Annotated in this window: 56 protein-coding genes, 2 tRNA genes and 1 pseudogene (2 of these 59 running past the window's edge); 29 read left to right on the top strand and 30 right to left on the bottom strand. The window is 68.6% G+C overall.

Features of this window, described 5'->3' with window-relative positions:
* Window positions 1-781 carry the 5' portion of an ArsJ-associated glyceraldehyde-3-phosphate dehydrogenase gene (locus DER72_RS04455; RefSeq protein ID WP_110068780.1) on the bottom strand. The gene continues 236 nt to the left of window position 1, outside the view, so the window shows 781 of its 1,017 coding nt (coding positions 1-781); its start codon is at window positions 779-781; the stop codon falls past the left edge of the window.
* A gap of 79 nt (window positions 782-860) precedes the next feature.
* On the opposite strand from DER72_RS04455, the gene hrpB reads away from it, so the two are divergent.
* Window positions 861-3,320 carry an ATP-dependent helicase HrpB gene (gene hrpB / locus DER72_RS04450; RefSeq protein ID WP_258306189.1) on the top strand — a complete coding sequence of 820 codons (2,460 nt, stop codon included), beginning with the start codon at window positions 861-863 and terminating at the stop codon, window positions 3,318-3,320.
* Between the two features lie 2 nt (window positions 3,321-3,322).
* Here the strand turns inward: hrpB and DER72_RS04445 are convergent, their stop codons facing one another.
* Window positions 3,323-6,091, bottom strand: a complete 2,769-nt coding sequence (locus DER72_RS04445; protein WP_110068778.1) for a cation-transporting P-type ATPase — start codon at window positions 6,089-6,091, stop codon at window positions 3,323-3,325.
* A 193-nt stretch (window positions 6,092-6,284) separates the two neighbouring features.
* Between DER72_RS04445 and DER72_RS04440 the strand changes: the two genes are divergently transcribed.
* The 3 genes and pseudogenes from DER72_RS04440 to DER72_RS04430 all read left to right on the top strand — a co-directional run bounded on the left by DER72_RS04440 (window position 6,285) and on the right by DER72_RS04430 (window position 7,728).
* Complete coding sequence (locus DER72_RS04440; RefSeq protein WP_110068777.1) at window positions 6,285-6,743, top strand: YchJ family protein; 459 nt, start codon at window positions 6,285-6,287, stop codon at window positions 6,741-6,743.
* Window positions 6,744-6,845: 102 nt separating this feature from the next.
* A pseudogene (locus tag DER72_RS04435) lies at window positions 6,846-6,962 on the top strand (S4 domain-containing protein); the annotation flags it as partial.
* A 142-nt stretch (window positions 6,963-7,104) separates the two neighbouring features.
* On the top strand, window positions 7,105-7,728 hold the full coding sequence (locus DER72_RS04430) for a DUF938 domain-containing protein (protein ID WP_110068776.1): 624 nt from the start codon (window positions 7,105-7,107) through the stop codon (window positions 7,726-7,728).
* 17 nt (window positions 7,729-7,745) lie between these two features.
* Here the strand turns inward: DER72_RS04430 and DER72_RS04425 are convergent, their stop codons facing one another.
* The 6 genes from DER72_RS04425 to nfo form a co-directional block, all read right to left on the bottom strand.
* Window positions 7,746-7,943, bottom strand: coding sequence for a hypothetical protein (locus DER72_RS04425; protein WP_258306188.1), 198 nt, complete (start codon window positions 7,941-7,943; stop codon window positions 7,746-7,748).
* A gap of 91 nt (window positions 7,944-8,034) precedes the next feature.
* Window positions 8,035-9,294 carry a TRAP transporter large permease gene (locus tag DER72_RS04420; protein WP_110068774.1) on the bottom strand — a complete coding sequence of 420 codons (1,260 nt, stop codon included), beginning with the start codon at window positions 9,292-9,294 and terminating at the stop codon, window positions 8,035-8,037.
* Window positions 9,291-9,779 (bottom strand): TRAP transporter small permease, encoded by a 489-nt coding sequence (locus DER72_RS04415; protein ID WP_110068809.1) that lies wholly within the window; start codon window positions 9,777-9,779, stop codon window positions 9,291-9,293. Before DER72_RS04415 ends, DER72_RS04420 begins: the two co-directional genes overlap by 4 nt.
* A 66-nt stretch (window positions 9,780-9,845) precedes the next feature.
* Complete coding sequence (locus DER72_RS04410; RefSeq protein ID WP_110068773.1) at window positions 9,846-10,841, bottom strand: TRAP transporter substrate-binding protein; 996 nt, start codon at window positions 10,839-10,841, stop codon at window positions 9,846-9,848.
* 93 nt (window positions 10,842-10,934) lie between these two features.
* Window positions 10,935-11,438 (bottom strand): GNAT family N-acetyltransferase, encoded by a 504-nt coding sequence (locus DER72_RS04405; protein ID WP_110068772.1) that lies wholly within the window; start codon window positions 11,436-11,438, stop codon window positions 10,935-10,937.
* Entirely contained in the window at window positions 11,435-12,283 is an 849-nt protein-coding gene (gene nfo / locus DER72_RS04400; protein WP_110068771.1) for a deoxyribonuclease IV, read from the bottom strand. The genes DER72_RS04405 and nfo overlap by 4 nt, the downstream gene beginning before the upstream one ends.
* A gap of 135 nt (window positions 12,284-12,418) precedes the next feature.
* On the opposite strand from nfo, the gene DER72_RS04395 reads away from it, so the two are divergent.
* On the top strand, window positions 12,419-12,886 hold the full coding sequence (locus DER72_RS04395; protein ID WP_110068770.1) for a hypothetical protein: 468 nt from the start codon (window positions 12,419-12,421) through the stop codon (window positions 12,884-12,886).
* Between the two features lie 69 nt (window positions 12,887-12,955).
* Here DER72_RS04395 and DER72_RS04390 read toward each other — a convergent pair whose 3' ends face one another.
* The gene (locus DER72_RS04390) at window positions 12,956-13,915 is read right to left on the bottom strand and encodes a zinc metalloprotease HtpX (protein WP_110068769.1); all 960 of its coding nucleotides are present in this window, start codon (window positions 13,913-13,915) and stop codon (window positions 12,956-12,958) included.
* A 572-nt stretch (window positions 13,916-14,487) separates the two neighbouring features.
* Between DER72_RS04390 and DER72_RS04385 the strand changes: the two genes are divergently transcribed.
* From DER72_RS04385 to DER72_RS04370, 4 genes are read left to right on the top strand one after another with little or no spacing between them, the layout of a single operon-like run.
* Complete coding sequence (locus DER72_RS04385) at window positions 14,488-18,168, top strand: ATP-binding protein (RefSeq protein WP_110068768.1); 3,681 nt, start codon at window positions 14,488-14,490, stop codon at window positions 18,166-18,168.
* A gap of 41 nt (window positions 18,169-18,209) precedes the next feature.
* Complete coding sequence (locus DER72_RS04380) at window positions 18,210-18,836, top strand: hypothetical protein (protein WP_110068808.1); 627 nt, start codon at window positions 18,210-18,212, stop codon at window positions 18,834-18,836.
* Window positions 18,833-20,080, top strand: coding sequence for a hypothetical protein (locus DER72_RS04375; RefSeq protein ID WP_110068767.1), 1,248 nt, complete (start codon window positions 18,833-18,835; stop codon window positions 20,078-20,080). Before DER72_RS04380 ends, DER72_RS04375 begins: the two co-directional genes overlap by 4 nt.
* 20 nt (window positions 20,081-20,100) lie before the next feature.
* A complete protein-coding gene (locus tag DER72_RS04370) occupies window positions 20,101-20,979 on the top strand; it encodes a hypothetical protein (protein ID WP_110068766.1) in 879 nt (292 codons plus the stop codon).
* Window positions 20,980-21,069: 90 nt separating this feature from the next.
* Here the strand turns inward: DER72_RS04370 and DER72_RS04365 are convergent, their stop codons facing one another.
* On the bottom strand, window positions 21,070-21,681 hold the full coding sequence (locus DER72_RS04365) for a superoxide dismutase (protein ID WP_110068765.1): 612 nt from the start codon (window positions 21,679-21,681) through the stop codon (window positions 21,070-21,072).
* 238 nt (window positions 21,682-21,919) lie between these two features.
* Here DER72_RS04365 and rmuC point away from each other — a divergent pair, with 238 nt between their 5' ends.
* Window positions 21,920-23,344, top strand: a complete 1,425-nt coding sequence (gene rmuC, locus DER72_RS04360; protein ID WP_110068764.1) for a DNA recombination protein RmuC — start codon at window positions 21,920-21,922, stop codon at window positions 23,342-23,344.
* Between the two features lie 33 nt (window positions 23,345-23,377).
* Here rmuC and DER72_RS04355 read toward each other — a convergent pair whose 3' ends face one another.
* The 3 genes from DER72_RS04355 to DER72_RS04345 all read right to left on the bottom strand — a co-directional run bounded on the left by DER72_RS04355 (window position 23,378) and on the right by DER72_RS04345 (window position 24,417).
* Entirely contained in the window at window positions 23,378-23,563 is a 186-nt protein-coding gene (locus DER72_RS04355) for an RES domain-containing protein (RefSeq protein ID WP_110068763.1), read from the bottom strand.
* A gap of 20 nt (window positions 23,564-23,583) precedes the next feature.
* Window positions 23,584-24,249 carry a L,D-transpeptidase gene (locus DER72_RS04350; RefSeq protein WP_181395600.1) on the bottom strand — a complete coding sequence of 222 codons (666 nt, stop codon included), beginning with the start codon at window positions 24,247-24,249 and terminating at the stop codon, window positions 23,584-23,586.
* Between the two features lie 91 nt (window positions 24,250-24,340).
* Window positions 24,341-24,417 (bottom strand) — tRNA-Pro (locus DER72_RS04345).
* Window positions 24,418-24,692: 275 nt separating this feature from the next.
* On the opposite strand from DER72_RS04345, the gene DER72_RS04340 reads away from it, so the two are divergent.
* Both DER72_RS04340 and DER72_RS04335 read left to right on the top strand, forming a co-directional pair.
* On the top strand, window positions 24,693-24,959 hold the full coding sequence (locus DER72_RS04340) for a DksA/TraR family C4-type zinc finger protein (protein WP_110068807.1): 267 nt from the start codon (window positions 24,693-24,695) through the stop codon (window positions 24,957-24,959).
* Window positions 24,960-25,097: 138 nt separating this feature from the next.
* Entirely contained in the window at window positions 25,098-25,376 is a 279-nt protein-coding gene (locus DER72_RS04335) for a CidA/LrgA family protein (RefSeq protein WP_258306186.1), read from the top strand.
* Between the two features lie 8 nt (window positions 25,377-25,384).
* On the opposite strand, the gene DER72_RS04330 is transcribed toward DER72_RS04335, so the two are convergent.
* The 6 genes from DER72_RS04330 to gloB form a co-directional block, all read right to left on the bottom strand.
* A complete protein-coding gene (locus DER72_RS04330) occupies window positions 25,385-26,989 on the bottom strand; it encodes an ABC transporter ATP-binding protein (protein WP_110068761.1) in 1,605 nt (534 codons plus the stop codon).
* Window positions 26,982-28,058, bottom strand: coding sequence for an ABC transporter permease (locus DER72_RS04325; protein ID WP_110068760.1), 1,077 nt, complete (start codon window positions 28,056-28,058; stop codon window positions 26,982-26,984). The genes DER72_RS04330 and DER72_RS04325 overlap by 8 nt, the downstream gene beginning before the upstream one ends.
* Before the next feature lie 4 nt (window positions 28,059-28,062).
* The gene (locus tag DER72_RS04320) at window positions 28,063-29,133 is read right to left on the bottom strand and encodes a microcin C ABC transporter permease YejB (RefSeq protein ID WP_110068759.1); all 1,071 of its coding nucleotides are present in this window, start codon (window positions 29,131-29,133) and stop codon (window positions 28,063-28,065) included.
* A gap of 81 nt (window positions 29,134-29,214) precedes the next feature.
* The gene (locus DER72_RS04315; protein WP_110068758.1) at window positions 29,215-31,077 is read right to left on the bottom strand and encodes an extracellular solute-binding protein; all 1,863 of its coding nucleotides are present in this window, start codon (window positions 31,075-31,077) and stop codon (window positions 29,215-29,217) included.
* A gap of 112 nt (window positions 31,078-31,189) precedes the next feature.
* Window positions 31,190-32,395: a transglycosylase SLT domain-containing protein gene (locus DER72_RS04310; RefSeq protein ID WP_110068757.1), complete on the bottom strand. Its 1,206-nt coding sequence runs from the start codon at window positions 32,393-32,395 to the stop codon at window positions 31,190-31,192.
* A 76-nt stretch (window positions 32,396-32,471) separates the two neighbouring features.
* The gene (gene gloB / locus DER72_RS04305; protein WP_110068756.1) at window positions 32,472-33,239 is read right to left on the bottom strand and encodes a hydroxyacylglutathione hydrolase; all 768 of its coding nucleotides are present in this window, start codon (window positions 33,237-33,239) and stop codon (window positions 32,472-32,474) included.
* An 81-nt stretch (window positions 33,240-33,320) separates the two neighbouring features.
* On the opposite strand from gloB, the gene DER72_RS04300 reads away from it, so the two are divergent.
* Genes DER72_RS04300 through nudC form a run of 4 tightly spaced genes read left to right on the top strand, consistent with a single transcriptional unit; the run spans window position 33,321 to window position 36,161 of the window.
* Window positions 33,321-34,124 carry a class I SAM-dependent methyltransferase gene (locus DER72_RS04300; RefSeq protein ID WP_110068755.1) on the top strand — a complete coding sequence of 268 codons (804 nt, stop codon included), beginning with the start codon at window positions 33,321-33,323 and terminating at the stop codon, window positions 34,122-34,124.
* Window positions 34,117-34,596: a ribonuclease HI gene (gene rnhA, locus DER72_RS04295; protein WP_375153258.1), complete on the top strand. Its 480-nt coding sequence runs from the start codon at window positions 34,117-34,119 to the stop codon at window positions 34,594-34,596. The genes DER72_RS04300 and rnhA overlap by 8 nt, the downstream gene beginning before the upstream one ends.
* Window positions 34,597-34,641: 45 nt before the next feature.
* The gene (gene dnaQ, locus DER72_RS04290; RefSeq protein ID WP_110068754.1) at window positions 34,642-35,391 is read left to right on the top strand and encodes a DNA polymerase III subunit epsilon; all 750 of its coding nucleotides are present in this window, start codon (window positions 34,642-34,644) and stop codon (window positions 35,389-35,391) included.
* Window positions 35,391-36,161: an NAD(+) diphosphatase gene (gene nudC, locus DER72_RS04285; RefSeq protein WP_110068753.1), complete on the top strand. Its 771-nt coding sequence runs from the start codon at window positions 35,391-35,393 to the stop codon at window positions 36,159-36,161. The genes dnaQ and nudC overlap by 1 nt, the downstream gene beginning before the upstream one ends.
* 50 nt (window positions 36,162-36,211) lie before the next feature.
* On the opposite strand, the gene DER72_RS04280 is transcribed toward nudC, so the two are convergent.
* Entirely contained in the window at window positions 36,212-36,523 is a 312-nt protein-coding gene (locus DER72_RS04280) for an SCP2 sterol-binding domain-containing protein (protein ID WP_110068752.1), read from the bottom strand.
* Between the two features lie 142 nt (window positions 36,524-36,665).
* On the opposite strand from DER72_RS04280, the gene sohB reads away from it, so the two are divergent.
* Window positions 36,666-37,706: a protease SohB gene (sohB, locus tag DER72_RS04275; RefSeq protein WP_110068751.1), complete on the top strand. Its 1,041-nt coding sequence runs from the start codon at window positions 36,666-36,668 to the stop codon at window positions 37,704-37,706.
* On the opposite strand, the gene DER72_RS04270 is transcribed toward sohB, so the two are convergent.
* Complete coding sequence (locus DER72_RS04270) at window positions 37,703-38,026, bottom strand: helix-turn-helix transcriptional regulator (RefSeq protein ID WP_110068750.1); 324 nt, start codon at window positions 38,024-38,026, stop codon at window positions 37,703-37,705. The two genes, sohB and DER72_RS04270, sit on opposite strands and share 4 nt — an antisense overlap.
* Before the next feature lie 257 nt (window positions 38,027-38,283).
* Here DER72_RS04270 and DER72_RS04265 point away from each other — a divergent pair, with 257 nt between their 5' ends.
* The 4 genes from DER72_RS04265 to DER72_RS04250 all read left to right on the top strand — a co-directional run bounded on the left by DER72_RS04265 (window position 38,284) and on the right by DER72_RS04250 (window position 43,270).
* A complete protein-coding gene (locus tag DER72_RS04265) occupies window positions 38,284-39,429 on the top strand; it encodes an RNA-guided endonuclease TnpB family protein (protein WP_110068749.1) in 1,146 nt (381 codons plus the stop codon).
* Between the two features lie 226 nt (window positions 39,430-39,655).
* On the top strand, window positions 39,656-41,593 hold the full coding sequence (locus DER72_RS04260) for a propionyl-CoA synthetase (protein ID WP_110068748.1): 1,938 nt from the start codon (window positions 39,656-39,658) through the stop codon (window positions 41,591-41,593).
* A 188-nt stretch (window positions 41,594-41,781) separates the two neighbouring features.
* Window positions 41,782-42,462: a 7-cyano-7-deazaguanine/7-aminomethyl-7-deazaguanine transporter gene (locus DER72_RS04255; protein ID WP_110068747.1), complete on the top strand. Its 681-nt coding sequence runs from the start codon at window positions 41,782-41,784 to the stop codon at window positions 42,460-42,462.
* 34 nt (window positions 42,463-42,496) lie between these two features.
* Complete coding sequence (locus DER72_RS04250) at window positions 42,497-43,270, top strand: alpha/beta fold hydrolase (RefSeq protein ID WP_110068746.1); 774 nt, start codon at window positions 42,497-42,499, stop codon at window positions 43,268-43,270.
* 15 nt (window positions 43,271-43,285) lie between these two features.
* Here DER72_RS04250 and DER72_RS04245 read toward each other — a convergent pair whose 3' ends face one another.
* Window positions 43,286-44,671 (bottom strand): ABC transporter substrate-binding protein, encoded by a 1,386-nt coding sequence (locus DER72_RS04245; protein ID WP_110068745.1) that lies wholly within the window; start codon window positions 44,669-44,671, stop codon window positions 43,286-43,288.
* Between the two features lie 149 nt (window positions 44,672-44,820).
* Between DER72_RS04245 and DER72_RS04240 the strand changes: the two genes are divergently transcribed.
* The gene (locus DER72_RS04240; RefSeq protein ID WP_110068744.1) at window positions 44,821-46,527 is read left to right on the top strand and encodes a potassium/proton antiporter; all 1,707 of its coding nucleotides are present in this window, start codon (window positions 44,821-44,823) and stop codon (window positions 46,525-46,527) included.
* On the opposite strand, the gene DER72_RS04235 is transcribed toward DER72_RS04240, so the two are convergent.
* Together DER72_RS04235 and DER72_RS04230 are read right to left on the bottom strand one after the other, a co-directional pair.
* Window positions 46,521-47,075 carry a YaeQ family protein gene (locus DER72_RS04235; protein WP_110068743.1) on the bottom strand — a complete coding sequence of 185 codons (555 nt, stop codon included), beginning with the start codon at window positions 47,073-47,075 and terminating at the stop codon, window positions 46,521-46,523. The genes DER72_RS04240 and DER72_RS04235 overlap by 7 nt on opposite strands.
* Window positions 47,076-47,155: 80 nt before the next feature.
* Window positions 47,156-47,245 (bottom strand) — tRNA-Ser (locus DER72_RS04230).
* A gap of 119 nt (window positions 47,246-47,364) precedes the next feature.
* Here DER72_RS04230 and DER72_RS04225 point away from each other — a divergent pair.
* From DER72_RS04225 to DER72_RS04195, 7 genes are all read left to right on the top strand, one after another.
* Complete coding sequence (locus DER72_RS04225) at window positions 47,365-47,628, top strand: hypothetical protein (protein ID WP_110068742.1); 264 nt, start codon at window positions 47,365-47,367, stop codon at window positions 47,626-47,628.
* Window positions 47,629-47,720: 92 nt separating this feature from the next.
* Window positions 47,721-48,389 (top strand): Bax inhibitor-1/YccA family protein, encoded by a 669-nt coding sequence (locus tag DER72_RS04220; protein WP_110068741.1) that lies wholly within the window; start codon window positions 47,721-47,723, stop codon window positions 48,387-48,389.
* A 76-nt stretch (window positions 48,390-48,465) separates the two neighbouring features.
* Complete coding sequence (tusD, locus tag DER72_RS04215) at window positions 48,466-48,858, top strand: sulfurtransferase complex subunit TusD (protein WP_110068804.1); 393 nt, start codon at window positions 48,466-48,468, stop codon at window positions 48,856-48,858.
* A 9-nt stretch (window positions 48,859-48,867) separates the two neighbouring features.
* Window positions 48,868-49,251, top strand: a complete 384-nt coding sequence (locus DER72_RS04210; protein WP_110068740.1) for a DsrE family protein — start codon at window positions 48,868-48,870, stop codon at window positions 49,249-49,251.
* A 29-nt stretch (window positions 49,252-49,280) separates the two neighbouring features.
* Window positions 49,281-49,571, top strand: a complete 291-nt coding sequence (gene tusB / locus DER72_RS04205; protein WP_110068739.1) for a sulfurtransferase complex subunit TusB — start codon at window positions 49,281-49,283, stop codon at window positions 49,569-49,571.
* Complete coding sequence (locus tag DER72_RS04200) at window positions 49,571-49,924, top strand: TusE/DsrC/DsvC family sulfur relay protein (protein WP_110068738.1); 354 nt, start codon at window positions 49,571-49,573, stop codon at window positions 49,922-49,924. The genes tusB and DER72_RS04200 overlap by 1 nt, the downstream gene beginning before the upstream one ends.
* A gap of 7 nt (window positions 49,925-49,931) precedes the next feature.
* Window positions 49,932-50,504: an ACP phosphodiesterase gene (locus DER72_RS04195; protein WP_110068737.1), complete on the top strand. Its 573-nt coding sequence runs from the start codon at window positions 49,932-49,934 to the stop codon at window positions 50,502-50,504.
* 12 nt (window positions 50,505-50,516) lie between these two features.
* Here the strand turns inward: DER72_RS04195 and glp are convergent, their stop codons facing one another.
* The 6 genes from glp to DER72_RS04165 form a co-directional block, all read right to left on the bottom strand.
* Window positions 50,517-51,722, bottom strand: coding sequence for a gephyrin-like molybdotransferase Glp (gene glp, locus DER72_RS04190; RefSeq protein ID WP_110068736.1), 1,206 nt, complete (start codon window positions 51,720-51,722; stop codon window positions 50,517-50,519).
* Entirely contained in the window at window positions 51,715-52,236 is a 522-nt protein-coding gene (gene moaB / locus DER72_RS04185) for a molybdenum cofactor biosynthesis protein B (protein WP_110068803.1), read from the bottom strand. The genes glp and moaB overlap by 8 nt, the downstream gene beginning before the upstream one ends.
* On the bottom strand, window positions 52,236-52,553 hold the full coding sequence (locus DER72_RS04180) for a DUF1244 domain-containing protein (protein WP_110068735.1): 318 nt from the start codon (window positions 52,551-52,553) through the stop codon (window positions 52,236-52,238). The genes moaB and DER72_RS04180 overlap by 1 nt, the downstream gene beginning before the upstream one ends.
* Window positions 52,554-52,664: 111 nt before the next feature.
* A complete protein-coding gene (locus DER72_RS04175) occupies window positions 52,665-53,720 on the bottom strand; it encodes a formate dehydrogenase subunit gamma (RefSeq protein ID WP_110068734.1) in 1,056 nt (351 codons plus the stop codon).
* Between the two features lie 11 nt (window positions 53,721-53,731).
* Window positions 53,732-54,376: a formate dehydrogenase FDH3 subunit beta gene (gene fdh3B / locus DER72_RS04170; RefSeq protein WP_110068733.1), complete on the bottom strand. Its 645-nt coding sequence runs from the start codon at window positions 54,374-54,376 to the stop codon at window positions 53,732-53,734.
* A 29-nt stretch (window positions 54,377-54,405) separates the two neighbouring features.
* Window positions 54,406-54,649, bottom strand: the 3' end of a protein-coding gene (locus DER72_RS04165) for a formate dehydrogenase subunit alpha (RefSeq protein ID WP_110068732.1). It continues 2,609 nt past the right edge of the window; the window shows 244 of its 2,853 coding nt (coding positions 2,610-2,853); its start codon lies off the right edge, out of view; its stop codon occupies window positions 54,406-54,408.

The following is a 54,649-nucleotide window of genomic DNA, read 5'->3' as shown; positions in this document are numbered from 1 at the left end:
TGACCTCCTCCTCGGTGGTCTCGCGGGCGACCTCGAAGACCATGTCGGTGAGCGAAGCGTTGGCGAGCGGCACGCGCACGGCGTGGCCGTTCAGCTTGCCGGTCAGCTCGGGGAAGATGGCGGTGATCGCCTTCGCGGAGCCTGTGGTCGTCGGGATCAGGCTCATGCCGCAGGCCCGGGCGCGCCTGAGATCCTTGTGGGGGGCATCCAGAATCGTCTGGGTGTTGGTGATGTCGTGGATGGTGGTCATGGAGCCGTGGCGGATGCCGAGGTTCTCGTGAATCACCTTGACCACCGGTGCCAGGCAGTTGGTGGTGCAGCTCGCCGCCGTGACGATGCGATGCCGGGCCGGGTCGAACAGATGGTCGTTGACCCCCACCACCAGGTTGAGCACGCCCTCGTCCTTTACCGGGGCGCTCACCACCACCCGCTTGACCCCCTGCTCCAGGTAGGCCTGGAGCTTGTCGGTGGTCTTCATCTTGCCCGAGGCCTCGATCACCACGTCGCAGCCGGTCCAGTCGGTGGCCTCGATCTCGCGGTTGGCAGTGAAGGCGATGCGCCGGCCGGCCACCGTCAGGGCGCCGTCGTCCGCCGTGATATCATCGCCGCCGCCCGTCCACTGGCCGTGCACCGAGTCGAACTGCAGCAGGTGGGCGAAGGTGGCAGCGTCGCCGCCCGGGTCGTTGATCTGCACGAATTCAAGCTCCGGGTTCGTCCAGCCGGCGCGCAGGGCCAGGCGGCCGATGCGGCCGAAACCGTTGATGCCGATGCGTATCGCCATGGGAAGGCTCCTTGGGTATCAGGGGAAGTGGAGAGCGAGCATATATGGCGAATCGTATATGAATTCAGGTGACAGTTCGATGACAGCCGGCCTGCCCATCGAGGCGCGGCTCGACGCCATCCAGGCCGCCCTGGCGGCACACTCGCGCGCACTGCTGGTGGCCGAGCCCGGCGCCGGCAAGACCACGCGGGTGCCCCTGGCGCTGCTCGAGGCCCCCTGGGCCCGCGAGGGCCGGCTGCTGCTGCTGGAGCCAAGGCGGGTGGCGGCGCGGCTTGCCGCCGGCTTTATGGCGGAAAGCCTGGGGGAAAGCGTAGGCGAGACGGTGGGCTACCGGATGCGCGGCGAGAGCCGGGTCGGCCCGCACACCCGCCTCGAGGTAGTGACCCAGGGCGTGCTGACCCGCATGCTCCAGGAGGACCCGCTGCTGGAGGGGGTAGCCGGCATCCTCTTCGACGAGTTCCACGAGCGCAGCCTGGAGGCCGACCTCGGCCTGGCGCTGGCCCTGGACGCCCAGTCGGTGCGCGACGATCTGCGCCTCCTGGTGATGTCGGCGACCCTGGACGTCGAGGCCCTGCTCGGCGTGCTGGGCGAGGGCACCCCGGTGATCGACTGCCCAGGGCGCACCTTTCCCGTTGCGACTCGCTACCGCGCCCTCAACGCCCGGGAGGAGACCGCGCCCCAGCAGGCCCGGGCGCTGCTCGACGCCATGGGGCAGCAGGAGGGCGACGCCCTGGTGATCCTCCCCGGGGTGGCGGAGATCCGTCGCCTGGCCCGGGAGCTATCGAGCCGGTCGCCCGAGCTTGCCGTCATGGAGCTCCACGGCCGCCTGCCGCTCGAGGCTCAGCGCCGCGCCCTGCGCCCGGACCCCGAGAGGCGACGCCGCGTCGTGCTCGCCACCGCCATCGCCGAGTCCAGCGTCACCGTGGACGGCGTGCGCCTGGTGGTGGACGCCGGCCAGGAGCGGGTGCCGGTGTTCCAGCCGCGAAGCGGCCTGACCCGCCTTGAGACGCGCCGCGTCAACCGCGCCAGTGCCGACCAGCGCCGGGGCCGCGCCGGCCGCCAGGGCCCCGGCCTCTGCCTGCGGCTCTGGGCCGAGGAGCAGCCGCTCGTTCCCCACGGCGAGCCGGAGATGCGCCAGGCCGACCTCGCCCCGCTCGCCTTCGAACTGGCGCGCTGGGGCGTGACCGACCCGGGTAGCCTCGCCTGGGTGACACCGCCCCCCGCCGCGGCACTTTCCGCCGGCCGAGAGCTGCTCGGGCGCTTGGGGCTGCTGGATGCCGAGCACCACCTCTCCGAGCTGGGTCGCCGGGCCGCCCGCTGGCCCACCCATCCGCGTCTCGCGGCCATGCTGGAGCGCGCCCGAGCGCTCGACGCGCTGCCGCTGGCCTGCGCCCTGGTCGCGCTGCTCGAAGGGCGCGGCCTGGACGACGAGCGTGACCTCGAGCAGGCCCTGCAGGCACGGCTCAAGGCGCCGAGGGAGCACCGCCAGTGGCAGCGGGACGCCGAGCGGCTGGCCCGTATCGCCCAGGTGAGCCTCAAGGTGGCAGGCCTGGCCCCGCTCGGTGAGCTGCTGGCGCTGGCCTATCCGGAGCGCATCGCCCAGCGCCTGGATGCCCCGGGCCGCTTTCGCCTGGCCGGCGGGGGCCTGGCGACCCTGCCCGACCACCACCCCCTGGCCCACGCCGCGCTGCTGGTGGCGGTGGAGCTGGACGGCGAGGCGAGCGGGGCGCGGATCTTTCGCGCCGTGGGGCTCTCTCAAAAGCGGATGGAAGTGCTCTATCCCGAGTGCGGCGAGTGGCGGGCGAGCCTTGTGTGGTCCGACGCCGAAGGCCGCCTGATCGGCGAGCAGGTGCGCGGCCTGGGCGCGGTGGTGCTGGAGCGAAGGCCCCTGGCCAAGCCGCCGGCCGAGGCGGTCAGGGCGGCGCTGATCGAGGCGCTGCGCCGCCGGGGGCTCCCCCGGGGGCTCCCCCGGGATGACGTCCTGACTCAGTTACAGGGGAGGGTGGCGCTTCTGCGCCGCACCTTCGACTCTGATGAGCAGGCAGCCTGGCCCGACTGGTCCGACGAGGCCCTGCTCGCGACCCTGGAGACCTGGCTCGCTCCGCATCTCGATGGCATCACCCGGCTCGACGCCGTGGAGCGACTGCCCCTGGCGCGCCTGCTGCTCGACACCCTCGACTGGCCGCTTCACGCCCGCCTGGACGAACTGGCCCCGGAGCGGCTCCCGGTGCCCAGCGGTGCCAGCCACCGGGTGGACTATGCGCCCTGTCTCGAGGGCAAACCGCCGGTGCTGGCGGTGAAGCTGCAGGAGTGCTTCGGCTGGCAGGCCTCGCCCAGGGTCGCCGACGGCCGCGAGCCGGTGCTGCTGCACCTGCTCTCGCCGGCGCGCCGTCCGCTGCAGGTCACCGCGGACCTGGCGAGCTTCTGGGCGGGCGGCTACCCGGAGGTACGCAAGGAGATGCGCGGCCGCTACCCCAAGCACCCCTGGCCGGAGGACCCCACGACTGCCGAGGCTACCGCCCGCACCAAGCGCAAATAGCGTCAGGAGGACTCGGCCTCCGTATGGTCGCGGCTGCCATGGTTGGCGGCCGGCTGGCCGCTGACGCCGCGGGCGCGAAGCACGCGCTTCTCGAGCTCCACGATCAGGTAGATCGCCAGGCTGCCGGCCAGGATCACGCCCCAGTGGCCGATGCCGAGTCCTTCGCTGGCGAAGATCACCTGCATGAAGGGCAGGTAGGTCCAGGCCAGCTGCAGCACCACGATGGCGCCGATGGAGACCCACACCGGCCGGCTGCCGAAGAGCCCCTCGAGGGAGAGGGTGCTGCGCAGCAGGTAGCGGCTGTTGATCAGGTAGGCGGCGCTGCCCATCACCAGCATGTTGACCGCGCCGGTGCGAGCGAGCTCGACGCTGCCACCCTGGGCCTGGATCCAGCTGAACATGCCGAAGACGCCCGCCAGCAGCAGCAGCGAGACGAATACCACCCGCCACAGCAGGAAGAGGTCGAGCAGGGAGGCGTCGGGGTCCCGGGGCCTGCGGGTCATGATGTCCTTCTCGGCATGCTCGAAGGCCAGCGCCAGGCCCAGCGTGACCGCCACCACCATGTTGACCCACAGCGCCTGCAGTGGGGTCACCGGCAGGGTGGAGCCGGCCAGCACGGCGAGCATGATGGCGAGGCCCTGGCCGCCGTTGGTGGGCAGAATGAAGGTGATGGTCTTGCGGATGTTGTCGTAGACCTTGCGCCCCTCGCGGATGGCACCGACGATGGTGGCGAAGTTGTCATCGGCCAGCACCATCTCGGCGGCCTCCTTGGCGGCCTCGGTGCCCTGGATGCCCATGGCCACGCCCACATCGGCTCGCTTCAGCGCCGGGCCGTCGTTGACGCCGTCGCCGGTCATGGCGCAGATGCCGCCCCGAGCCTGCATCGCCTGCACCAGGCGCAGCTTGTGCTCCGGCGCGGCCCGGGCGAAGACGTCCACCTCCAGGATCACCTCTTCGAGCTCGGCATCGGACATCGCCTCGATCTCGCGGCCGGTGATGGCGCGCTCGGTGTGGGCGAAGCCCAGCTGGCGGGCGATGGCGAGCGCCGTCACCGCATGGTCGCCGGTGATCATCACCGGGCGGATGCCAGCGGCCAGGCACTCCTTGACCGCCTCGATGGCCTCGTCCCGGGGAGGGTCGAGCAGGCCCACCAGGCCGAGCAGCACCAGCCCCTCTTCGGCGTGCTCGTCGGCCAGTTCATGGATGTCGTGGACCCGCTTCTCGGCCAGCGCCAGCACGCGCAGGCCCCGGGAGGAGAGGTCGTTGATGCGCTTCTCCCAGAGGCCGACGTCGAGCTCGATGTCGTTGCCGTCGTCGCGCACCCGGTGGCACATCTCGAGCAGGCGGTCCGGCGCGCCCTTGACCAGCAGCAGCTGCTCGCCGTCCAGCGTGTGCAGGGTGGCCATGTACTTGCGCTCGGATTCGAAGGGAATGGCGTCGTGGCGGGCGTGCTTGCCGCGCAACTCCTCGGTGGTCAGCCCTGCCTTAGCGGCGGCGACCACCAGGGCCCCTTCGGTGGGGTCGCCGTGGATCGTCCAGCGGCCCTGCTCCTCGGCCAATTCGGCGTCGTTGCACAGCACCCCCACCTTGAGGAAGTGGCGCAGGGCATGATCCTCGTCCAGGTCCAGCGCTTCGCGGTCGGGCTCGCCATCGCTGACACGGTGGAAGCTCCCCTCCGGGGTGAAGCCGATCCCGTCGATGCGCACCTCCCCGGACGGCAGCCAGATGGCCTGGGCGGTCATCTCGTTGCGGGTCAGGGTGCCGGTCTTGTCGGAGAAGATGGTGGAGATGGAGCCCAGGGTTTCCACCGCCGGCAGGCGGCGGATGATGGCGTTCTGCTTCGCCATGGCCTGCACGCCGAGCGCCAGTCCGATGGTGACGATGGCGGGCATCCCCTCGGGGATCGCCGCCACGGCGAGGCCCACCGCCGCCATGAACATGTCGCCCAGGGGCTGCGCGTGAACCAGCACCCCGAAGATGCCGGTAAGCACCGCCGCGGCGAGGATGAAGAGGGCCAGCACCCGCCCGGCGCGGTCGATCTGGCGCAGCAGCGGGGTCTTGAGTTTCTCGACCCCGCGCAGCATCTCGGAGATGCGGCCGATCTCGGTGTGGGTGCCGGTGGCCACCACCAGGCCTCGGGCGTTGCCCTGGACCACGATGGTGCTGGCGTAGGCCATGCTGGTGCGGTCGCCCAGGTCGGCGTCCTCCGCCACCGCCTCGCCGTTCTTGTCCACCGGGGTGGACTCGCCGGTCAGCGACGCCTCCTCGGTGCGAAAGCGCCGCGCCTCCAGTAGGCGCAGGTCCGCCGGCACCCGGTCGCCGCTCTCCACCAGCACGATATCACCGGGCACCAGTTCCTCGGCGGGAATGGTCTGGCGCTTGCCGTCACGCAGCACATTGGCCTGGGGGGAGAGCATCTGGCGGATGCTCTCCAGGGCCTGCTCCGCCTTGCCCTCCTGGATGAAGCCGATCAGGGCGATGATCAGCACCACCCCGAAGATCGCCCCGGCATCCAGGGTGTGGCCCAGGGCGAGGCTGGCGATGGCCGCCACGATCAGCACCAGCATCAGGATATTGTTGAACTGCTCCAGCAGCCGCTTCCACCAGGGCCGCGCCTCCGCCTGCCTGAGCTCGTTGGGGCCATACTCCTCGAGGCGCCGCTCGGCGTCGCTGGCGGCGAGCCCGTCGGTCGAGCTGTCGAGGCGCTCGAGAACCTCGTCGGCGGCCAGGGCGTGCCAGGCGGTGGTCTCGCTGCGTTTTGGGTCGGTCATCCTCTACCTCCGGCGCTGGTGGGCGGGTACTTCCAGAGAACTAGCATACAGCATGTTGCAGTGCAATGATCCAGGACAAGGCGTGATCGCAAGGCCTCGTTATCACAGGGCCATGAACGCGATTCGGGTATCATGGATGTTATCCCCTGCTGGCTTCGAGCCGTTACCTACCCTCACTCGTACAGGAGTCGTCATGCCATCATCCGCCGATGGCTGCCCCTGCGGCAGCGGCCAGTTCCTGGCCCAGTGCTGTGGCCGGTTCCACGCCGGCGAGCCGGCGCCTACCCCCGAGGCGCTGATGCGCTCGCGCTACAGCGCCTTCGCCCTGGGCCTCACCGGCTACCTGCTGGAGAGCTGGCATGCCAGCACTCGCCCCGCCGAGCTCGCCGCGGACTCGACCACTCGGTGGCTGCGCCTCGAGGTGCTGGAGAGCGGCGAGGAGGGCGATGGCGGGCAGGTGCATTTCCGCGCCACCTTCCGCGAGGGGCGGCGCTTCGGGGTGCTGGAGGAGGCCTCGCGCTTTCGCCGGGAGGCCGGACGGTGGTATTACCTGGAGGGACGCCCCACGCTGACCCGGCTCAAGCCCGGCCGCAACGAGGCCTGCCCCTGCGGCAGTGGTCGTAAGCTCAAGCAGTGCTGCGGAGCAGGCTAGACCCTTCCTCATCGGCTGGCCGGCGGGCGGGTCAGCCCTTACACTGCCGGGCTGATAGCCTCGCCACCTCGGCCCTTTTCCCCCACGTTCCGGACGCGTCCCATGGCCCAGACCCTCTCCAAGCGGATCAACAAGTACATCAGCGAAAGCGGCATGTGCTCGCGGCGAGAAGCCGACCGCTACATCGAGCAGGGCAACGTGCGCATCGACGGCAGGCGCCAAGCCCGCTGGCACCCGGAAACCCGGGGCAGCGGCGGCCAGGGGCGGGCGCTCCTCGGGGCCAGGCCCCAAGGGCGGCGTGGCCGGCAAGCCGCGAGGCAGAAAAAAGAAGTAGCGATCCCTCCCTCGACCGAGAGCCACCATGAGCGATGCCCGTCTCCAAAGCCCCGCCGCGGCCCGTAACCGCCAGCCGATCCTCGAGGTGCTGCGCCAGGTCCTGCCCGAGCGGGCCCGGGTGCTGGAGGTGGCCAGCGGCAGCGGCGAGCATGCCCTCCACTGCGCCGCGGCCATGCCCGGCTGGCACTGGCAGCCCAGCGACCCTACCCACGAGGCGCTGGCCTCCATCGCCGCCTGGCGCGAGACGGTGGCGCTCCCCAACCTGGCCGCGCCGCGGTACCTCGACGCTACCGACCCCGCCAGCTGGCCGGCAGGGCCCTTCGACGCCATCGTGGCCATCAACCTGCTGCACATCTCGCCCTGGGCGGTCACCGAGGCGCTGATGGCCCGCGCCGGCGAGCGCCTGGTGCCGGGTGGCACACTCTATCTCTACGGTCCCTATCGGCGGGGCGGCGAGCACACCGCACCCAGCAACGCCGCCTTCGATGCCAGCCTCAGGCGCCGCGATCCTCGCTGGGGCGTGCGCGACCTCGAGACGGTCGTGGCCGAGGCGACGTGCCGTGGCCTCGAGCTCGCCCGCGTCGTGGAAATGCCCGCCAACAACCTCAGCGTGGTCTTCGTCAGGGAGCGAGCCCTCTCCACCGCCTGAGGGGCCGCCCTGCCGGATTACTCCGGCATCTCGCCGGGCACCCGGTAGCGGGGCGCCTGGCGGTCGCGCTCCTCGCGGGTCAGCGTCTCGTCGTCGGTGGGCACGCCCCACAGGGTCTCCTGGCTGCCGTCGGGAAAGGTGTAGGTCGTGCAGCCGGCGAGCAGGGCGAGGGCCAGGCCGGCGGCGGCGAGCGGCAAGCGTCTGGGTTCAATCACGGGGCTTTCCTTCATGGCATGCCTTCAGTGGCATAGGGCAGAATCAGGCCAGCCTGTTGGCTGGCCGGCTTGTGGTCAAGTCGCCTCACGATCATCCCGACCAGCCCGCGAGTATCGGCACATAGACCACCAGCAGCAGCACCGCGATCAGCCCCAGCAGGTAGGGGAGGATTGCCCGGGTGATGCGCTCCAGCGGCAGCTGGGTCACCGAAGAGGCGACGTAGAGGTTGATCGCCACCGGTGGGGTGATCATGCCGATGGCGAGCCCCATCACGATGATGATGCCGAAGTGGATCGGATCGATGCCGAGCTGGGTCACCAGCGGCAGCAGCACCGGGGTGAGGATGATCAGGGCACTGGCGGTCTCGATGAAGACCCCGGTGAGTAGGATCACCGCCACGATCAGCAGCATGATCACCAGCGGGTCGGTGGAGAGCGAGAGCACCGCGCTTGCGATGGCGCCGGGCACCTGCCAGCTGGAGAGGGTCCAGCTCAGCACCGCCGAGGTGGCGATCACCAGCATGATCACCGAGGTGGTGATCGCCGAGCGGATCAGGATGCGGTAGACGTCGGCAAGGCTGAGGTCGCGATAGACGAACAGCGACACCAGCAGGGCGTAGTTCACCGCCACCACCGCCGCCTCGCTGGGGGTGAAGATCCCCGAGAAGATGCCGCCCAGGATGATCACCGGGGTCATCAGCCCCCAGCTCGCGCTCAGGAAGGTGCGCCAGATGGTGGCCAGCGAGAGCTCGGTGCCGCGGGGGTAGTTGCGGCGGTAGGCCTGGACGATGGCGATGGCGCCGAGTCCCAGCCCCATGGCGATCCCCGGCAGGATGCCGCTCAGGAACAGCTTTGAGACCGACTGCTGGGCGATCACCGCGTAGATGATCATCGGTACCGAGGGCGGAATCACCACGCCGATGGTGCCGCTGGCGGCGATCAGGCTGGCCGCCGAGGCCGGGTCGTAGCCCTTCTTGCGCAGCTCCGGCACCAGGCTCGAGCCCACCGCGGCGGTGGTGGCGGCGCCGGAGCCCGAGATCGCCGCGAAGAACATGCCGGCGCCCACCGAGACGATGGAGAGCCCACCCTTGAGGAAGCCGAACAGAGCATCGGCGAAGTCGACCAGCTTCTCGCTCACCTTGCCCTGGGCCATCAGGTCTCCGGCGAGGATGAACATGGGCACCGCCACCAGGGCGAAGGAGTTGATGCCCTGGAACATCTGTTGGGTGACCACCATCAGCGGCACGCCCTGGGCGTTCAGGGCCAGCAGGGTGCTGGCGCCGATGGCCAGGGCGATGGGCACCCCCAGCAGCATGAAGAGGAAGAAGAGCAGGAACAGCACGCCGGTCATGGCAAAGGCTCCTCGGCTGTGCCGCTGCCACCCTTGTCATCGTCGCGGGCGGCGTCTGGCCCCTGGATCAGCAGCTCGACCAGGTCGACCAGGGCATACCAGGCCATGATCGCGGCAGCGATCGGGATGACGGCATAGACGTAGGTCATGGAGAGGCGCAGCGAGGCGGACTTCTGGAAGCTCTGCACCTGCATGTAGCGATGGCCGATCACCACCAGCGCCACCATGAAGCCCAACGCCACCAGCACCGCGGCGATGCGTGCGAGCTGGCGCAGGCGCCGGGGCAGGGCGTCCACCACGAAGGTCACGGCGATATGGCGCCCGCGCTGGAAGGCGAGGGTGGCGGCGAGGAAGGTGATCCACACCAGCAGGAAACGGGCGACCTCCTCCGTCCAGCCCACCGCCGTGAAGAAGACCCGCGAGACGATCTGCAGGGTAATCACGCCGATCAACGCCGCCATGCCCGCGAAGACCACGGGCTGCATGACGGCGTCGATGGCGCGCTCACTGAACTGCAGGGGTCGCAGCAGGTAGCGCGCAAGCAGGCTCACTTACTCCAGCGCCTCCCGGATGCGCACCAGGTAGTCGCCGAACTGCTCGCCGTATTTCTCGTAGACCGGCGCCACGGCGGCCTGGAAGGCTTCGAGGTCGGCATCGTCGATGATCTGCATGCCCGCCTCGCGCAGCTCGGCCAGCTGCTCCGCCTCCATCTCGGCGTTGACGCGGCGCTCGTGCTCGGCGGCCTCCTGGGCGGCCTGCACCAGCACCTCCTGGGCGGCCTCGGGCAGCTGGTTCCAGCTCGGCATGCCCATCACGAAGAGCGCTGGCGCATAGGTGTGCCGGGTCAGCGTCATGTGATCCTGGGTTTCGTACAGCTTGAAGGAGTGGATGACGTTGACCGGGTTCTCCTGGCCATCGATGGTGCCCTGCTGCATGGCGGTCAGCGCCTCGGTCCAGGCCATGGGGATGGCGTTGGCGCCGAGCTCGCGGAAGGTGTCGATGTAGACCGGGTTCTCCATCACGCGGATGCGCAGGCCGTCGAGGTCGTCGGGGCTCGATACCGGACGCATGCTGTTGGTCAGGTTGCGAAAGCCACGCTCGGCGTAGGCCAGGCCCTTGAGGTTGACCTCGGCGAGCTTGTCGAGGAGCTCCTGGCCGATGGGGCCATCCAGCACCTCGTAGGCGGCCTCGGGGCTCGGGAACAGGAAGGGCAGCTCGAAGACCGCCATCTCCTCGACGAAGCCGGCCACCGGCCCGTTGGTGATCACCCCCATGTCCACGGTGCCGATCTGCATGCCCTCGAGCAGGGTGCGCTCGTCGCCCAGGCTGGCGTTGGGGTAGATGTCCACGGAGACAGCGCCCTCGGTGCGCTCCTGAACCAGCTCCTGGAACTTCACGGCGGCGATATGGAAGCCGTCCTGCTCGTTGACCACGTGGGCCAGGCGCAGAGTGACCGGATCCATCTCGGAGAACTCGGAGGCGTTGGCGGAGGCCATCATGGCAAGCGAGATGCCCATGGCCAGCGTGCTGCGTGCAAAGCCTTTCATTATTGCTTTCCTTTGTGCTGTCAGCGTCTTGCGGTTCGATACCCTGCTGAGCATGCCCGCCCCGGGGAGGCCGGTCAATGGCTTCGGCGACGGCTACAGCAGCCGGTACATCACATGGGCGTCCACCGGGCCGTGCTCGGGGTGGCGAAAGGCCCGGGGTAGGGTGCCGGCGATGGTAAAGCCGTGCTTCTGCCACAGCTTCACTGCCACCTCGTTGGTGGCCACCACCAGGTTGTACTGCATGGCGCTGAAGCCGAGCTCCCGGGCAAGCGCCAGGGAGTGCTCGCACAGCCGCCCGGCCACGCCGAGGCCGCGGGCCTGCGGGGCGACGATATAGCCGCAGTTGGCCACGTGGTCGCCGGGGCCGGCCTGGTTGGCCTTGAGATAGTAGGTGCCGAGCAGGTTGCCCTGCACATCGACCGCCACCCGCACCGCTCGGGGCAGCTCGATCCACATCCGGTGGGCCTCCTGTTCGGTAATGTCGCGGGGCACGGCGTAGGTCTCCCCGGCGCGGAATACCGGCTCGAGCATCGCCCAGACGGCGGGCCAGTCGGCGGGGTCGTAGGCGCGAATGCCGATCGGCGATGAACCCGTCATGGGGCCTCCTGCTGGGCGCGCAGCCAGGCGATCTCCTCGGCCCAGATGGCCGGCTCGATGGTTTCCAGCACCAGGGGGATGCCGTCGGTGCGCGCATCGCGCATCAGGGCGGTGAAGCAGGCAAGGCCGATATTGCCCTGGCCCAGGCTGTGGTGGCGGTCGACCCGGCTGCCGAGTTCGCTCTTGGCGTCGTTGAGGTGCATGCCCTTGAGGTACTCGATGCCCACTATCCGCTCGAACTCGTCGAGCATGGCGGTGGTCGCCTCGGCGGTGCGCAGGTCGTAGCCGGCGGCGAAGGCGTGGCAGGTATCGAGGCAGACGCCTACGCGACGCTTGTCTTCCACCTGCTCGATGATCTCGGCCAGATGCTCGAATCGCCAGCCCAGGTTGCTGCCCTGGCCGGCGGTGTTCTCGATCACCGCGGTGACGCCGCGGGTCCGTGCCAGTGCCTCGTTGATCGACTCGGCGATGCGAGCGAGACACTCGGACTCACTGATCTTCTTCAGGTGGCTGCCCGGATGAAAGTTGAGCAGATCGATGCCGAGCCGCTCGCAGCGCTGCATCTCGTCGACGAAGGCCGCACGGGATTTGGCCAGGCCCTCCGCTTCCGGGTGGCCGAGGTTGATCAGGTAGCTGTCGTGGGGAAGGATCTGCCCCGGGCCGAAGCCGTGCCGGCGGCAGGCGGCACGGAACGCCTCGACGGTGGCATCATCCAGCGGCTTGGCGTTCCACTGACGTTGGTTCTTGGTGAACAGGGCGAAGGCGTTGGCGCCGATCTCGACGGCACGCAGCACCGCCTGATCGACGCCGCCCGCGGCGCTGACGTGGGCTCCGATATATTTCATGGTGAACGGGATGGCTCCTGTGGTGTCACGCTAGAGGCTCGAGATTCTAGCGCAACTCGGCGCGGGGCGCGGGGTGTCATCTGCGCCGGCAGCGTGCTAGGGTCAATGAATACCCATGATTTTTCAGGAGATTGCATGTCGTTTACCAAGCCCCTCGTCGTCGCCGGTGCCCTCACCCTCGCTCTGGCCGCCCCGGCCATCGCCCAGCAGATGCCCCAGGGTGTGCCCAGCGCCGAGCAGCAGGTGGCCCAGCTCGACCAGCTGGTCGAGCTGGACGCCGGCCAGGAGCAGGAGCTGGTGTCACTGCTGACCCAGGGCCAGGAGCGGCTGCAGTCGCTCCAGGCCGAGGCCCAGGGCGTGCAGATGCAGATCCACGAGCAGATCGGCCCGGGCTATGACGAGGCCGCCATTCGCCGTGACGCCGAGCGGCTCGGCCAGCTCACCGGCGACATGACCGCCGAGAGCGCCCTGATGCAGGCCCGCATCCAGGACACCCTGACCCAGGAGCAGCGCGACGAGCTCGAGCGTCTGGCCGAGGAGCAGGAGGCGCAGATGCGCCAGATGCAGGAGCAGATGCAACAGCAGCAGATGCCTGCCGAATAAGCCGAAGGCACCCCGCCGAGCGGGGCCCGGGCGCGAACAAGAGGCGACCTTTCGGGGTCGCCTCTTGCGTTACCGCCCCGGCCTGCGCCAGAGCCAGTCGCGGTGGCTCAGGGGCTCCGGGGGCTGGAGCCTCAGCGGGTCGTCCGGCACATAGGGGCGAGGCGAGGGGCGCCTTGGCGGCTGACGCTCGGCCAGGGCCAGCAGGCGGCGGACGCGCTCCTCGGTGGGCGGGTGGGTCTGCAGCAGGCGGAACCAGCTCGGTGGCCTCTGGCCGAGCAGCAGGGAGGTGAGCCACAGCCCCTGATGATGTTCGAGCACCTGTAGGGCCGACGCCAGGCTGGCCGGGTCCCGGGTCAGGGCGGCGGCCTCCAGGTCGGCGGTAAACTCCCGGTTTCGCGACAGCGCCAGCTGCAGCAGGGTGCTGGCCGAGGGCGCCAGGGCCACCACCAGCAGTGCCGGCCAGGGCATCCAGAGCTCCCCGGCCAGTACCATGGGCAGCATCAACACAAGCCCCAGCTGCACCAGGAAGGCGCCCCAGATGGTCAGGCGCGTCATGGTCGCCGCCATGGACATGACCCGGGTATCCCCGTGGCGCAGATGGCTCACCTCGTGGGCCAGCACTCCGGCCAGCTGGCGCAGGTCGAGGGTGCGCACCAGGCCATCGGTGAGAGCGATGCCCCCCTCCTGGGCGTCCCCCACGGCGAAGGCGTTGAGATCCGCCGACGGCACGTAGAAGAGCTGGGGTTCGGCGCGGATCCCGGCGCGGCGATAGAGAAGATCCAGCACCCGGTAGAGCGCCGGCGCCTGGTGACGGCGCAGCAGGCCGGCGTTGGCGCGGGCGAGCGCCAGGCGCGGCGGGATGCGCCCGCCCAGGTAGAGGGTCAGCACTACCAGGCCGAAGGCCCAGGCCACCCCGAAGGCGCCCGCCAGCATGTAGCCGGGCACCGCCAGCAGCAGGGCCAGGCCGGCCAGGATTAGCAGGTACTGCAGAGCGTTTCTGAGCCGCTGGGCGGCCAGATGATGAGTCACGATGGCTCCTGATGGCTCTCAATGGGCTGATAGCTCTCAATGGGAGAGAGCAACTCGCTGATGTTGTTTGCGATTCAGGCGTAACGGGTTGTTTTCGTTAAATATCGTTACGCTCGCGCAACGGTATGGAAATTCATTCCGCGCATTGAAATATCGAAAATCCTGGGTTATATAGTCTTTTTTCCAACAAGGAGACACGCCATGTCAACCTTCACCCAGGCGATCGTTCTGGACAACGAAGTGCTCGAGTACTGGGCCACCACCGCCATGGCGCAGCGCGCCGCCAGCGACGCCATTCGCGCCTACATCGTCTGATTGCCATCGTTTGACATGATGATGGCGCAGGGCCAGGGAGGGCCCTCGACGCTTTTCGGCTGAGTCGGCCAATCCTCTCGCGCCGTCCGCTTCGCCCCTCTCGATTACACACCCGCCGATTACCCTCCCGCCCGTCCCCTTTCGTCTTTGTGTCACCCCCCCGCTTTGTAGCATACTTTGCCATTTGCAAAAGGCACAGGATCGCCCGGCGCCCACCGCCAGGCCTCGATCCCAACGGCAAGCATCAAGGACGCGGCATGGCCCAGCTGCTACGCATCGTGATGATTCACGGCCACCTGGATGGCGTGGTCGAACTCAGTGTGGATGGCCACACCAACATCTGCGGTACCAACGCCTCCGGCAAGACGACCCTGCAGCGCCTGGTACCGGTGTTCTACGGGGAGCTGCCCAACCGGGTCGTCCCGCGCACCCGGCTCAAGTTCGATGCCTTCTACCTGCCTCACCGCAACAGCTACCTCATCTACGAGTATCGCCGCGAGGAGGGGGACGTCTGCCAGGCGGTGCTGACTCGCAGGAGCGAAGGTGGCGTCGAGTACCGCTTCGTCGGCGCGCCTTATCGGCCCGAGGATTACCTGGTGGAGAGCGAGGCCGGGGTGACGGCCCTGGACTACGCCCAGTGGGCCAACGGCCTGCGTCGTCAGGGGGTTTCGCTGTCCCCCAAGCTCGGCGCCACCTCCGAATATCGCTCGGTGATCCAGAACGACTTCACCCAAGTCGGTGATGCCCAGCCCCGGGCCAACAGCCGCGACGGGCTGCGCCTGCGTCAGGTGGCCGCCCGTTTCAGCCTGGTGCGCCCAGGGCAGCGCATTCGCCATATGGAGAAGCTGGTCTCGGCGGTGCACGCCAAGGAGGGCAAGATGGACACCCTCAAGACCATGCTGGCGGCGATCTTCGAGGAGGACGGCGTCGAGCTGCCGGTCACCCGCATTCGCAACACCAAGGCGCGGGAGTGGATCGCCCGTATGCGGCAGTCCATGCGCCTGGACCCTCTGCAGCGTTCCCTGGCCGCCCTCGAGAGCCTCGATCGCGAGCTCGCCGACCTCGAGGCCTCGCTGTGGCAGCTCAGGCCACAGCTCGAGGCCGACCGCCACCGCGCCGAGCGCACCCGGGCCGACCTCGAGGCCGAGCTCAGCCAGCGCCAGCGCGACTTCCAGGCCCGCGAGCAGGCCTACCGCGAGACCCGCGATGCCCTCAACGATCGCGTAAGCGAGCTCGACAGCGAGCTGGACAAGACCCGGGGAGACCTGGACGACCTGCAGCGCCGCTTCGAGGCCTATGAGGAGGCCGACATGCCGGGCCTCGAGCAGGACCTCAAGGCGCTGCCCCAGTGGCGCGAGCAGCAGCAGCAGCTGCGTGACCACCTCGAGCTCATGGAGCAGGCGTTCCGGGCCAGCAAGGCGCGGCTCGAGGCCCGCCTGGTGGAGCTGGGCGACCTGCTGGAGCAGCGCCGCGACGAGATCCAGGCGCTGATCGACGCCCTGGGCGAGGAGAAGGAGGGCTGCCTGGAGGCCCAGCGCGAGGCGCAGAGTCGCCTCGAGGCCGACTACCAGGCGCGCCGTCAGGCCCTGGACGACGACTACCGCAGACGCCTGGAGCAGGGCACCGCCCGGCTCTCCGAACTCAAGGCGCAGCTGGCCCACGCCCCCCAGACCGCGGAGGAGGCCCGTGAGGCCGAGCTCGCCCAGGCGCGGGTCGATCAGGCCCGCAGCGAGCAGCAGGCCGCCACGGCGGCGGTCGACAGCCTGCGCAGCGAGCTGGATGAGTGCCGGCAGGCGCGGGAGGTCGCTGAGCGCGAGCTGGAGCTGGCCCGGGCGCAGCGCTCCCGGGCCGAGGCGCACCTCGAGACGCTGCGGGTGCAGCGCGACCCTGCCCAAGGCAGCCTGCGCCACTTCCTGCGTCACCATCGCCCGGGCTGGGAAGTGACCCTCGGCAAGGTGATCGCCCCGGCGCTGCTCGAGCGTCGTGACCTGGCGCCTCAGTTTAACGACGAGGCCAGCGACGACCTCTTCGGCCTGGCGCTGAACCTCTCCGCCATCGCGCTGCCCGACTACGCCCAGGACGAGGCTAGTCTCTTGGCCGAGATCGAGGCCGCCGAGCAGGCACTCGGCGAGGCCCAGGCGGCGATCCAGGCGGCGGAGAAGGCCCTCAGGGCGCGCCATGAGAGGGTGCAGGGCGCCACCGCGCGCCTCGATCGCGGGCGCAGCGCCAGCCGGCGTGCCGGCGAGGAGGTGGAGTACGCTCTGCAGGCCCGCCGCCATTGCCAGGAGCGCCACGCTAGCGCCCAGCAGGCCCGCCAGCTCGCCTGCCGCGCGGCCCTGGAGCAGCAGCAGGCGACCCAGCAGGCGTTGAGCGAGGAGCGACAGCGCGCCCTGGCGGCACTGGCGGAGACCCACCGCGCTCAGGGTCTCGAGCTGACCGCCGACTACCAGGGTCGGCTGTCCGGCTTCGAACAGCAGATCCAGCAATACCGCCGTCAGCTCGGCGAGCTCAAGGAAGAGAACCGCCGCCAGCGCGAGGAGCTGCAGGCCGCCTTCGACCGCGAGCTCGCCGAGCAGGGCGTCGACACCGTCCGCCTCGGAGAGACCCGCACCCGCCTCGAGGCCCTCGGCAAGCGCATCCGTGCGACCGAGGCGCGCCGCGAGGAGCTCGACGACTACGCCCGCTTCATGCGCGTGGAGTGGGGCGAGCGCAAGCCCCGGCTGGTAGAGAAGGAGGCGTCGCTCGACCGCGAACGCCAGGCGGCGGAGCGCGAGCGCGAGCAGCACAGGGCCGACTTCCGTGCGGCCAGCCAGGCGCACCAGGCCGCGGTGGGCGAGCTCAAGGTCCGCCGCGACGCCGAGCAGGCGCTGGTAGAGACCCTGGCGCCGCTGCTCGACAAGCTCGCCGACCTGGCGCTGGCGCCCGCCGCCGAGCCCCGCGGCGAAGCGCCGGGCGATGCCGCCGAGCGCATCGAGCGCGCCCGCCAGGCGCTGGCCGACCATGCCCGCCAGCTCGACGAGCTGCGCCGCGGCTGCGAGAAGATCGAGGTCGAGCTGGTCAAGGGGGCCAGCGTCGACTTCCAGGACGCCCTGGAGGCCGAGCGCGGCCGGCTCGAGGATCCTGGCCCGCGCCGCCTGCTCGGGGTGCTGCGCGACATGCTCCAGCTGCTCGAGGGCCAGCAACAGCAACTGCTGCAGGAGGGGCGCAACCTCAGCGACGACCTCGACAAGTTCTTCACCGTGTTCCGCGACCTCAACCGCCGCATCAACGCCCAGAGCCGGCGGCTCTCCGACGAGGTGGCCGACGACCTCCGGCTGGAGGGCATCGGTCGCGCCGAGGTGAAGATCCAGTCCACCATCGACGAGCTGGGCTTCTGGGAGCCGCTCAAGCGCTTTGCCCAGCGCTATCGGGAGTGGCGGGAGTCCGGCCAGCCGCTGCCCAGTGACGACTACCTCGATGCCCTGGCCGACGTGGTGGAGCTTCTGCGCAGCGACCAGCAGTACAGCTTCGAGAGCCTGCTGCGCCTGGAGCTGCACCTCAATGAGGGCGGCACCGACCTGGTGATCCGTAACGACCGCCAGCTTCTGGAGTCCTCCAGCCACGGCATGGCCTACCTGATCCTGTGCAAGTTCCTGCTCGCCTTTACCCGGCTGCTGCGGGGCCAGGCCGAGATCGCCATCCACTGGCCCATCGACGAGATCGGCACCCTGGCCTATCACAACGTCGAGAAGCTGTTCGACGCCTGTGACAACAACCGCATCCATATCGTCGGCGCCTTCCCCAACCCCGAGTCGGACGTGCTGCTGCTGTTCCACAATCGCTACCTGATCGACCGCGACGAGGCGGCCCCGGAGAAGCGCCGCCTCAAGCGCATCGAGCCGCGCCTGAGTCGCCTGGCCCAGCGCCTCCAGGCCCGTGCCGAGGAGGCCGCCTCATGAGCGATATGATCCACAGCGATGGCGCCATGGTGGCGCCTTCCATGGTCGAACTGGGCCCGCTGCTCGAACGCCTGCTGGCCGGCGAGTTCATCTGCGCGGTGAGCGACGAGAGCGCCTTTCGCCGTCTCGAGGACGAGGCGACCCGCGAACGGCTCGATGCCTACCTGCGCCCGCTCAATCGCCGCCTGGCCACCACCGACGAGGGCAGCGTCTACTTTCTGGCCTGGCGCGTGCTCGACGAGGCCGCCCGGGAGCAGCTCTCCCGGCAGCTGGCCGAGACGGTCTCAAGCCTGCTGCCGCTGCTGGAGTGGCTGCAGCTGGTCCAGGAGACCCTGGGGCGCGACGGCCTGGCCTCCGCGGGGGACGTGCTCAAGCCCGCGGACTTCAGCTCCCGATGCGAGGACAACCAGGGCCTGCGCGAGCGCCTCGAGCGGCTGGCCACCGACCCCTTCTTCGGCTCCCAGAGCGAGCAGCTCGACGCCCAGATCAAGCAGGTCTTCAAGCGGCTCAGGGAGCACGGCTACCTGCTCCAGCCCCACGCCGACCGGCAGTACTACGTGGTGACCGCCAAGATCGACTACCTGATCGACCTGGTGCGCTTCATCCGCGACGAGGAGCACCTGCCTATCGACGACCAGGCGCCGGCCGGCCAGGAGAGCCTGCTGTGACGGGGGGCGTCGGCGACCCTCACGCCCTGGAGAGCCGGCTGATCAGCACCGGCACCGAGCGGCTGGCGCTGCTCGGCAAGCACGCCGAGACGCTGATGGCCGGCTACGCCCGGGACGAGGTGCCGCTGGCCGGGCTGAGCAAGACCGCGCTGAACCGGCTTCTCGCCGCGCGCATCCTGTGGCGCCCGGACGAGCAGGGCGGGGTCAAGCTCGCCCCCAAGGTGCGCGAGCTGATCGCCGAGATGCTGGCCGACGAGACCCGCCGCCATGTCAACGCCGACGTCGCCGAGTCCCTGGAGCTCCTGCGCAGCCTGGTGCAGAGCTACCGCGAGGCGCGGGATGCCGGCGACTACTGGCGCCAGGAGCAGCAGCTGCTGCGCCTGCGCCAGGAGGTGGACGACCTCAACGGCCGCTTCGCCGACGCCATCGACAGCCTGTGGCGCCGCCTCAACAGCGACTTCGGCTTCGTCAGCCGGCTGGGCGACAAGATCCGCGAGAACGAGCGGGCCCAGAAGCAGATCGTGCGCCTGCTCGACGGCCTGGCGCTGATCGACTTCACCGAGCTGATCGAGCTGGTGGGGGGCGACGGCGCCCTGCGCAAGCTCCTGGTCAGCGGCCTGCAGCACCAGCTCAGCCGCCATTACACCAGCCTGCGCGAGGTGCAGCGGCGGATGATCGAGCTGCTGGCACGCTTCCGCCAGCAGCAGGCGCGCAGCCGCCTGGTGGCCGGCATGGCCGCCTTCCTGCGCGAGCATCCCGGCTTCGTGCCCGGCAACTACGCCCGGCGCAGCGAGGTGCCGGCGCTGGTCAACCGCGCCGCGCCGCTGATCGCCGCCGGTGCCGCCGCCCTGGACCACGACGCCGACAGCCGCACCCTGGCTGGGCTGCTTCATCGCCTGCCCAGGCCAGCAACGCGCTCCGAGCCGGTGACCGCCGCCGGCGCCGCACAGATTCAGGAGGCCACCCTCGTCGCCGCCCGCCATCAGGCGCTCAAGGAGGACGTGGAGCGTTTCTATCTCGCGGTGGTGGATGGCGGCGGTGAGCCGCGCAGCGCACTCGAGTACCTGCAGGAGGGCGAGTTCGAGTGGGGCGAGGAGATCTGGCTGTTCCAGGTCATCGCCGAGTACCAGGGGCTGCCACGGGGGGAGCAGCGCGCCTTCCGGCTGCGCCAGCAGGAGACCCAGGCCAGTCCTTTCAACCACCTGAGGCTGATCCACGACGTCATCCTCCAGCTGCAGGCCTGAATCAGCCCACCGGAGGTTCCATGCATCTCTCGCCCCGCGCCCGCACCCTGCTGCTCGATGCCGCCCGCGCCCTGCGCCAGATGGCCCAGGTCGACAAGCGCCGCAGCCGAGTGGTGGAGGAGGTCGTCGCCTGGTGCGAGGCCCACGACATCGAGCCCGGCCCGCGGCTGACCCATGGCCGGCTGCGCCTGGATCGCGACCTGCTCGAGCGCATCGACGATACCCTGAGCGCTCTGGGCCATCCCCGCCTCGCGGATGCCCTGGCGGGGTTGACCAGCGCTGAGCAGGCGCGGCTTGGCAATCTCGAGCACAAGAGCGTGCGCGAGGCGCCCCGCCGGCAGCGCGTGCTGGCCAGCCTGCCCGCGGGCGATCCGCGCCCTGGTCTCGCGGGCCGGCCCCGGGACTTCCTCGACCTCGACCGCCGGGAGATCGCCCTGAAGGCCTTCGACGTGCTGCTCCAGGTCGAGAACCTGGATGGCTTCTATGCCGTCGACTCGGCGATACCGGCGCTGGCCGACTGGTCCCGCCCGCTGGTGCTCTACCGCGGCGATCGCCACTATGGCGGCGGCTTCGCCGCCCTGGCCGCCGACTGGTCCGCCACCGGAAGGCCGCACCTCTACCTGGGCGACTTCGATGCCGCCGGGCTTCACAACGCCTTGAGCAGCGGGGCGACCCACCTGCTGCTGCCGCCCCTGGCGTTCATCTCGAACCGGGCCAGCGGCGAGCAGCTCTCCGCGGATCAGATTCCCCTGCAGGCATCGCTTCGCGACCACGCTGCGCGCCTGCCGGCTGGCCATCCGCTGGCCAGCTACCTGGCCGTGCTGCTGGGCGAGCAGCGCGGTCTTCTCCAGCAGTGGTTCGGCCCCGACGAGACGCTGGCGCTGCTGCCGCTGGGATAGCCCGACACCATCAACGACATCGCCGCACCCGAGGGGCGCGGCGATGAAGGGTGGCGGCATGGACCGCCGGGTCAGGGGTGGGACGGACGCTCAGGCCATGGCGGCCTGGTAGCGGCGCTCCACCTCGTCCCAGTTGATGACGTTGAAGAACTCGGCCACGTAGTCCGGGCGCTTGTTCTGGAACTTCAGGTAGTAGGCGTGCTCCCACACGTCCAGGCCCAGCACCGGGGTGTTGCCGTTGGAGATCGGGCTGTCCTGGTTCAGGGTGTTCTCCACCACCAGCGTCTTCTCCGGGGTCACGGAGAGCCAGGCCCAGCCGCTGCCGAAGCGCCCCAGGGCGGCCTGGGTGAAGGCCTCCTTGAAGGCGTCGAAGCCGCCGAGCTCCTTATCGATGGCCTCGGCCACTTTGCCCTTGGGGGCGCCGCCGCCGTTGGGCGACATCATCTGCCAGAACATGGTGTGGTTGGAGTGGCCACCGCCGTTGTTGATCACCGCCTGGCGCTTGTCGGCCGGCACGCGATCCAGGTTGGCCAGCAGTTCGTCCACCGGCACCTCCTCGAGGCCGGTCCCCTTCAGGGCGGCGTTGAGATTGTTGACGTAGGTCTGGTGGTGCCGGGAGTGGTGGATCTCCATGGTCAGCGCATCGATGTGGGGCTCCAGGGCATCGTAGGCATAGGGAAGATCGGGCAGGCTGTGGGGCATGGTTGCACCTCCATCGGTCGTCGGGAAAGGTATTCCTTCAAGATCACCCGATATCATGGCAGAGTCGGCCGGAAACGGCCAATAAGAATCATTGTTGGCTTATATAGGTAAAGTTAATCGGCTAGTCTAGGCCGCTCTTCGCCAGCGAGGCCTGCTGCCAGGTAGACTCGCTGTTATCGACTGTCAGCGTGCCCTCATCGACGAGGCCGCCGACCCCAGCCCACCCCCGGAGCCCTGCATGCCTCTCGACCTGGAACTCATCCTCATCGTCCTGGTTGCTCTCCTGCTTGGTGCGGGAGGGGGCTTCGCCCTGGGTCGGGGCGGGCTCAAGGCGGCCCGCCGCGCGCTCGATGCCACCCGCGCCGAGCTGCATGCCCAACAGCTGGAGGCCCGCGAGCAGGCGGTGGCGCTGCAGGTGGCCGAGGGGGAGGTGGAGACCCAGCGGGAAATCGTGGCGGCCCGGGCGCAGGAGCTCGAGCGTTTCCGCGAGGCCTACTACGCCCTGAAGCAGACCCACGGCGAGCTGACCAGCCGCCTGGAGGAGAAGGAGGCGAGCTTCAGCCGCCAGCTGGCCTGGATGGAGCAGAGCAAGCAGCAGCTCAGGGTGGAGTTCGAGAACCTCGCCAACGAACTGCTCGAGCAGAAGGGCAAGGCCTTCTCGTCGCTCTCCGAGCGCAACCTGCTGGGGTTGCTCAAGCCCTTCCAGGAGGAGATGAAGGGCTTTCGCGAGAAGGTGGAGACCCTGCATACCCAGGAGACCGCCCAGCGGGCCAGCCTCACCACCGAGCTCAGGCACCTCCAGCAGCTCAACCGTGACATCACCGACCAGGCGGCGCGGCTCACCGAGGCGCTCAAGGGGCAGAAGAAGGTGCAGGGCAACTGGGGCGAGCTGATGCTGGAGAACGTGCTGGACAGCGCGGGCCTGCGCCCGGGGCAGGACTACCAGCGCGAGAGGAGCTTCACCACCGAGGAGGGCAAGCGCCGCCCGGATGTGCTGGTCTACCTGCCCCAGGGGCGCCACCTGGTGATCGACGCCAAGACCTCGCTTGCCGCCTACCTGGAGTACGTCAACGCCGAGGATGAGCTGACTCGTCAGACGTCACTGGCGGCTCACGCCCGGGCGGTGGGCGCGCGCATCGAGGAGCTGGCCGACAAGCACTACTACGATCTGCCGGGGCTCAACTCACCGGAGGTGGTGATCATGTTCATCCCGGTGGAATCGGCCTATATCGAGGCGCTGCGCCACGACGGCACCCTCTACCAGCGCGCCATCGAGCGCAACGTGCTGGTGGCCACGCCCACCACGCTGCTCACCAGCCTGAATATCGTCGGCCAGCTGTGGCGCTTCGAGAATCAGAGCCGCCACAGCGCTGAGCTTGCCAGGAAGGCGGAGCGCTTCTACCACAAGCTGGGCTCCTTTCTGGAGAGCATGCAGGACGTGGGGCGCAAGCTCGACGGCGCCCGGGAGAGCTACGACCGCGCGCTGGGCCAGCTGGTCAATGGCCGCGGCAACCTGATCAAGCAGGCCAGCGAGTTCCAGGAGCTGGGCGTGGCGGTCAAGAAGGAGCTGCCCGCCGAGCTCGTGGAGCGCGCAGGGCTCGAGGTGGGCGCGGCCACGCAGCCCGCTGCCGAGCCCTCGCCGGCAGACGCCCGGGAGCGATAAGCGGGCCGTGATCGTTCTGGGGCGAGGCACGCATTAGCGGGCGCTGAGCTGGTTCACCTCGGTCAGGGTGCCGTTCCAGATCATCTCCAGATGGCAGGCCTGGACGATGCCAGCGACCCGGCTGGGGGTGAGCAGGGCCCAGCAGGTAGCATCCTGTCGGCGTACCGAGCGGTAGCGCAGGCCGGGCTCGCCGCCGGCGCGCGGCCCCACCCAGGCCACGGCAGGCTGATCGTGCAGGATTACTGGATCAGCACCGGCGTATCGATCTCCACCAGCGAGTGGAGCAGACGCACCTGGTCATTCTCGACGGCCAGGCAGCCTTCGGTCCAGTCGACCCGCTGGTTCAGGAAGGGGTCGCGGTTGCCGAGGCCATGGATGCCGATATGGCCCCCCAGGGTGGTGTTGGGGTAGGAGAGGCGGTGCTGCTGGTAGTAGCGACGAATCCGCTCGGCCTCCTCCTCGGTGATCAGCCCCTCCGACAAGGCCTGGTCGGCCACCCGTGGGTTCGGGTAGTTGATGCCGATGAAGGTGGCGTACTGGCTGTTGGGGTTGATCCGCTCGACCCGGAACTCCCCCTTCGGCGTCATGGCGCTGCCGCGGGTGCGCAGGTTGACGGCGCCATTGATGCCGATGGCGAAGTGGGGGATCTCATGGATCACGTGCCGACCGCGTACCACGGAGAGGGTGCGGTCCTTCACGCTGATGTGCAGCCACACCCGCCCATCCTCGACGGGCAGCAGGCTGATTCCGGTATCGACGTCATCCAGGAAGTGCTGCCCCGGCGAGCTCGCCACGCCGCTCGACGGCGGCTCCGTCGTGTCGATCAGCGACGCGACGGCAGGGCCGGCGGCAACCAGCAGGGCCAGCGGGGAGAGTGCAAGGAGCTTGAACGAGCGAGTGAGCATGGGTGGTAGCACGGAGTGATGAGGACGAGTGGTGAGCATACAAAAAACGCCGCTTCGGTGTGACCCTGAGCGGCGTTTTCTCGATGTTAAGTGGTCGGAGCGACAGGATTCGAACCTGCGACCTTTGCAACCCCATTGCAACGCGCTACCAAGCTGCGCCACGCTCCGACTCTGTTTCTCGGTTCCTGGCCGTGCGGCCCGTGCCCCGAGAACGAGGCGTATACTAGCGCTTTCCTCGGCAAATGAAAAGCCCCTTTTGCACTTTCTTATCAATCGCTTGGCCCTTGGGGCTGTGGCCGGCCAGCGCGATGCACTATGCTAAGGTGCAGGTAGTGATGGTGTGGTGTGCAGGGCCTCGCTCGAAAGACCAGGCGCCGAGGCGGTGCGTGGCCGTGCGGGGTGCCCTGACCGTGACGGTCGTCAAGGCCGAGGAGGGTGTTGAGATGGCAGGTGGATGGAGCAGGGATGGAGCGGTTCAGGAGCAGATCGATGCCAGCGTGGAGGACGCCATCGAGCAGGCACGCAGTCGGCTTCCCCGAGGCGAGAGCCTGTCGCACTGCGAGGAATGCGGTGAGGCGATACCCCAGGCGCGTCGTGAGGCGATCCCCGGTGTGCGCCTGTGTGTCGCCTGCCAGACGGAGCGCGACAAGCGACAGGGCGCCTCGGCGGGTTACAACCGCAGGGGCAGCAAGGACAGCCAGCTGCGCTGAGGTAGTCCGTGTGACGGTGTGGCGCTTGTGTCGGCCGCCAGCGTGGCGAGCGGGTGAGTGGCTGACGTGCGGCGCCATCGCCCGCGTCACGTCGTCGTTAAGTGTGTCGGCCGCCGGAGGTGCAGGATACCGTTGATCATGGGAATGAGTGTGCTGCTTACCTGCCAGTTCCTGGGCGAGGTGATCGCCAGGGGACTGACGCTGCCGATTCCGGGGCCAGTCATCGGCATGGTGATCCTGCTGATCGGGTTGATGGTGCGGGGCAAGGTGCCCAGGAGCCTGCGGCTCACCGGCGAGGGACTGCTGCGCTACCTGACCCTGCTCTTCGTGCCGGCGTGGGTGGGACTGATGGTTCACTTCCGTAGGGGCCAGGCGCCTCTCTGCAGGCCGGCGAGCACTATCCCCTCCGGAGGATAATTGGCGAGTCATCCTACCCGCGGCGCCAGCCCCGCCGCGGCCACCAGTGCCCGGGTGTAGTCGCTGCTCGGGTTCTCCAGCACCGCGAGGCAGTCGCCGCTCTCCACCACTTCCCCCTCCTTGAGCACCATGATGCGGTGCGCCATGGCGCGCACCACGGCGAGGTCGTGGCTGATGAAGAGGTAGCTCAGGCCGCGGCGGGCCTGGAGGTCGCGCAAGAGCGCCACCAGCTGCTTCTGCACGGTGCGGTCCAGCGCCGAGGTGGGCTCGTCGAGCACCAGCAGCTCGGGCTCGAGGATGATCGCCCGGGCCACGGCGATGCGCTGGCGCTGGCCGCCGGAGAATTCGTGGGGGTAGCGGTCGGCGCAGTCCGCGGGCAGCCCCACCTCGGTAAGCGTGGCGGCCACGCGGCGGGCGACCTCGTCGGGGGATAGCTCGGGGTGGTGGAAGCGCAGCCCCTCGCTGACGATCTCGGAGACCGGCAGGCGAGGGGAGAGTGAGCCGAAGGGGTCCTGGAAGACGATCTGGAAGCGCTGGCGCATGCGGCGCAGGGCGGCGCCGGTCAGGGTATCGAGGCGGGTGTCGCCGAAGGCGATCTCGCCGCGACTCTGGGTGAGGCGCAGCAGCGCCAGCGCTAGCGTCGTCTTGCCGGAGCCCGACTCGCCGACGATGCCGAGGGTCTCCCCCGGCGCCAGGGTGAGCGCGAGCGGCCTGACCGCCTCGAAGGCCGGCGGGCGCTTCATGAAGAGCTTCTTGGGGCGCTGGAAGCTGACCCCGAGGCCGGAGGCGCTGATCAAGGGGGCACCCCGGGGCACCGGCCCCGGGCGCCCCACGGGCTCGGCGTCGAGCAGGGTGCGAGTGTAGGCGCTGGAAGGCGCGTCGAAGACCCGAGCCACCGGCCCGGTCTCCTGCTCGCGCCCCTGGTAGAGCACGCAGACACGGTCGGCGTGGCGGCGTACCAGGTTGAGGTCGTGGGTGATGAAGAGCATGCCCATGCCGTGGCGGTCGCGCAGCTCGGCGAGCAGTGCCAGGATCTCCTGCTGCACGGTGACGTCGAGCGCCGTGGTGGGCTCGTCGGCGATCAGGAGCTCCGGGTCGTTGGCGATGGCCATGGCGATCATCACCCGCTGGCGCTGCCCGCCGGAGAGCTGGTGGGGCCAGGCGTCGATCAGCTCCTCGGGGCGCGGCAGCTTCACCTGGCCAAGCAGCTCGATGATGCGAGCGTGGGCGGCCCGCCCCGAGAGCCCCTGGTGCAGGCGCAGGGTTTCGCCGATCTGCTTGCCCACGGTATGCAGCGGGTTGAGCGAGGTCATCGGCTCCTGGAAGACGAAGCCCACCCGGCCGCCGCGTAGCCCCTGCCAGTCGCGGCGTTTCAGGCGGCCAAGGTCGGTGTCGCCGAGCCGGCGCTCGCCGCTGACCGCGGCGTTGCCCGGCAGCAGGTCCATGGCGCCCAGCGCCGAGACCGACTTGCCGGAGCCGGATTCGCCCACCAGGGCCAGGGTCTCGCCACGGTTCACGGTGAGCGTGAGGCGGTCCAGCACGGTGACGCCGTCGAAGGCGACGGAGAACTCCTCGAGGTGCAGCAGCGGGGAGCGGGACGGGGCATCAGGCATCGGTCTGGCTCCTGGCGGGCACCGGGGTGGCGGCATGGCGCACGTGGCGGGGGTCGAAGGCGTCGCGCAGCCCCTCGCCGATGAACACCAGCAGCGAGAGCATCAGCGACAGACTGACGAAGGCGGTGATGCCGAGCCAGGGGGCGTGCAGGTTATTCTTGCCCTGGGCCACCAACTCGCCCAGCGACGGCGAGCCCGGGGGCAGGCCGAAGCCCAGGAAATCCAGCGCGGTGAGGGTGGTGATGGCCCCGGTGAAGAGAAAGGGTACGAAGGTGAGGGTGGCCACCATGGCGTTGGGCAGCACGTGGCGCCACATGATCAGCCGCGGCGGCAGCCCCATGGCCTTGGCGGCGCGCACGTACTCCAGGTTGCGGGCGCGCAGGAACTCGGCGCGCACCACGTCGACCAGCCCCAGCCAGGAGAAGAGCAGCATGATGCCGAGCAGCCACCAGAAGCCGGGCTGCACGAAGCTCGCCAGGATGATCAGCAGGAACAGCACCGGCAGCCCCGACCAGATTTCGGTGAAGCGCTGGCCGATCAGGTCGGTCCTGCCGCCGAAGTAGCCCTGGATGCCGCCCACCAGCACCCCCATCACCAGGGAGCCGGCGGTGAGCACCAGGGCGAAGGCCACCGAGAGCCTGAAGCCGTAGATTACCCGGGCGATCACGTCGCGCCCCTGGTCGTCGGTGCCGAGCCAGTGGCGCCCATCCGGCGGCGCCGGCGACGGGCGCATCATCTGCATGTCCAGGGTCTGGTAGGAGAAGGGGATCGGCGGCCACAGCGCCCAGCCGTGCTCGGCGATCTGCGCCTGGACGAAGGGGTCGTGATAGTCGGCGGTGGTGGGCAGGAAACCGCCGAACTCGGTCTCCGGGTAGTCGACCAGCAGCGGCACATACCACTGGCCGTCGTAGCGCATCACCAGTGGCTTGTCGTTGGCGATCAGCTCGGCGCCGAGGCTCACCACGAAGAGCGCCAGGAACACCCAGAGCGAGACCCGGGCGCGGCGGTTGGCCTTGAACACCGCCAGGCGGCGGCGGGTGATCGGTGACACCTTGAACTTGGTGGCCATCGGCTCAGGACTCCCTCGTCTCGAAGTCGATGCGCGGGTCCACCCACACATAGGTCAGATCGGAGACCAGCTTCAGCAGCAGGCCGATCAGCGTGTACAGGTACAGCGTGCCGAAGATTACCGGGTAGTCGCGCTGCATCACCGCCTCGAAGCCGAGCAGCCCCAGTCCCTCCAGCGAGAAGATCACCTCGATCAAGAGCGACCCGGTGAAGAAGATGGCGATCAAGGCGCCTGGCAGGCCGGCGATGATGATCAGCATGGCGTTGCGGAAGACGTGACCATAGAGCACGCCGGCGTCACTCGCCCCCTTGGCCCGGGCGGTCAGCACGTACTGTTTGTGGATCTCGTCGAGGAAGCTGTTCTTGGTCAGCATGGTGAGGGTGGCGAAACTGCCGATGGTCATCGCCACCACCGGCAGGGTGATGTGCCAGGCGTAGTCCTTTACCTTGCCCCAGGTGGAGAGCTCGTGGAAGTCCGGCGAGGTGAGCCCGCGCAGCGGGAAGAGGTCCCAGTAGCTGCCCCCGGCGAAGAGCACGATCAGAAGTATCGCGAAGAGAAAGCCCGGGATGGCGTAGCCGACGATCACCAGCCCCGAGGTCCAGACGTCGAAGCGCGAGCCGTGATGGAGCGCCTTGCGGATGCCGAGCGGGATCGAGATCAGGTAGACCAGCAGGGTGGTCCAGAGCCCCAGGGAGATCGACACCGGCAGCCGTTCGATCATCAGCTCCACCACCGGTCGGTCGCGGAAGAAGCTTGTGCCGAAGTCGAAGGTGGCGTAGTCGCGCATCATGCCGAGGAAGCGCACGTGGGCGGGCTGGTCGAAGCCGAACTGCGCCTCGAGCTGCTCGATGAAGCGGGGGTCGATGCCCCGTGCCCCGCGGGACTCGTCGCGCACCATCACCTCGCCGCCGGCCTCGAGCCGGGTGCTGGCCATGGCGTCGGCGCCCTCGAAGCGGGCCAGCATCTGGTCGATGGGCCCGCCCGGGGCGGCCTGCACGATGATGAAGTTGAGCAGCATGATGCCGATCAGGGTCGGGATCATCAGCAGCAGGCGGCGCAGGATATAGCGGCTCACGATGGGGTGTCCTTTTGCATATCAGGCTCTGGCATGCCGGGTTCCGGCATCTCGGGCTTGTTGGCGGCATCGCCAGCCGCGTCAGCGGCGGCGCAGGCGCTGGTTGATCTCGGCTTCCCGTTCGGCGTTCACCCACCAGGCGGCCAGGTCCATGCCGTAGGCCGGGAAGGGCTCGGGCCAGCCGAACTTGTCCCAGATGGCGATGCGGGTCTCGCCGGAGTGGTAGTGGGGGATCATCGGGAAGCGCCACAGCAGCACCCGGTCCAGGGCGCGGGCGGTGACGTTGAGCGCCTCGCGGCTGTCGGCGCGGATCAGCCGCTCCACCAGGTCGTCCACCACCGGGTCGGCCAGGCCCATCAGGTTGCGGCTCTGGGGCGTCTCGGCGGCGGCGCTGGTCCAGAAGTCGCGCTGCTCGTTGCCGGGGTTGTTCGACTGCGGGAACTGCCCCACGGTGATGTCGAAGTCGAAGCGGCGCAGGCGGTTGAGGTACTGGTTGATGTCGACGATGCGGATGCTGCCCTGGATGCCCAGGCGCGCCATGTTGCGCAGCATCGGCTGGGTGACCCGCTCCATGCCGGTATCGAAGAGCAGCACCTCCACGCTCAGCGGCTGGCCGGTCTCGCCGTGGACCAGGCGATTGCCCTGGACCTCGTAGCCCGCCTCGCGCAGCAGGTCCAGCGCCAGGCGTAGCCGTTCGCGCAAGTCCAGCGGGTGCTCGTGGGGCACCGGCTCATGAAACAATCGCTCGGGCAGCTGGTCTCGCCAGGGCTCCAGCAGGGCCAGCTCCTCGCCCTCGGGGAGCCCGCTTGCGGCCATCTCGGAGTTCTGGAAGTAGCTCTCGGTGCGCCGATAGGCGTCGTAGAAGAGGTTGGCGTTGAGCCAGGGAAAGTCGAAGGTGAGCGAGAGCGCCTCGCGCACCCGGGGGTCCGCGAACTTGTCGCGGCGCAGGTTGAAGACGAAGGCCTGCATGCGGGCCGGCTGGCCGTCCGGCACCGCCAGGCGGCGCACCAGGCCGTCGCGGTAGGCGGGGAAGTCGTAGCCGATGGCCCAGGTGGCGGCGCGGGCGTCGATTCGGTAGTCCAGCACCCCGGCCTTGAAGGCCTCCCAGGCGATGTCGCGGTCGCGGTAGTAGTCGTAGACCAGCCGGTCGATGTTGTGGCGCCCGCGCTTCACCGCAAGGTCCTGCCCCCAGTAGTCGGGATCGCGCTGATAGACGATGCGCCGGCCTGGGTCCACCTCCGCGATGCGGTAGGGGCCGGAGCCCGGGTGGGCGGCGAGGCTCGGCGCGGTGAAATCGCGCTCCTCCCAGTAGTGCTTCGGCAGCACCGGCAGCTGGCCGACGATCAGCGGCAGCTCCCGGGAGTGCACCTCGGCGAAGTCGAAGCGCACGGTGCGCTCGTCCAGGGCCGTGACGCTCTCCACGTCGGCGTAGTAGGCGCCATAGAAGGGGTTGCCCTGCTCGGTGAGCAGCTCGAAGCTGTAGACGACGTCGTCGGCGGTGACCGGTTCGCCGTCGTGGAAGCGCGCCTCGGGGCGCAGGTCGAACTCAATCCAGTTGCGCTCGGGGTCGAGGCGCATGCCCTCGGCCAGCAGGCCGTAGACCGAGAAGGGCTCGTCGGGGTTGCCCTCCACCAGGGTGTCATAGATCTCGAAGAGCCCCGCCGCCGGGGTGCCGCGGATGATGAAGGGGTTGGTGGAGTCGAAACTGCCGCCCACCGCGGCCTGGGTCAGGGTGCCGCCCCGGGGAGCCTCGGGATTGACGTGAGGGAAGTGGGGGAAGTCCGCCGGCAGCGCCGGCTCGTCATAGAGCGCCAGGCCATGGACGGTGGGCGTCCGATCCGTCGCCATCGGGTCCGGCGAGGCCGCCACCGCCGTGGCGGTCGTCAGCAGCCAGACGAGGGCAAGGCAGGCGGCCAGGGGCAGGCGGCACAGGGCTACGGGCATCGGCGACATCCTTGGTCGGTGGCAGCCGGCCCGCGGGGCCGGCATCGGTCGGCCAATAAGGTGTCAGGCCCCGGGCGGCTTGGCAAGCCTGCCGCCGCTCGGGGCGCCCTGCCTATCGGGAGGCGAGGCTCTGGCGGGGCAGGTCGAGGACCTGGCCAGGCTGGAGGATGTCGCCGTTGAGCCCGTTGGCCTGGCGGATCTGGGCGACGCTCACGCCCTCGCGAGAGGCGATGGCCGAGAGGCTGTCACCCTGCTGCACCACGTAGCGGGCTTCGCCGCTGCCGACCGGAGAGGCGGGCGTCTCCAGGCGGGCCATCAGGGTGTCGGCGCGGTCGGCGGGCACCAGCAGGACCCGGGCCTGGCCGGGGTTGGCGGTGCCGTTGCGCAGCGCCGGATTGAGCTCGGCCAGCTCGCCACGGCTGGCGCCCGAGAGGCGGGCAGCCTCGTCCAGGGCCAGGGGGCGATCCACGGGGATCTTGGCAAATGCCGGCGCGTCCTCGATCTCGGGGAGGGCGACCTGGTATTGGTCAGGATCGTTGATGATGGCGGCGATGGCCTTGAGCTTGGGTACGTAGTTCATGGTCTCCCGGGGCAGGGAGAGGCTCCAGTAGTCGCCGGCGTGGCCCTGGGCGATGGCGTTGCGGCGCGACCGGTTCACGGTGCCGGCGCCGGCGTTGTAGGCGGCCAGCGACAGCTCAAGGTCGCCGTCGTACCACTGCTCGGCCTGCAGCTCCAGGTAGTCCAGGGCGGCGCGGGTGGAGGCGACCACGTCCAGGCGGCCATCGTAGCCGTTGCCACGGCGCAGGCCCAGGGCGTCACCGGTGCCGGGCATGAACTGCCACAGGCCGGCGGCGCCGCGGTGGCTGCGGGCGGTGGGGTCGAAGGAGCTCTCGACGAAGGGGATCAGGGCGATCTCGCCGGGCAGACCGCGCTCCTCCACCTGCTCGACGATCCAGGCCAGCCACGGGCGGGCGCGCTCGGTGATCTCGACGATGTTATGGGGGCTCTGGCGATAATACTCGATCCACTCCTGGACCCGGGGCTCATCGAGGCTCTCCTGCCACTGGAAGCTGGCACGCAGTCGGCTCCAGGCGTCGCGGGGCTCGAGGGCCAGGGCATCCCAGAAGTGCTGCTCTGTGGGCAGTCGATGGGCCTCGGCGGTCTGGGGGGGCGAGGCGGTGCCCTTGAGGGCGTTCTGGCGCTGTTCGGGGCTCAGGGTGGCGGCCTGGCTGTAGACGCCGCTGGCCAGCAGCGAGCCGATCAGGGCCGTGGTGCTGGCGAAGCCGATCAACTTGCGTCGCTTGGTGTGGTAGGTCATCCGGAAGGGTTCCTCCTGGTCGTGAGCGGTCCCGCCGACAGCGGGGCAATCCGCATGACGTCCAATCGGGGCTGTATCAAAAGTTGTCTTTCCAGCTGCGCAGCGTGGCGAAGGTGGCCGATTCGCTGTCGGTGTCACCATGGGCCGAGGCCGCCTGGCGTACGCCGGCATCCCGGCAGCGCAGGAAAGGATTGATGCGCTTCTCGCGGGCCAGGGGGCTCGGCAGCGTGGGGCGATCGAGCTCCCGGGCGCGCTGGCACTCCTCCATGGCCTTGGCCACATCCGGATTGTGAGGATCCGCGGCCAACGCGAAGCGCAGGTTGGCCAGGGTGTATTCGTGGGCGGCGAATACCAGGGTATCGTCGGGCAGCGCCGCGAGCTTGCCGAGGGAGGCGTGCATCTGCTCGGGGGTGCCCTCGAAGAGGCGCCCGCAGCCGGCGCTGAACAGGGCATCGCCACAGAACAGCAGCGGCGGGATGCCAGCGGTGAAGAAGGCGATATGATCCAGGGTGTGCCCCGGCACCTCGTGCACCTCGAACAGCCGGCCCATGGCGCGGAACTCGTCGCCCTGACCGACCCGCTCGTCGATGCCGGGAATCTTCGGGTTGTCGGGGCCGATGACTCGCGGCGCATAGCGCTCGATCAGCTCGGGCAGGCCGCCGGTGTGATCCTGATGGTGATGGGTGATCAGTACCGTGGAGAGGGTGAGTCCCTCCCGCTCGATCAGCTCGATCACCGGGGCGGGATCACCCGGGTCGACCACGCAGATTTCGGAACTCGTATCCTGGCGCAGCAGCCAGATATAGTTGTCGCCAAACGCGGGAATCGGTGTCACGCTCAACATGGGCATGGCGTCCTTGATTGGCATGAAGGGTTGGCATGAACGGGTCGCAAAATCCGCCCAGAATGGAGGAACGTGCTGTCGATGTCAATTTCCCCCTCGGTTTCGTCCCTGGCCGCGCTGGTGCGGGACGGGCGCCGCTTCTGGGCCACGCCCGGTGGTCAGGCGGTGCGTCAGGCCGAGCGCGCCTGCCTGGGGCCGGTGTGCGAGCGGCTGTTCGGCGGGCACAGCCTCGAGCTTGGCATGAGCGGGGCGCTGGCGGACATGTGCCCGGTGCGCCATCCCATGGCCTGGGCGCCGACCCGGGAGCTGGCCGAGCATCCCGCCACCCTGATCTGTCCTCTCGACGCCCTGCCGCTGCCCGACAGCTGCCTGAGCCTGGTGGTGATCCATCACCTGCTCGAGGTCGCGCCCGACCCCCACCGCACGCTACAGGAGGCCGCCCGGGTAACCCGCAATGACGGCCGGCTGATCATCTTCGGCTGGATGCCCCTCTCGCCGGGGGCCCTGCCGCGGGTGTGGCCCGGCCGGCGGCAGCGGCTGCCCTGGCGCGGCCACTGGCGCACGCCGGCTCGCCTGCGCGACTGGCTGGCATTTGTCGACTTCGAGATCGAGCGGGTAGACTACTGCGGCTTTCATCTGCCCGGCGGCATGCCCCGCAACGCCTCCCTCGAGACCCTCGGGCGGCGGCACAACCTGCCGCTCGGCGACAGCTATATGATCCAGGCGAGCCGACGCCCCCAGCTGGCCCAGCGCCAGGGGAGCTCGCTCGGTTTCGCCAGGCCCTTCGGTGGCTCGGCCCTGGGCGCGACCCGGCTCGGCCAGTCGCGCTGGCTGGCCGAGCCATGTCCCCCAAACGATCACGAAAGGATGACAGAGGTTGACTGAGACGCTGACCGAGACAGGGGCCGATGCCCTGCCCGAGGTGATCATCTATACCGACGGCGCCTGCCGCGGCAATCCCGGCCCCGGCGGCTGGGGCGCCCTGCTCAGAAGCGGTCAGCACGAGAAGGCGCTGAACGGCTTCGAGTCCCCCACCACCAACAACCGCATGGAGCTGATGGCCGCGATCATGGCGCTGCGCGAGCTCAAGCGGCCCTGTCGCGTGCAGCTGTGGACCGACTCCGAGTACCTGCGCCGCGGCATCACCGAGTGGATCCACAACTGGGTCAAGCGGGGCTGGAAGACGGCCGGCAAGCAGCCGGTGAAGAACGCCGAGCTGTGGCGCGAGCTGCTTAAGGAGACCCAGCGCCACCGCATCGAGTGGCACTGGGTCAAGGGCCACAGCGGCCACCCGGGCAACGAACGCGCCGATGCGCTGGCCAACGAGGCCATCGATGCGGCGCGCTCCCGGACCTGAGCCGGTCGCCATCCTCCCCATCCCTCCTGAGCCAGAGAGTTTCCCATGCGCCAGATCATCCTCGACACCGAGACCACCGGCATCGACCCCCGGGAAGGCCACCGCCTGATCGAGATCGGGGCGGTGGAGATGGTCAACCGCCGGCTCACCGGCAACACCTATCACCAGTACATCAACCCCGAGCGGCAGATCGATGCGGAGGCGGTGGGCGTGCACGGCATCACCGACGAGCGCGTGGCCAATGAGCCGCGGTTCGCCGAGATCGCCGATGCGTTCTGGGCCTTCATCGAGGGCGCCGAGCTGGTCATCCATAACGCTCCCTTCGACGTCGGCTTCATCGACCACGAGTTCGAGAGGCTCAATCGGGCGCGCGGCGAACCTCGCCTGGGCCCGGTGGCGGCGCACTGCGGGATCCTCGATACCCTGGTGATGGCCCGCGAGAAGCATCCGGGGCAGCGCAATAGCCTCGACGCCCTGTGCAAGCGCTACGAGATCGACAACGGCCACCGGGTGCTCCACGGCGCCCTGCTGGACGCCGAGATACTCGCCGACGTCTACCTGGCGATGACCGGCGGCCAGACCGCGCTCTCCCTGGACGCCTCGGCCGGCGGTGACAGCGGCGTGGCCGGCAGCGGCGGGATGGCGATTCGCCGCCTCGCCCTGGAGCCGGGCCGCCTGGCGGTGCTTTCTCCCAGCGAGCAGGAGCTGGCCGCCCACCGCGCCAAGCTGACGGCGATCCGCGAGGCGTCCGGGGAGTGTCGCTGGGACCGCATGGGCGAGGGGGTGCCGCACTGATGCTGCGGCGTGAGCTGCCCCTCGAGGCGGCGGCGGGGCGCGTCATTCGCCTGGCCGAGGGGCGCATCGCCCCGGGGCCCGATGGCGACCTGCTGCAGCCGCCCCAGCCCTGGACGCCGGCCATGCAGCCGCTCTGCTACTGGCATGACGAGCCGGTGGCGCTGTCGTTGGAGGCGGCGCCGGAAGAGACCTGGCCGGATGGGCGGGGCTGGCTCGCCAGGTTGCCGGAGTCGCGCTTCGCGCTGCTCTCCACTGCCCTGCAGGTCGGCGCCTGGCTGCGCGACCATCGCTTCTGTGGCCGCTGCGGCACCCCCGCCGAGCGGCTCGACGCCGAATTCGCCATGCACTGCCGCACCTGCGGCCACCGCAACTATCCGCGCATCTCGCCCTGCATCATCACCCTGGTGACCCATGGCGATGCGCTGCTGCTGGCGCGCAGCCCGCGCTTCCCGCCGGGGCGCTACTCCACCCTGGCCGGCTTCATCGAGCCCGGCGAGTCCGCCGAGGAGGCGGTGCGTCGCGAGGTCTTCGAGGAGGTGGGGCTGCAGGTGGGGCGCATACGCTACTTCCGTAGCCAGGCCTGGCCCTTCCCGCACTCGCTCATGCTGGGCTTCTTCGCCGAGGCGGCCAGTCGGCGCATCCGCATCGACGGCGTGGAGATCGCCGATGCGGCCTGGTACTCGCCGCGCCGGCTGCCGCAGCTTCCGCCGCTCTACTCCATCTCGCGGGCGCTGATCGAGACCCACCTGGCCGAGGTGGCGGCCCGCTAGAACGACATCGGGCCGCCCTGGGCGGCCCGATGGTGGCGGGGCGTACTGCCTCACTCCTTGGGGAAGAGGCTGGTCAGCTTGGTGGCCAGCATCACGTTGCCGGTGGCCTTGAGCTTGCCGGTCATGAAGGCGGTCATGCCGTTGACTTCACCGTTCATGAGGCCCTTGAGGGTGTCGGTGGACATGCTCAGGCTGACGGAGGGGTCGTCATGCTCGCCCTCCTGGATGTCGAGAGCGCCATCCTTGACCACCAGGTAGTGGCTGCCGGCATCGCTGAAGTGGAATTGGAAGACGTCATCCATGCCCTGGGCGGACTGGGCGTCGAAGCGGGACTGCAGCTTGTCGAGGGTGGAGAGGCTCATCGGGGCTCCTGGGGTGTGGGTTGGCATCGCATATCAGGTTATTTCAAACGGTTGTTTCATTCAAGCACCTTGACGCTGCCTTACCCGCCTGGCGTGCTGGGAGCGAAATGGGCAGGCGCTCGGACACGGATAGGAGAGCATCATGAACGATTGGCTGGCCGATTTTGGCATGTTCCTGGCTCAGCTGGTGAGCCTGGTGGTGATCATCACCCTGGCGGTGGCGCTGGTGGCCCGGGTTCGGGGCGAGGGGGGAGAGCGCAGCCGGCTGCGCCTGGACGAACTCAACGGTACCCGGGACTACCGCCGCCGGCGGCTGATCTTGGCCGCCAGCGAGCCCGGGGCCCGCAAGCGCCTCATCAAGGCCTTTCGCCGCGAGGATAAGGCCCGCGACAAGACTGGGCGCAAGGGAGAGAACACGCGACAGTCCATCGCCTGGGTGATCGACTTCCACGGCGATCTGCGTGCCAGCGCCACGGGCCGGCTGGCGGAGGAGGTCTCGGCGCTGATCGATGCCGCCGACCAGGGGGACGAGGTGATCGTGCGGCTGGAGTCGGCCGGAGGGCTGGTGCATGCCTACGGGCTGGCGGCCGCCGAGCTCGACCGGCTGCGCGAGGCGGGTCTCAGCACCACGGTATGCGTGGACAAGGTGGCGGCCAGCGGCGGCTACCTGATGGCCTGCGGGGCGGACCAGCTGCGCGCCGCGCCGCTGGCGGTGGTGGGCTCCATCGGCGTGGTGGCCCAGGTACCCAACGTGCACCGGCTGCTCAAGCGGCACGATATCGACGTGGAGGTGCTGACCGCCGGGCGCTACAAGCGCACCCTGACCGTGTTCGGCGAGAACAGCGAGGAGGGGCGCGAGAAGTTCATCGACGAGTTGGAGGGGGTTCACGCGCTGTTCAAGCGTCACGTGGCCGAGCGTCGCCCGTCGCTGGATATCGAGGCGGTGGCCACCGGGGAGACCTGGTACGGCCGCGAGGCCCTCGAGCGAGGCCTGGTGGACGCCCTGGGCACCAGCGAGGCCTACCTGGTGGAGCGCATGAAGGAGGCCCGGGTGATCCACCTGCGCCTGGAACCGCGCCGCCGCCTAGCGGATCGGCTCGGGGCGGCGGTCTCGGTCGGTGTGGAGCGAGCGCTGGAAAAGGGACTCGAGGTGCTGGAGCAGAGTCCCCTGCGCCGCCGCTAGTCGGCCATGCCGAGCTGGCCTAGGGCCTCGATGATGGTTCGGGCGCTGTCGCCCTGCCAGGAGTAGTAGATGGTCTGGGAGGCTCGTCTGGTGGCGACCAGGTTCTCCCGGCGTAGGATCGCCAGGTGCTGGGAGAGGGCCGACTGGCTGAGAGTGAGCCGGCTGTTGAGCTCGGTCACCGAGAGCTCCTGCCCGTCTAGCAGGCAGAGGATGCGCAGCCGGTTGTCGTTGGCCATGGCCTTGAGCAGTGCCGTGGCCCGATCGATGGTGGCGTCGCCTCCGGCGAGGAGGCGCGCTGCCGTGCTGTTGGAATTGCCCATGTGAATTCCCCGCGCTGGCAGGTGTAGAAGTGGTATGCCGTGTTGGCCCCCTGCCCTCGGGGGCGAGCGGCTCCGATCAGTCCGTTGTGATCGCTCCTTGGCGAGCGTGCTTTTCTCATCGTCCTCAGATTTTGCGCGAGAAACCCCGTACTTCTAGTGCGGGGAGGGATAGCGCGTCGTCCGTAGGACGACCCTGTTCTCGCTACCTCCTTCTCAGGTGGTCGCTATCTTACAGTTTACGGTGTATCATGTGAGACATGACGAAGCGCGCCTACAAATACCGCTTCTATCCGACTCCCGAACAAGAGCAGCTCCTGGCTCGGACGTTTGGCTGCGTGCGTTTCGTCTACAACGCGGTGCTTCGCTACCGCACCGATGCGTTCTACGAGCGCCGAGAGAAGATCGGCTACGTGGCCGCGAACGCTGAGCTGTCGAGGATGAAGAAGGTCGAAGAGACAGCCTTCCTCAACGAGGTCAGCTCGGTGCCGCTTCAGCAGTGTCTTCGGCACCAACAGACCGCGTTCAAGAACTTTTTCGAGGGCCGCGCCAAGTACCCGACCTTCAAGAGCAAGCGACACCGCCAGTCGGCGGAGTTCACCCGCTCGGCCTTCAAATACCGCGACGGCAAGCTGTATCTGGCCAAGAGCAAAACCCCGCTGGACATTCGCTGGAGCCGTGAACTGCCCGGCGAACCCAGCACCGTCACCGTGTCCAAGGACTCGGCAGGCCGCTACTTTGTGAGCTGCCTGTGTGAGTTCGATCCCGAGACGCTGCCCGTCACCCCGAAAATGGTGGGTATCGACCTCGGCCTGAAAGACCTGTTCGTCACCAGCGACGGACATCGAATCGGCAATCCCCGCCATACCGCGAGATACGCCGCCAGACTGGCCAAGGCACAGCGCCGACTGAGCAAGAAAAAGCTCGGCTCGGCCAACCGCGCCAAGGCCCGACAGAAGGTGGCGAAACTTCACGCCAAAATCTCCGATTGCCGACAGGACAACTTGCACAAGCTGTCCCGCAGATTGATTAACGAGAACCAAGTGATCTGCGTCGAGTCCCTCAAGGTGAAGAACATGCTGCGCAACCGCTCGCTGGCCAAGTCGATCAGCGATGCCGGTTGGGGCGAATTCGTGCGCCAACTGGCGTACAAGGCAGAGTGGGCCGAGCGCTCACTGGTCGCTATCGACCAATGGTACCCCTCCAGCAAGCGCTGCTCCGGCTGCGGCCACGTCGTGGACTCGCTACCGCTGCAGGTTCGCGCCTGGACGTGCCCCGAGTGCGCAGCCGAACACGACCGCGACATCAACGCCGCGGTCAACATTAAAGCCGCCGGGCTGGCGGTGTTAGCCCTTGGAGAGAATGTAAGCGGCATGGAGTCAGCCTCCGTGTCCGGTTCTCGGTGAATTGGGAATCCCCGTCCTTCAGGGCGGGGAGCAGTCAATTAGGACTTGATTAAAGCATAGATCACCCGACAGCGAGTGGGAGAGCGTCCCTGCGCGTCGAGAAAGGGGTGGTGCGCGCTCCTGTTGTTGACAATACTTCCCCGGATGCCTCCTCCTTTTGTCGAGAGTTAGCCTATCGTATGAGGGCGTCGGCAGCCTGGTGCATTACAGTGTCAACAATCCTTCGATGTCACTGACCTGCCACAGGACGATCATGAGCACCTACGCCAACGAATTTCGCCGCTCCATCGAGCAGCCGGAGAGCTTCTGGGCCGAGCAGGCCCGTCGTATCCCCTGGTTCACGGCGCCGACCCAGATCCTTCACTATGACGAGGCCAATCACGCCCGCTGGTTCGCCGACGGTGAGCTGAACATCTGCCATGCGGCGCTGGACCACCACGTGGAGCAGGGCCGCGGCGACCAGCCGGCGATCTTCTGGGACTCGCCGGTCACCGACAGCAAGCGCACCCTGACCTATCGCGAGATGCGCGACCAGGTGGCGACCTTCGCCGGTGCCCTCAGGGGGCTCGGCGTGGAGAAGGGCGATCGCGTGGTGATCTACATGCCCATGGTCCCCGAGGCGCTGGTGGCCATGTACGCTTGTGCGCGTCTGGGCGCCGTCCACTCGGTGGTGTTCGGCGGCTTCGCGCCCCACGAGCTCGCCGTGCGCATCGAGGACGCCACCCCCAAGGTGGTGGTGGCCGCCTCCTGCGGGGTCGAGGTCAACAAGGTCCTGCCCTACAAGGGGATCATCGATTCGGCCGTCGAGCAGAGCAGCCACAAGCCGGATGCCTGCGTGATCTTCCAGCGCGAGCAGCACACCGCCGAACTGAGCGAGCGCGACCATGACTGGGCCGCCCTGATGGCCTCGGCCGAGCCCGCCGACTGCGTGCCGGTGAAGGGCACCGATCCGCTCTACGTGCTCTACACCTCCGGCACCACCGGCAAACCCAAGGGGGTGGTGCGTGACACCGGCGGCTACGCCGTGGCACTGGCCTACTCGATGGACGCCATCTACGACGTCGATCCGGGCGAGGTCTTCTTCTCCGCCTCGGACGTGGGTTGGGTGGTGGGCCACTCCTATATCGTCTACGCGCCACTGCTGCGCGGCTGTACCAGCGTGGTCTACGAGGGCAAGCCGGTGAAGACCCCGGATGCCGGCGCCTTCTGGCGGCTGATCAGCGAGTACCGGGTCAAGAGCTTCTTCACCGCGCCCACCGCCTTCCGGGCCATCAAGAAGGAGGATCCGGACGGCAAGCTGCTGGCCGACTATGACATCTCCTGCCTCAAGGCGCTGTTCCTGGCCGGCGAGCGCCTCGACCCGCCCACCTTCCACTGGCTGGACGATCTGCTCGACGTCCCGGTGATCGACCACTGGTGGCAGACCGAGACGGGCTGGCCCATTGCCGCCAACCTGCACGGCCTGGAGCCCATGCCCACCAAGGCCGGCAGTGCCACCGTGCCGGTGCCGGGCTTTGACGTGCAGATCCTCGATCGCGAGGGCGAGCAGGTCGGTGCCATGGAACAGGGCAGCGTGGTGATCAAGCAGCCCATGCCACCAGGGTGCCTGGTGGGCGTGTGGGGCGACCCCCAGCGCTTCCATGCGGCCTACATGGCGGCCTTCCCGGGCTACTACCTGACCGGCGACGGCGGCTACTTCGACGAGGATGGCTACCTGTTCATCATGGGGCGCACCGATGACGTCATCAACGTGGCCGGGCACCGCCTCTCCACCGGCGAGATGGAGGAGGTCGTCGGGGCCCATCCGGCGGTGGCCGAGTGCGCGGTGATCGGCATCCATGACGCCCTGAAGGGGCAGCTGCCGGTCGGGCTGGTGATTCCCAAGGATGGCTTCGAGGGCCGCGAGGCGGACCTCGAGCAGGAGCTGGTCGCCCTGGTCCGCGAGAAGATCGGCCCCATCGCCTGCTTCAAGCAGGTGCTGGTGGTGGACCGCCTGCCCAAGACCCGCTCCGGCAAGATCCTGCGCAAGCTGCTGCGCAACATCGCCGATGGCAAGGAGTACGGCGTGCCCTCCACCATCGACGATCCGGCCAGCCTGCAGGATGTGCACGAGGCCATGAAGGCCCGTGAGGTCGGCGCCGCCCATGAGGCGCGCCAGGTCTGATGCCCTGACGACACAGGCCGCAACGGCATGTGCCAGACCGCCACCCATGACGCCGCCCCTCGGGGCGGCGTTCTTGCTGGCGGCATGGCCAGCGCGGGCCCGGGCCCGTATAATGCGCGACCGTCCGCTGCCCATGGCAGCCCGTTCCACGAGGGTTCCCTCACCCCTCCCGTAAAAAAAGGATGCCCATGTTTGTGCTCTCCGATGCTCAGCAGCGCCGCCTGCTGACCCTGCTGATCGGCTTCCATATCCTGGTGATTGCCGCCAGCAACTACCTGGTGCAGCTTCCCTTTACCCTGTTCGGTTTCCATACCACCTGGGGCGCCTTCAGCTTTCCGTTCATCTTCCTGGCCACCGACCTCACCGTGCGGCTGTTCGGCAAGGAGCCGGCCCGGGCCATCGTGATGCGGGTGATGCTACCGGCCCTGGTGATCTCCTATGTGGTCTCGGTGGTCTTCCCGCGGGGCAGCTATGCGGGCCTCGGGGCACTCGGGGAGTGGAACCTCTTCGTGGCTCGCATCGCGGTGGCGAGCTTCATGGCCTACCTGCTGGGCCAGCTCCTCGACGTGCACGTGTTCGATCGCCTGCGCAGCCTGAGGGCCTGGTGGGTGGCGCCGGCGATCTCCACCGTGCTCGGCAACCTGGCCGACACCTTCGCCTTCTTTTCGATCGCCTTCTACAACAGCCCCGACCCCTTCATGGCGGCCAACTGGCTGGAGATCGCCTGGGTCGACTACGTGATCAAACTGGGCATCAGCCTGTTGTTCTTCGTGCCGCTGTATGGCGTGCTGCTGGCGACCCTGAGCCGCCGCCTGGTGGCGGCCACCGATGCCGAGCCTGCCGCCACCGCGGCAAGGCCGCGCCCCTGACACAGGCCGAGAAATCGGCCAAGGAGAGAGTGCCATGTCCGTAGAGCTCAACTATCTGGATACCGGCGGCGATGGCGTGCCGCTGGTGGTGGTCCACGGCCTGTTCGGCAGCGCCGACAACTGGCGCTCCCACGTCAAGGCATGGGAGGCGACGCGGCGGGTGATTGCCGTGGACCTGCGCAACCATGGCCGCTCTCCCCATGTCGCCGGGATGGGTTATGACGCCATGGCCGAGGATCTGCTCCACCTGCTCGATCGCCTGGAGGTCCCCCGCGCCCATCTGCTCGGCCACTCCATGGGCGGCAAGGTGGTGATCTCGCTGGCGCGCCTGGCACCCGAGCGGGTGGCCTCGCTGATCGTCGGCGATATCGCGCCGGTGGCCTATGGCCACGACCACGACACGGTATTTGCCGGCCTGCGCCGCCTCGAGGAGGGGAAGCCGGCCAATCGCCGCGAGGCCGACGAGCTGCTGGGCGAGCACGTCAAGGAGCGGGCGGTGAGGCTCTTCCTCGCCACCAACCTGGAGCGGGCCGAGGAGGGCGGGCTCAGGCTGCGCCTGGGCCTCGACGAGATCCAGGAGGACTACGAGACCATCATGGGACCGGTGGCCGGGGAGGGCGCCTTCAGCGGGCCGACCCTGGTGCTGCGCGGCGCTCATTCTCCCTATGTGACCGATGCGATGCTGCCTGCCCTGCGGGAGGTGCTCCCCGAGGCCGAGGTGGTGACCCTGGAGGCCGGGCACTGGCTGCATGCCGAACAGCCCGAGGCCTTTCGCGACGAGGTCAACCGTTTCCTCGGCCAGCGCTGATTCCCCAAGGCGCCATCAGGGCGCGCCCAGGTCAATCCCCAGCCTGCCGGGCGGGGTCAGGGTCTCGATCAGGCCGCGCTCGTGGAGGAGCGCCTCGAAGCGCGCGTAGCCTGCCCGGTCCATGGCGGCGGGCCTGGCGCTCAGGCGCAGCAGCATGGGCATCCAGGCGGCCCGATTCGCCGGGGTGTCCATGGCGGGCTCCCGCTCCGCCAGCAGCGCCCAGGCCGCCTCCGGACGCTCCAGGCTCCAGGCGGTGGCCTCGGCGAGGGCCTCCAGCAGGCGCCGCAGGCTCTCCCGCTGCCCAGCTACCCGGTCGCGGTTGGCCACCAGGATCAGCCCCTCATGGTGCGGAATCCCGTGCTCCTCGAGCTGCAGCAGGCGGGTGGAGATGCCCACGTCGCCCAGTCGCTGGGCCAGGCCGAGGCGCTGGGGGGTCATCACGCCGTCCAGTCCCTGATCGACCATCTCATGCACGGCGCTGAAGTTGACGTCCACCAGCTCCAGCTCCTCGATGACGATGCCGTGGGGCCTGAGCAGCAGCGGCAGCAGCAGCTCGCGGCTCTCTTCCACCGAATAGCCGATGCGCCTGCCCGCCAGTTGGGCCGGTGACTCCATCACGCCGTCGTCGAGCAGCAGCAGTCCCGCGAGGGGCAGTTCGACCAGGGTGCCGACCCGCACCAGCGGCAGGCCGCGGTCCACCTGCAGATGCAGCAGCGGCTGGCGACTCACCGCCAGGTCGACGCGCCCGGCGGCCAGCAGCCGCGTGGGCAGGCTGGGGTCGGCGGGGGTGGTCAGGGTCACCTGCAGGCCACGGCGTTCCAGCATGCCCTTGTGCTGGGCGATCAGCAGGGCGGCGTGCTGGGGGCCGGGGTACCAGTCCAGCATGATCTCCAGGGACGTTAGGGGCGGCGGCTCGAGGGGCTCGGGGGGCGTGAGGACCACCCTGGGGCCTTCGTCGACCAGATCGCTCGTCGCATCGGCCTCCGGTGAGTCCGAGCTGTCCTGGGGAGCCGGGGCGGCGCCGATGGCGTCCTCTCCATCCGTGTGGCCGGTGGCATCGCCGGCCGGGGGCGGCGGTGCCGGCCTCACAACAGCGGACTCACTGCCTGCCTCCCGAGCCTTCTCGGTCGTCTTCTTGGTCGTCTCCTCGGCTGTCTCTTCTGACGGGGCCTCTGATGGCTCCTCGAGGGCCTGCTCCCGCGCCGGGATCTCGGGCACCAGAACGGTCGTCTCCAGTGTCCTGGGCGGTGAATCCCCCCGAGGAAGGTCGGGCACGACCAGGGGCGGGGGCTCCTCGGCCGCTACGCTCGTCATCGGCGCCAGGCTCGCGAGTGTCACCATCAGCAGGGTGAGGGCGGTCGCGACGGCGGTCAGTCGCCTGGGCTGGGCGGGGTCGGGCATGCAGGGCTCCGGCAGTGGCGCCGGCAACTGGCCGGCTGGCGGCAGCAGAGTGTATCCGCTCGCGGGAAGGGCTGGCCAGCCCGGGCGAGCGGCGTCGCGCCGCTGCATGCCTTATGCGATAATGGCCCCTTCATCGTCTCGGGGATGCCATGGACGCTATCAATACCCTCTTCATGCTAAGTGGCCTGTTGATCGCGCTCAGCGTGCTGGCCAGTCGCCTCTCCAGTCTGGTGGGGTTGCCTCTGCTGCTGATCTTCCTGGGCCTCGGCATGCTCGCGGGGGAGGAGGGCCTGCTCGGCATCCAGTTCGACGACTATACCCTGGCCTTCACCATCGGCCACCTGGCGCTGGCAATGATCCTGCTGGATGGAGGCCTGCGCACCCGCCTCAAGACCTTCCGGGTCGGCTTCCGGCCGGCGCTCTCGCTGGCGACTCTCGGCGTCTTCATTACCAGCGGGCTGATCGGGCTGCTGACGATGTGGATCTTCGACCTCTCGCTGCTGCAGGGGCTGCTGGTGGGGGCGATCGTGGGCTCTACCGACGCCGCCGCGGTGTTCTCGATGCTCAGCGGGCGAGGTGTCAACCTCAACGAGCGGGTGGGGGCGACCCTCGAGATTGAGTCCGGCACCAACGACCCCATGGCGATCTTCCTGACCCTGGTGCTGGTGGAGATGCTGGTGGGGCAGGTGAGCGGCACCGCCGACACCCTGCTGCTGCTGGTCCAGCAGTTCGGGCTGGGCCTCTCCATCGGCGTGGGTGCTGGCTGGCTCAGCGGCAAGCTGCTGCGCTGGGTGGATCTGGCCCCCGGGCTCTACTCGCTGCTGGCGCTGGCGCTGGGCTTCTGTGTATTCGGGCTGACCAGCTTCCTCGGCGGCAGCGGTTTCCTGGCGATCTACCTGGCGGGGCTGATGATCGGCAACCAGCCCGGGCGCCACCTCAATTTCATCCTGCCGGTACACGATGGCCTTGCCTGGCTCAGCCAGATCGGCCTCTTCCTGGTGCTGGGGCTGCTGGTGACCCCCAGCGAGATGATCGAGTATGCACTACCGGCCAGCCTGGTGGCGCTGGCGCTGATCTTCGTGGCGCGCCCGATCGCCGTGCTGATCAGCATCAAGCCCTTCTTCAAGTTTCGCTGGCGGGAGATCGGTTTCATCGCCTGGGTGGGCCTGCGCGGCGCGGTGCCCATCGTGCTGGCGATCTTCCCGGTGATCGGCGGGGTGGAGAACGCCTCACTCTACTTCAACGTAGCCTTTGCGGTGGTGCTGCTCTCGCTGCTGGTTCAGGGGGGGACCCTGGGCTGGATGGCGCGGCTGATGAAGGTCGAGGTGCCGTCATCGGTGACCCCCAACCAGCGCGGCCCGCTGGGTATCCTGCCGGAAAACGACTTCGAGATGTTCGTCTACCGGGTGGAGAACTCCGACCTCGAGGATGTGCCCATCCGGCTGCTGCGCTTCCCCTCGGGGGCGCTGATCTCGGCACTGTTCCGTGACCATGTGATGCTGCACCCCAAGGGCAGCACCCGCCTGCAGCTTAATGACGTGATCTGCGTGATCGGCCGCAGCGAGGATCTGCCGGCGCTGAACCGCCTCTTCAACGGCGATGCCAAGCTCAAGCAGGAGCGCGCCTTCTTCGGCACCTTCACCTTCTCCGGGGAGGCGCGCATGCAGGATATCGCCGATGCCTACGGCCTGACGCTCAGCCAGGCGGAGAAGGAGATGACTCTGGCGGATTTCATCTCCCTGCGGGTGGGCGGGCATCCGGTGGTGGGGGACGACGTGGACTGGCACGGTATCCACTGGGTGGTCAGCGAGATGGAGGGCAACACCGTGACCAAGGTGGGGCTGAGGCTCTACTGAGCCGCGCTGGCCTGCTGGCGGATCTCGACGCCGACCTCCACGGAGGCCTCCGGCGTGGCCAGCCACATCATGCCGTCCTGCAGGGTCGCATTGAGGTCCATCCCCCGGGCGGCCAGCCTGCCGAGCTCGGCAACGGTCTCGGGCGCGACATCGATGACCGTGAGGTTGGCAAGGCTCCTCAGCTTGCCGGCGAGTTGCTCCCACCAGAGCCGGGAGCCGTGGCCGCCATAGGTGTAGATCACCACCTGCCGCGAACGGCCGCAGGCCCGGCGAATCTCCCGCTCGTCCGGCTGGCCGAGCTGGACCCACAGCTCGATCTCGCCGGTGAGGCTCCTGAGCCACAGGTCCGGCTCGTCATCGGTGCTGACGCCGCGCCCGAAGGCCAGGTCCGGATGGGCGTGACGCGCGAAGGCCAGCAGGCGCAGCATCATGCGCTCGTCGGTCTCCGATGGGTGGCGGGCAACGGTCAGCACGTGCTCGCCGTAGTAGTGCCGATCCATGTCGGCAACCTGCAGGCGCGCCTTGCAGATAGTAGCCTTCAGCGCCATGGCGCCCTCCTGGGAATGGTGGGGGGTGGATGGCCAGAAACGAAAAAGGCACCCGCAGGTGCCTGATTCTGAATAGGAAGTGGCGGAGGGACAGGGATTCGAACCCTGGAAAGGCTTTCACCTTTGCCGGTTTTCAAGACCGGTGCATTCAACCGCTCTGCCATCCCTCCGGCTTACGGCGGTGAATATTACCAGCTTTCGGTCCCGGGTCAAGAGGGCCTTGGGATCAAGGCGTTAGCCAGGATGCCGTCAGGGTGCCAGACGTCATTCCGCGACCAGGGAGCGTGCCATGACCGGGAGTGAATCCAACGCCTTTCCCGGCGCCGCCGTCTCCTGTGCGGTGGTGAGAGGAGGGCGGCTATTGATGGTGCGTGCGCCGGCGCCACTCCACTTCGCGGTGGTGGTGATGCGCATGGCGTGGGAAGCGGGCGAGCCGGTAGCCGGCGATGACGCCAGCGAAGCCCGCTGGATGGAGCTCGAGGCCCTGACAGCGGCCGGCGATGGGGGCTACGCGACGGCCGCCCGGCTGCCGGGCGCAGGGAAACAGCGTTGAGCGATGCCCCATCAAGGGCTTGCGCGGGGAACCTCGAGTCGGCATTCTAGGTCCACTGCCACGACCAACCAAACACAGGGAGCACTGGATCCATGGCATACCAAGACACCCAGCTTAGCCATCAGCAGAGCCAGGCGCTCAGCACCAACAAGGTGCTGCGCAACACCTATGGCCTGCTCGCCATGACGTTGATGTTCTCGGCGGTGACCGCTGGCGCCGCCATGGCCATGGGCGTTGAACGGCTCAACATCTTCGTGTTCTTCATCGGCGCCTACGGCCTGATGTTCCTGGTGCACAAGACCGCCAATTCGGCCGCCGGCCTGCTGGCGACCTTCGCCTTCACCGGCTTCATGGGCTTCACCCTGGGGCCGATCCTCAACACCTACCTGGCGCTTCCCAACGGTGCCGCCCTGGTCATGAACGCCCTGGCCATGACCAGCCTGACCTTCATCGGTCTCTCCGCCGTGGCGCTGGTCTCCAAAAAGGACTTCAGCTTCCTAAGCAACTTCCTGATGGCCGGTGCCATCGTGCTGATCCTGGCCATGGTCGCCGGGCTGATCTTCCAGATTCCGACCCTGATGCTGATGGTCTCCGCCGGCTTCGTGCTGTTCGCCTCGGCGGCGATCCTCTACCAGACCAGCGAGATCGTGCACCGGGCCGGCGAGACCAACTATATCCTCGCCACCATCACCCTCTATGTGTCGATCTACAACCTCTTCATCAGCCTGCTGTCGCTGCTCGGCATCATGAGCAACGACTGATCCTGGCGGGTCACGAGGACCTCGGCTGGCCCCGCCTCGGCGGGGCCAGCCTGTTTGTGGAGTGTCGAGTGCGATGATGCGCTACGCGATTCTGTTGATGGGGGCGCCCTACAGCAGCCAGGCCGCCCATTCCGCCCTGCGCTTTGCCCGGGCGCTGGTGGGGCGTGGCCACCGCCTGGAGGGGGTATTCTTCTACCATGACGGTGTGCACAATGCCGCGCGCCTGGCCACGCCGCCGCAGGACGAGCCGCACCTGGTGGACGGTTGGGCGGCGCTGGCCGCCGAGCACGGCGTGCCGCTGCAGGTCTGCATCGCCGCGGCGCTGCGCCGCGGCCTGCTCGATGAGCGCGAGGCGGCACGCCACGGCAAGCAGGGCCACAGCATCGAGCCCCCCTTCGAGCTGACCGGGCTGGGGCAGCTGGTGGATCTTGGCCTGCACTGCGATCGCCTGGTCACCTTCGGACCCTGAGGAGTGCCCATGTCAAACGACAAGCTGCAAGGCGTCGACGGGGATCTACTGGTCATCCTGCGTCACGCCCCCCACGGCACCAGCTGGCTGCGCGAGGGCCTGGATGCCGCCCTGGTGGCCGCCGCCTTCGGGCGCCGGGTGACGCTGCTCTTCATGGGCGAGGGCGTCACCGCTCTGGTGCCCGGCCAGGCGGGCGGCCCCCTGGGGCAGAAGGGCACCGCGCCCACCCTCGAGATGCTCGAGATGTACGATATCGATACCCTGCTGGTGGAGGAGGAGGCGCTGGCGCGCTTTGGCCTGGTGGTCGAAGGGTTGATGCTTTCCGCCAGGGCGGTCGCGGCCGCGGAGCTGCCTGCGCTGACCGCCGCCCATTCACTGGTACTGACCTTTTGAAGGCGGCGGGGCCGCCCGGAGAGACCCTGATGCTACTGCATATTCTCAATCGCTCGCCGGCTACCAGCGAGGTCTACCGCCAGGCGCTGGCCGCCATGGGGCCGGCCGATCGACTCCTGATGATCGAGGACGGGGTGCAGGGCGCCCTGGAAAGCCTGGCGGGCCGCTTCGGTGACCTGCAGGGGCGCCTCTACGTGCTGGAGGAGGACCTCGCCGCCCGCGGGCTGGTGCCGCTCAGCGCCGACTCGGTGATTCGGGTCGATATGGAGGGCTTTGTCACGCTCACCGAAGAGGCGCAGCGCACGGTGAGCTGGTTCTGATGGCGACCACAGAAATATACCGTTATCTTGCTGTTAACGAGCAACAGGTGGCACTGGATCCCGAAGGATACCTGGTCGTCCTCGCTGACTGGACACCCGAAGTCGCCAGGAGCCTGGCCGAAGAGGAAGGCATCACGCTAACCGATGAGCACTGGGAGGTGATCCAGGTGCTGCGTGACTTCTACCAGCGCTTCGAGCAGGCGCCGGCGATGCGGCCCCTGGTGAAGGCCGTGGCCATGGCCCTGGGCGAGGAGAAGGGCCGTTCGATCCACCTGATGCGGCTCTTCCCCGGCAGCCCGGCCAAGCTCGCCGCGCGCATCGCCGGGCTGCCCAAGCCCACCCACTGCCTGTGAGCCACTCGTGAACTTCCTCGCCCATGCCTGGCTGGCCCGTGGCGGCAGCGATGACTTCCTGTGGGGTAACCTGATCGCCGACGGGGTCAAGGGGAGCGACCTCTCCGCCTGGCCGGAGGGGGTTGCCGCTGGCATTCGCCACCACCGTCGGGTGGACGCCTTCGTGGATGCGCATCCCGTTGTGGCGCGGATCCGTCGCCGGGTGCCCGATCGCCAGCGACGCTATGCCGGGATCGCCCTGGACCTGGTGTGGGATCACTTCGTGGCGCGGGAACTGGGCCTTCAGGCCGGGCACTCCCCCCTGGTGGCCCGCACCTACCGGGTGCTTCGGGCCCGGCCGGCGCCAGCCCGCCTGGCCACGCTGGTGCCGGTGCTGGTGGAGCAGGATTGGCTGCATTGCTATGCGGATTTCGCCTTCACCTGTCGGGCGATTGCCGGCATCGGGCGCCGTCTCTCCGGCCCCAACCGGCTGGAGGAGCTGGTGCCCTGGCTCGAGCGGGAGCACAAGCGTCTCGGCCAGGGATTCGAGCGGCTCTGGCCGGAGGTGCGCAGGGCGCTGGAGGTGCCGGCACATCCCTAGCCGGCGAGGCGCTCAGGCCCCGCCGATCCAGAGGCAGTCGACCCTATCGCCCACCTCGAGGCGCGTCTCTGGCGAGACCACCGCCAGAGCATCCGCCGCGATGCAGGAGGAGAGCACCCCGGAGTTCTGGTCACGGAAGGCGTGGGCACTGATGCCCTCCGTGCCGAATTCGAGGCGAACCCGCATGTAGTGCGCGCGGGGTCCGGTCTGGGTAGCAAAGGCGGCGCGCGCCGCCAGGCGCGGCAGCTCGAGCAAAGCTGGTGCGCCGAGCAGGGCGCCCATCAGTGGGCGCAGGAACAGCCAGGCCCCCACGAAGCTCGATACCGGATTTCCCGGCAGGCCCACAAAGCGGGCCTCGTGACCCTCGGCGGGGAGCCGCCCCAGGGCCAGCGGCTTGCCAGGCCGGATAGCCAGGCGCCACAGGTCCAGCTGCCCGAGCGCCTCCACCGCCGCCTTGACGTGATCCTCCTCGCCGACGCTGACGCCACCGGTGCTTACCACCAGGTCGGCACGGCGGGCGGCGTCCTCGAGGGCACGGCGAGTGCCTTCGGGCTCGTCGGGAATCGCGGCAAGGTGCACCACCTCGGCCCCGAATCGCTCCAGCAATCGACGCAGCATGGGGCGGTTGGAGTTGTAGATCTGCCCGGGGCCCAGGGGCTGGCCGGGGTCCACGATCTCGTCGCCGGTGGAGAGCAGGGCCACTCGGGGGCGGCGGCGCACCGTGACCTCGGTGATGCCCTGGCCGGCCAGGTGGCCCAGGGCCGCGGCTTCCAGCGGCTCACCGGCCGGCAGCAGCTCGCTCCCCGCGGTGACATCCCGGCCCCGGCGGCGGATATTGTCCCCGGCCGGCACTCCCTCAGGGACCCGCACCCAATCGCCGTCGACCTCGACGCTCTCCTGCATGACCACGCAGTCGGCGCCCTCTGGAATGGCCCCGCCGGTGAAGATCCGTGCGCAGCTGTCGGCGGCCAGGGGTTCACCGGTGGCGCCTGCGGCGATGCGCTGGTTGACCCGCAGCCAGCGGCCGGCGTCCCGGTGGTGCAGGGCATAGCCATCCATGGCGCTGTTGTCGAAGGGGGGCACGTCGAGAGTCGCCGCCACCGGCTCGGCCAGGATCCTGCCGGCGGCCCGGTCGCAGGGGATTCGCTCGCTTCCCAGCGGCTGTACGCCCTCGAGCAGGGCAGAGAGTGCCGCCTCCACGGGCTTGAGCTCAGCCATGCTGGCCTCGCTCGGGGATCACAATATTGGCAAAGTTGCAGGGCTTGTGTCGGCTATCCAGCTGTTCGGCCAGGATGCCGTTCCAGGCGGTGAGGCAGGCGCCGGTGGAGCCGGGCAGGCAGAACACCACGGTGGCGTTGGCCAGGCCGCCAAGGCAGCGGCTCTGCACCGTGGAGCTGCCGATCTCCTCCCAGCTGAGCTGGCGGAACAGCTCGCCGAACCCCTCGATCTCCTTGTCGAGCAGCACGCCGACCGCCTCCGGGGTGGAGTCGCGGCCGGTGAAGCCCGTCCCTCCGGTGGTCAGCACCACCTGGATGGCAGGGTCGGCGATCCATTCGGCCACCACGGCGCGGATGCGGTAGATGTCGTCCGGCACGATGCGCTTGTCGGCCAGGCGGTGGCCGGCATCGGTCAGGCAGCTCACCAGGGCCAGGCCGCTGCGGTCGGTCTCCTCGTTACGGGTGTCGGAGATCGTCAGCACCGCAACGGCGAGGGGAATCATCGGTTCGGCCATCATGCCTTCTCCTGCTTCTGTGCCTGGCGCGCCTGGAAGGCGGCCTGCTGCTCCGGCGTGGCCTCCAGCTGGTACTTCTCCTTCCACTCCGCGTAGGGCATGCCGTAGACGTACTCCCGGGCGCGTTCGTAGTCGAGCGTCTCCCCACGCTCTTCGGCGGCGCTGACCAGCCACTTGGAGAGGCAATTGCGGCAGAAATCGGCCAGGTTCATCAGGTCGATGTTCTGCACCTCCTTGTGCTCGTCGAGGTGCCTGAGCAGGCGGCGGAAGGCGGCGGCCTCGAGTTCGGTGCGGGTGGCGTCGTCGAGATGGTCCATGGCGCTCTCGTTCTCCCTGGGTGAGTTGGGTGAGTTGGGTCAGGATGGAACCAGCATAACAAAAGACACCGCCCGTAGGCGGTGTCGTGGAGGCCGTGACGAGGGCGCGACTCATCCCGGGCGAGAGGCCGTTTCACCGGTATCGCCGGAGGGAGCCGGCTGGTCGCCGACCTGCCCCTCGGGCACCGCCTGCTCCTTGACCTCCTCGTACCAGAGGTTGTGGTGGTCCTTGGCCCAGGTCTCGTCCACGTAGCCGGTGGTCATCCCCTCCAGCGATCCCTCCGAGCCGATGGTGCCGATGTAGATATGGCCCAGCGCCACCGCGGTGAGCCCCAGGGCGCCGACGCTGTGGATCAGGTTGGCCCACTGCATGGTGTCGCGGCTCTGGCCATAGTTGGGGAAATCCAGCACGAAGCCGCTGGCCACCACGGCCAGGCCGGCGGTGGCCAGCAGCCAGAACCAGAGCTTCTCGCCGCCGTTGGCGAAGCCGGCATCGGGATGGCCCTTGCCCACCAGGCCGCCACCCTGGCGAAACCACTCCAGGTCATGACGCTTGGGCCAGTTGTGCTTGAGCATCCTGGCCAGCAGCACGATCAGCAGCACCCCGAACAGCGGGCCCAGATAGTTGTGGGCGAGCTTCGAGGCCGAGATCATCGAGCCCCAGATTGCGTCGCCGAACAGCGAGCGAAACACGAACTTGCCGTAGAGCAGGTTGAGTCCCGTCAGGGCGAGGATGAGGAACAGGGTCGCCACCGTCCAGTGGAGGGCGCGCACGAACAGCGGCCAGCGCAGCAGCTTGCGCCCGGTGCGAGGCTCGCTGAGCTCCTTGCGGCCGATGATCACGTAGAAGAGCGCAATCGCCACGGTCATCCCGCCCACGGCGATGAGGCCGAAGGGGGAGACCCAGCGGTTGCGCAGCTGCCGCCAGCGCTCGCCGCTGGCGTTGATCAGGTTGTAGTTGGAATCGAAGCGACTGTCGCGGAAGTTGGCGTCTACCTCACCGCTGCGCACCTGGCGCCAGGTGTCGGGACTCACACCACCCACCGCGGTGGCCGCCTCGCGCTGGGGTTCCGTCTGGGCCAGGACGGGGGAGGCGAGCAGGGCGGTCAGGGCAAGCAGCACCGCCAGCAGCAGTCCCCCCAGGGGCCCATTTCGGCACAGGCTCATGGCATCACCTCCTAGCCCTGGCGGGTCGCGTCATAGGCCAGCGCATCGGCCTGGGAGAGTTCGGCGGCGCCGCGTTCCTGCTCGCTGCGCGGATTGCCCGACCAGCCACCGTCGGGATGACCGCGATGGATGACCCGCTGACGGAAGATATCGGCCACCGTCTGGGCGTCGCCGGCGAGCAACGCCTTGGTGGAGCACATCTCGGCACACAGCGGCAGCTTGCCCTCGGCAATGCGGTTGGCCCCGTACTTCTCGTACTCCTCCTCCTTGCTGTCTGCCGGTCCGCCGGCGCAGAAGGTGCACTTGTCCATCTTGCCGCGCTCGCCGAAGGCGTTCTGCTTGGGGAACTGAGGGGCCCCGAAGGGGCAGGCGTAGAGGCAGTAGCCGCAGCCGATACAGAGGTCCTTGTCGTGCAGGACGATGCCGTCGTCGGTCTTGTAGAAGCAGTCCGTGGGGCAGACCGCCATGCAGGGCGCGTCATCGCAATGCATGCAGGCCACCGAGATCGAGACCTCGTTGGCCAGGCCGTCGTTGAGGGTCACCACCCGCCGGCGCTGGATGCCCCAGGGGACATCGTTGGCGTTCTTGCAGGCGGTGACGCAGCCGTTGCAGTCGATGCAGCGCTCGGCGTCGCACATGAATTTCATCTGTGCCATGTCTTGTTCTCCTGGTCGCTGTCGATCGCTTAGGCGCGCTCGATCCGGCAAATGGTGCACTTGGTTTCCTGCATCATGGTCACAGGGTCATAGCCGTAGGTGGTCGCCGTGTTGGCCGCCTCGCCCAGTACATAGGGGGCAGTGCCCTCCGGGTAGCGGTCGTGGAGGTTCTCGCCCTGGAAGATGCCGCCGAAGTGGAAGGGCATGAAGGCCACCCCACGGCCCATCCGCGGCGTGACCAGCGCCTTGACCCGCACGCGGCCGCCCTCGGCG

The sequence above is a fragment of the Halomonas sp. A11-A genome, assembly GCF_003182195.1.
Classification (GTDB): Bacteria; Pseudomonadota; Gammaproteobacteria; order Pseudomonadales; family Halomonadaceae; genus Halomonas; species Halomonas alkalicola.
This window is presented reverse-complemented; position numbering and strand designations above follow the sequence as displayed.

Coding starts and splice junctions, on each gene's coding strand:
- glp (WP_110068736.1), bottom strand. CDS start 51,722: ATGGCTGAGCTCAAGCCCGTGGAGGCGGCACTCTCTGCCCTGCTCGAG.
- dnaQ (WP_110068754.1), top strand. CDS start 34,642: ATGCGCCAGATCATCCTCGACACCGAGACCACCGGCATCGACCCCCGG.
- DER72_RS04180 (WP_110068735.1), bottom strand. CDS start 52,553: ATGGACCATCTCGACGACGCCACCCGCACCGAACTCGAGGCCGCCGCC.
- DER72_RS04440 (WP_110068777.1), top strand. CDS start 6,285: ATGCCATCATCCGCCGATGGCTGCCCCTGCGGCAGCGGCCAGTTCCTG.
- DER72_RS04255 (WP_110068747.1), top strand. CDS start 41,782: ATGTTTGTGCTCTCCGATGCTCAGCAGCGCCGCCTGCTGACCCTGCTG.
- DER72_RS04245 (WP_110068745.1), bottom strand. CDS start 44,671: ATGCCCGACCCCGCCCAGCCCAGGCGACTGACCGCCGTCGCGACCGCC.
- DER72_RS04410 (WP_110068773.1), bottom strand. CDS start 10,841: ATGAAAGGCTTTGCACGCAGCACGCTGGCCATGGGCATCTCGCTTGCC.
- DER72_RS04415 (WP_110068809.1), bottom strand. CDS start 9,779: ATGCAGCCCGTGGTCTTCGCGGGCATGGCGGCGTTGATCGGCGTGATT.
- DER72_RS04340 (WP_110068807.1), top strand. CDS start 24,693: ATGGCAGGTGGATGGAGCAGGGATGGAGCGGTTCAGGAGCAGATCGAT.
- DER72_RS04385 (WP_110068768.1), top strand. CDS start 14,488: ATGGCCCAGCTGCTACGCATCGTGATGATTCACGGCCACCTGGATGGC.
- gloB (WP_110068756.1), bottom strand. CDS start 33,239: ATGTTGAGCGTGACACCGATTCCCGCGTTTGGCGACAACTATATCTGG.
- moaB (WP_110068803.1), bottom strand. CDS start 52,236: ATGGCCGAACCGATGATTCCCCTCGCCGTTGCGGTGCTGACGATCTCC.
- DER72_RS04200 (WP_110068738.1), top strand. CDS start 49,571: ATGGCGACCACAGAAATATACCGTTATCTTGCTGTTAACGAGCAACAG.
- DER72_RS04405 (WP_110068772.1), bottom strand. CDS start 11,438: ATGACGGGTTCATCGCCGATCGGCATTCGCGCCTACGACCCCGCCGAC.
- sohB (WP_110068751.1), top strand. CDS start 36,666: ATGAACGATTGGCTGGCCGATTTTGGCATGTTCCTGGCTCAGCTGGTG.
- DER72_RS04260 (WP_110068748.1), top strand. CDS start 39,656: ATGTCACTGACCTGCCACAGGACGATCATGAGCACCTACGCCAACGAA.
- tusD (WP_110068804.1), top strand. CDS start 48,466: ATGCGCTACGCGATTCTGTTGATGGGGGCGCCCTACAGCAGCCAGGCC.
- DER72_RS04420 (WP_110068774.1), bottom strand. CDS start 9,294: ATGACCGGCGTGCTGTTCCTGCTCTTCTTCCTCTTCATGCTGCTGGGG.
- DER72_RS04225 (WP_110068742.1), top strand. CDS start 47,365: ATGACCGGGAGTGAATCCAACGCCTTTCCCGGCGCCGCCGTCTCCTGT.
- DER72_RS04235 (WP_110068743.1), bottom strand. CDS start 47,075: ATGGCGCTGAAGGCTACTATCTGCAAGGCGCGCCTGCAGGTTGCCGAC.
- DER72_RS04380 (WP_110068808.1), top strand. CDS start 18,210: ATGGTCGAACTGGGCCCGCTGCTCGAACGCCTGCTGGCCGGCGAGTTC.
- tusB (WP_110068739.1), top strand. CDS start 49,281: ATGCTACTGCATATTCTCAATCGCTCGCCGGCTACCAGCGAGGTCTAC.
- hrpB (WP_258306189.1), top strand. CDS start 861: ATGACAGCCGGCCTGCCCATCGAGGCGCGGCTCGACGCCATCCAGGCC.
- fdh3B (WP_110068733.1), bottom strand. CDS start 54,376: ATGGCACAGATGAAATTCATGTGCGACGCCGAGCGCTGCATCGACTGC.
- DER72_RS04445 (WP_110068778.1), bottom strand. CDS start 6,091: ATGACCGACCCAAAACGCAGCGAGACCACCGCCTGGCACGCCCTGGCC.
- DER72_RS04280 (WP_110068752.1), bottom strand. CDS start 36,523: ATGAGCCTCTCCACCCTCGACAAGCTGCAGTCCCGCTTCGACGCCCAG.
- DER72_RS04325 (WP_110068760.1), bottom strand. CDS start 28,058: ATGGCCACCAAGTTCAAGGTGTCACCGATCACCCGCCGCCGCCTGGCG.
- DER72_RS04335 (WP_258306186.1), top strand. CDS start 25,098: ATGGGAATGAGTGTGCTGCTTACCTGCCAGTTCCTGGGCGAGGTGATC.
- DER72_RS04250 (WP_110068746.1), top strand. CDS start 42,497: ATGTCCGTAGAGCTCAACTATCTGGATACCGGCGGCGATGGCGTGCCG.
- DER72_RS04310 (WP_110068757.1), bottom strand. CDS start 32,395: ATGACCTACCACACCAAGCGACGCAAGTTGATCGGCTTCGCCAGCACC.
- DER72_RS04265 (WP_110068749.1), top strand. CDS start 38,284: ATGACGAAGCGCGCCTACAAATACCGCTTCTATCCGACTCCCGAACAA.
- DER72_RS04315 (WP_110068758.1), bottom strand. CDS start 31,077: ATGCCCGTAGCCCTGTGCCGCCTGCCCCTGGCCGCCTGCCTTGCCCTC.
- DER72_RS04270 (WP_110068750.1), bottom strand. CDS start 38,026: ATGGGCAATTCCAACAGCACGGCAGCGCGCCTCCTCGCCGGAGGCGAC.
- nfo (WP_110068771.1), bottom strand. CDS start 12,283: ATGAAATATATCGGAGCCCACGTCAGCGCCGCGGGCGGCGTCGATCAG.
- DER72_RS04220 (WP_110068741.1), top strand. CDS start 47,721: ATGGCATACCAAGACACCCAGCTTAGCCATCAGCAGAGCCAGGCGCTC.
- DER72_RS04365 (WP_110068765.1), bottom strand. CDS start 21,681: ATGCCCCACAGCCTGCCCGATCTTCCCTATGCCTACGATGCCCTGGAG.
- DER72_RS04395 (WP_110068770.1), top strand. CDS start 12,419: ATGTCGTTTACCAAGCCCCTCGTCGTCGCCGGTGCCCTCACCCTCGCT.
- DER72_RS04330 (WP_110068761.1), bottom strand. CDS start 26,989: ATGCCTGATGCCCCGTCCCGCTCCCCGCTGCTGCACCTCGAGGAGTTC.
- rmuC (WP_110068764.1), top strand. CDS start 21,920: ATGCCTCTCGACCTGGAACTCATCCTCATCGTCCTGGTTGCTCTCCTG.
- DER72_RS04350 (WP_181395600.1), bottom strand. CDS start 24,249: ATGCTCACTCGCTCGTTCAAGCTCCTTGCACTCTCCCCGCTGGCCCTG.
- DER72_RS04175 (WP_110068734.1), bottom strand. CDS start 53,720: ATGAGCCTGTGCCGAAATGGGCCCCTGGGGGGACTGCTGCTGGCGGTG.
- DER72_RS04210 (WP_110068740.1), top strand. CDS start 48,868: ATGTCAAACGACAAGCTGCAAGGCGTCGACGGGGATCTACTGGTCATC.
- DER72_RS04430 (WP_110068776.1), top strand. CDS start 7,105: ATGAGCGATGCCCGTCTCCAAAGCCCCGCCGCGGCCCGTAACCGCCAG.
- DER72_RS04300 (WP_110068755.1), top strand. CDS start 33,321: ATGTCAATTTCCCCCTCGGTTTCGTCCCTGGCCGCGCTGGTGCGGGAC.
- DER72_RS04370 (WP_110068766.1), top strand. CDS start 20,101: ATGCATCTCTCGCCCCGCGCCCGCACCCTGCTGCTCGATGCCGCCCGC.
- DER72_RS04240 (WP_110068744.1), top strand. CDS start 44,821: ATGGACGCTATCAATACCCTCTTCATGCTAAGTGGCCTGTTGATCGCG.
- nudC (WP_110068753.1), top strand. CDS start 35,391: ATGCTGCGGCGTGAGCTGCCCCTCGAGGCGGCGGCGGGGCGCGTCATT.